General features: G+C 67.3%; 52 protein-coding genes, 1 pseudogene and 1 riboswitch (1 of these 54 cut by a window edge). Of the genes and pseudogenes, 24 read left to right on the forward strand and 29 right to left on the reverse strand.

Annotated features, from left to right (window positions below; all coding sequences use genetic code 11):
• Positions 1–58 precede the first annotated feature (58 nt).
• Both ACV22W_RS00005 and ACV22W_RS00010 read left to right on the forward strand, forming a co-directional pair.
• Complete coding sequence (locus tag ACV22W_RS00005; protein WP_448017164.1) at positions 59–589, forward strand: acyltransferase; 531 nt, start codon at positions 59–61, stop codon at positions 587–589.
• Positions 590–820: 231 nt separating this feature from the next.
• Positions 821–1,069 (forward strand): hypothetical protein, encoded by a 249-nt coding sequence (locus ACV22W_RS00010; RefSeq protein ID WP_448017165.1) that lies wholly within the window; start codon positions 821–823, stop codon positions 1,067–1,069.
• Between the two features lie 23 nt (positions 1,070–1,092).
• Here ACV22W_RS00010 and ACV22W_RS00015 read toward each other — a convergent pair whose 3' ends face one another.
• Positions 1,093–2,256: an MFS transporter gene (locus ACV22W_RS00015; RefSeq protein WP_448017166.1), complete on the reverse strand. Its 1,164-nt coding sequence runs from the start codon at positions 2,254–2,256 to the stop codon at positions 1,093–1,095.
• 343 nt (positions 2,257–2,599) lie between these two features.
• On the opposite strand from ACV22W_RS00015, the gene ACV22W_RS00020 reads away from it, so the two are divergent.
• The 3 genes from ACV22W_RS00020 to ACV22W_RS00030 are packed head-to-tail and all read left to right on the forward strand — an operon-like array spanning position 2,600 to position 4,419.
• Positions 2,600–3,244 carry a DUF1326 domain-containing protein gene (locus ACV22W_RS00020; RefSeq protein WP_059700548.1) on the forward strand — a complete coding sequence of 215 codons (645 nt, stop codon included), beginning with the start codon at positions 2,600–2,602 and terminating at the stop codon, positions 3,242–3,244.
• Positions 3,241–4,032, forward strand: coding sequence for a DUF2182 domain-containing protein (locus ACV22W_RS00025; protein ID WP_448017167.1), 792 nt, complete (start codon positions 3,241–3,243; stop codon positions 4,030–4,032). Before ACV22W_RS00020 ends, ACV22W_RS00025 begins: the two co-directional genes overlap by 4 nt.
• 39 nt (positions 4,033–4,071) lie before the next feature.
• Complete coding sequence (locus ACV22W_RS00030; protein WP_448017168.1) at positions 4,072–4,419, forward strand: copper-binding protein; 348 nt, start codon at positions 4,072–4,074, stop codon at positions 4,417–4,419.
• Positions 4,420–4,431: 12 nt separating this feature from the next.
• Here the strand turns inward: ACV22W_RS00030 and ACV22W_RS00035 are convergent, their stop codons facing one another.
• Entirely contained in the window at positions 4,432–4,842 is a 411-nt protein-coding gene (locus tag ACV22W_RS00035; RefSeq protein WP_448017169.1) for a VOC family protein, read from the reverse strand.
• A gap of 63 nt (positions 4,843–4,905) precedes the next feature.
• On the reverse strand, positions 4,906–5,367 hold the full coding sequence (locus ACV22W_RS00040; RefSeq protein WP_301844978.1) for an Lrp/AsnC family transcriptional regulator: 462 nt from the start codon (positions 5,365–5,367) through the stop codon (positions 4,906–4,908).
• A 114-nt stretch (positions 5,368–5,481) separates the two neighbouring features.
• Between ACV22W_RS00040 and ACV22W_RS00045 the strand changes: the two genes are divergently transcribed.
• Positions 5,482–6,120, forward strand: coding sequence for a LysE/ArgO family amino acid transporter (locus ACV22W_RS00045; RefSeq protein ID WP_448017170.1), 639 nt, complete (start codon positions 5,482–5,484; stop codon positions 6,118–6,120).
• Positions 6,121–6,154: 34 nt separating this feature from the next.
• On the opposite strand, the gene ACV22W_RS00050 is transcribed toward ACV22W_RS00045, so the two are convergent.
• Together ACV22W_RS00050 and ACV22W_RS00055 are read right to left on the reverse strand one after the other, a co-directional pair.
• The gene (locus ACV22W_RS00050) at positions 6,155–8,083 is read right to left on the reverse strand and encodes a TonB-dependent receptor domain-containing protein (RefSeq protein WP_448017171.1); all 1,929 of its coding nucleotides are present in this window, start codon (positions 8,081–8,083) and stop codon (positions 6,155–6,157) included.
• Between the two features lie 315 nt (positions 8,084–8,398).
• Positions 8,399–8,591, reverse strand: a riboswitch (cobalamin riboswitch).
• A 109-nt stretch (positions 8,592–8,700) separates the two neighbouring features.
• On the reverse strand, positions 8,701–9,717 hold the full coding sequence (locus ACV22W_RS00055; RefSeq protein ID WP_448017172.1) for a helix-turn-helix domain-containing protein: 1,017 nt from the start codon (positions 9,715–9,717) through the stop codon (positions 8,701–8,703).
• A 169-nt stretch (positions 9,718–9,886) separates the two neighbouring features.
• On the opposite strand from ACV22W_RS00055, the gene ACV22W_RS00060 reads away from it, so the two are divergent.
• Genes ACV22W_RS00060 through ACV22W_RS00080 form a run of 5 tightly spaced genes read left to right on the forward strand, consistent with a single transcriptional unit; the run spans position 9,887 to position 13,644 of the window.
• Positions 9,887–10,231 carry a hypothetical protein gene (locus ACV22W_RS00060; RefSeq protein WP_059450365.1) on the forward strand — a complete coding sequence of 115 codons (345 nt, stop codon included), beginning with the start codon at positions 9,887–9,889 and terminating at the stop codon, positions 10,229–10,231.
• Complete coding sequence (locus tag ACV22W_RS00065; RefSeq protein WP_448017173.1) at positions 10,221–10,853, forward strand: Dabb family protein; 633 nt, start codon at positions 10,221–10,223, stop codon at positions 10,851–10,853. Before ACV22W_RS00060 ends, ACV22W_RS00065 begins: the two co-directional genes overlap by 11 nt.
• Positions 10,854–10,907: 54 nt before the next feature.
• Positions 10,908–11,900: an NADP-dependent oxidoreductase gene (locus ACV22W_RS00070; protein ID WP_448017174.1), complete on the forward strand. Its 993-nt coding sequence runs from the start codon at positions 10,908–10,910 to the stop codon at positions 11,898–11,900.
• A gap of 42 nt (positions 11,901–11,942) precedes the next feature.
• Entirely contained in the window at positions 11,943–12,818 is an 876-nt protein-coding gene (locus tag ACV22W_RS00075) for an SDR family NAD(P)-dependent oxidoreductase (protein ID WP_448017175.1), read from the forward strand.
• A 1-nt stretch (position 12,819) separates the two neighbouring features.
• A complete protein-coding gene (locus tag ACV22W_RS00080; RefSeq protein ID WP_448017176.1) occupies positions 12,820–13,644 on the forward strand; it encodes an SDR family NAD(P)-dependent oxidoreductase in 825 nt (274 codons plus the stop codon).
• Between the two features lie 46 nt (positions 13,645–13,690).
• Here ACV22W_RS00080 and ACV22W_RS00085 read toward each other — a convergent pair whose 3' ends face one another.
• From ACV22W_RS00085 to ACV22W_RS00100, 4 genes are all read right to left on the reverse strand, one after another.
• Entirely contained in the window at positions 13,691–13,939 is a 249-nt protein-coding gene (locus tag ACV22W_RS00085) for a hypothetical protein (RefSeq protein ID WP_448017177.1), read from the reverse strand.
• Positions 13,940–14,069: 130 nt separating this feature from the next.
• On the reverse strand, positions 14,070–15,044 hold the full coding sequence (locus ACV22W_RS00090; protein ID WP_059690160.1) for a threo-3-hydroxy-L-aspartate ammonia-lyase: 975 nt from the start codon (positions 15,042–15,044) through the stop codon (positions 14,070–14,072).
• A 54-nt stretch (positions 15,045–15,098) separates the two neighbouring features.
• The gene (locus ACV22W_RS00095) at positions 15,099–15,737 is read right to left on the reverse strand and encodes a helix-turn-helix transcriptional regulator (RefSeq protein WP_448017178.1); all 639 of its coding nucleotides are present in this window, start codon (positions 15,735–15,737) and stop codon (positions 15,099–15,101) included.
• Entirely contained in the window at positions 15,734–16,255 is a 522-nt protein-coding gene (locus tag ACV22W_RS00100) for a YbaK/prolyl-tRNA synthetase associated domain-containing protein (RefSeq protein WP_448017179.1), read from the reverse strand. The genes ACV22W_RS00095 and ACV22W_RS00100 overlap by 4 nt, the downstream gene beginning before the upstream one ends.
• Positions 16,256–16,667: 412 nt before the next feature.
• On the opposite strand from ACV22W_RS00100, the gene ACV22W_RS00105 reads away from it, so the two are divergent.
• A complete protein-coding gene (locus tag ACV22W_RS00105) occupies positions 16,668–18,254 on the forward strand; it encodes an isocitrate lyase (RefSeq protein WP_059525594.1) in 1,587 nt (528 codons plus the stop codon).
• A gap of 53 nt (positions 18,255–18,307) precedes the next feature.
• Here the strand turns inward: ACV22W_RS00105 and ACV22W_RS00110 are convergent, their stop codons facing one another.
• Positions 18,308–19,024, reverse strand: coding sequence for an EthD domain-containing protein (locus ACV22W_RS00110; RefSeq protein ID WP_448017180.1), 717 nt, complete (start codon positions 19,022–19,024; stop codon positions 18,308–18,310).
• 50 nt (positions 19,025–19,074) lie between these two features.
• Entirely contained in the window at positions 19,075–19,596 is a 522-nt protein-coding gene (locus ACV22W_RS00115) for a nuclear transport factor 2 family protein (protein WP_448017181.1), read from the reverse strand.
• Between the two features lie 209 nt (positions 19,597–19,805).
• Here ACV22W_RS00115 and ACV22W_RS00120 point away from each other — a divergent pair, with 209 nt between their 5' ends.
• The 5 genes from ACV22W_RS00120 (at position 19,806) to ACV22W_RS00140 (ending at position 25,252) form a co-directional block, all read left to right on the forward strand.
• Positions 19,806–20,306, forward strand: a complete 501-nt coding sequence (locus tag ACV22W_RS00120; RefSeq protein ID WP_448017182.1) for a nuclear transport factor 2 family protein — start codon at positions 19,806–19,808, stop codon at positions 20,304–20,306.
• A 50-nt stretch (positions 20,307–20,356) separates the two neighbouring features.
• Complete coding sequence (locus ACV22W_RS00125) at positions 20,357–21,223, forward strand: SDR family NAD(P)-dependent oxidoreductase (protein WP_059525585.1); 867 nt, start codon at positions 20,357–20,359, stop codon at positions 21,221–21,223.
• A 9-nt stretch (positions 21,224–21,232) separates the two neighbouring features.
• On the forward strand, positions 21,233–21,988 hold the full coding sequence (locus ACV22W_RS00130; RefSeq protein ID WP_448017183.1) for an SDR family NAD(P)-dependent oxidoreductase: 756 nt from the start codon (positions 21,233–21,235) through the stop codon (positions 21,986–21,988).
• Between the two features lie 97 nt (positions 21,989–22,085).
• The gene (locus ACV22W_RS00135) at positions 22,086–22,862 is read left to right on the forward strand and encodes a glucose 1-dehydrogenase (protein ID WP_448017184.1); all 777 of its coding nucleotides are present in this window, start codon (positions 22,086–22,088) and stop codon (positions 22,860–22,862) included.
• Between the two features lie 524 nt (positions 22,863–23,386).
• Complete coding sequence (locus tag ACV22W_RS00140; protein ID WP_448017185.1) at positions 23,387–25,252, forward strand: phosphoenolpyruvate carboxykinase (GTP); 1,866 nt, start codon at positions 23,387–23,389, stop codon at positions 25,250–25,252.
• Between the two features lie 147 nt (positions 25,253–25,399).
• Here ACV22W_RS00140 and ACV22W_RS00145 read toward each other — a convergent pair whose 3' ends face one another.
• From ACV22W_RS00145 to ACV22W_RS00165, 5 genes are all read right to left on the reverse strand, one after another.
• Positions 25,400–26,305, reverse strand: coding sequence for an NAD-dependent epimerase/dehydratase family protein (locus ACV22W_RS00145; RefSeq protein ID WP_448017186.1), 906 nt, complete (start codon positions 26,303–26,305; stop codon positions 25,400–25,402).
• 78 nt (positions 26,306–26,383) lie between these two features.
• Positions 26,384–27,220 carry an SDR family NAD(P)-dependent oxidoreductase gene (locus ACV22W_RS00150; protein WP_448017187.1) on the reverse strand — a complete coding sequence of 279 codons (837 nt, stop codon included), beginning with the start codon at positions 27,218–27,220 and terminating at the stop codon, positions 26,384–26,386.
• Positions 27,221–27,257: 37 nt separating this feature from the next.
• Complete coding sequence (locus tag ACV22W_RS00155) at positions 27,258–28,016, reverse strand: SDR family oxidoreductase (protein ID WP_448017188.1); 759 nt, start codon at positions 28,014–28,016, stop codon at positions 27,258–27,260.
• A gap of 41 nt (positions 28,017–28,057) precedes the next feature.
• Positions 28,058–28,915, reverse strand: coding sequence for an SDR family NAD(P)-dependent oxidoreductase (locus ACV22W_RS00160; RefSeq protein WP_448017189.1), 858 nt, complete (start codon positions 28,913–28,915; stop codon positions 28,058–28,060).
• Positions 28,916–28,918: 3 nt separating this feature from the next.
• A complete protein-coding gene (locus ACV22W_RS00165) occupies positions 28,919–29,335 on the reverse strand; it encodes a nuclear transport factor 2 family protein (RefSeq protein WP_448017190.1) in 417 nt (138 codons plus the stop codon).
• Positions 29,336–29,787: 452 nt separating this feature from the next.
• Here ACV22W_RS00165 and ACV22W_RS00170 point away from each other — a divergent pair, with 452 nt between their 5' ends.
• The gene (locus ACV22W_RS00170; RefSeq protein ID WP_448017191.1) at positions 29,788–29,997 is read left to right on the forward strand and encodes a hypothetical protein; all 210 of its coding nucleotides are present in this window, start codon (positions 29,788–29,790) and stop codon (positions 29,995–29,997) included.
• 307 nt (positions 29,998–30,304) lie between these two features.
• The gene (locus ACV22W_RS00175; RefSeq protein WP_448017192.1) at positions 30,305–31,801 is read left to right on the forward strand and encodes an FAD-dependent oxidoreductase; all 1,497 of its coding nucleotides are present in this window, start codon (positions 30,305–30,307) and stop codon (positions 31,799–31,801) included.
• A gap of 95 nt (positions 31,802–31,896) precedes the next feature.
• Here ACV22W_RS00175 and ACV22W_RS00180 read toward each other — a convergent pair whose 3' ends face one another.
• Positions 31,897–33,561 carry an acid phosphatase gene (locus tag ACV22W_RS00180; protein ID WP_448017193.1) on the reverse strand — a complete coding sequence of 555 codons (1,665 nt, stop codon included), beginning with the start codon at positions 33,559–33,561 and terminating at the stop codon, positions 31,897–31,899.
• 413 nt (positions 33,562–33,974) lie between these two features.
• Between ACV22W_RS00180 and ftsH the strand changes: the two genes are divergently transcribed.
• Together ftsH and ACV22W_RS00190 are read left to right on the forward strand one after the other, a co-directional pair.
• Positions 33,975–35,942, forward strand: coding sequence for an ATP-dependent zinc metalloprotease FtsH (gene ftsH / locus ACV22W_RS00185; protein WP_448017194.1), 1,968 nt, complete (start codon positions 33,975–33,977; stop codon positions 35,940–35,942).
• A 124-nt stretch (positions 35,943–36,066) separates the two neighbouring features.
• Entirely contained in the window at positions 36,067–36,534 is a 468-nt protein-coding gene (locus tag ACV22W_RS00190) for an OsmC family protein (RefSeq protein WP_448017195.1), read from the forward strand.
• Between the two features lie 7 nt (positions 36,535–36,541).
• On the opposite strand, the gene otsA is transcribed toward ACV22W_RS00190, so the two are convergent.
• From otsA to ACV22W_RS00205, 3 genes are all read right to left on the reverse strand, one after another.
• Complete coding sequence (gene otsA / locus ACV22W_RS00195; protein ID WP_059525559.1) at positions 36,542–37,948, reverse strand: alpha,alpha-trehalose-phosphate synthase (UDP-forming); 1,407 nt, start codon at positions 37,946–37,948, stop codon at positions 36,542–36,544.
• A 490-nt stretch (positions 37,949–38,438) separates the two neighbouring features.
• On the reverse strand, positions 38,439–40,079 hold the full coding sequence (locus ACV22W_RS00200) for a methyl-accepting chemotaxis protein (protein WP_448017196.1): 1,641 nt from the start codon (positions 40,077–40,079) through the stop codon (positions 38,439–38,441).
• 413 nt (positions 40,080–40,492) lie between these two features.
• Positions 40,493–42,520, reverse strand: a complete 2,028-nt coding sequence (locus ACV22W_RS00205; protein ID WP_448017197.1) for a TonB-dependent receptor — start codon at positions 42,518–42,520, stop codon at positions 40,493–40,495.
• Between the two features lie 463 nt (positions 42,521–42,983).
• On the opposite strand from ACV22W_RS00205, the gene adhP reads away from it, so the two are divergent.
• Entirely contained in the window at positions 42,984–44,012 is a 1,029-nt protein-coding gene (gene adhP, locus ACV22W_RS00210) for an alcohol dehydrogenase AdhP (protein WP_448017198.1), read from the forward strand.
• Positions 44,013–44,081: 69 nt separating this feature from the next.
• Here the strand turns inward: adhP and ACV22W_RS00215 are convergent, their stop codons facing one another.
• The 3 genes from ACV22W_RS00215 to ACV22W_RS00225 form a co-directional block, all read right to left on the reverse strand.
• On the reverse strand, positions 44,082–45,542 hold the full coding sequence (locus ACV22W_RS00215; protein WP_448017199.1) for a sialidase family protein: 1,461 nt from the start codon (positions 45,540–45,542) through the stop codon (positions 44,082–44,084).
• Between the two features lie 467 nt (positions 45,543–46,009).
• A complete protein-coding gene (locus tag ACV22W_RS00220) occupies positions 46,010–46,441 on the reverse strand; it encodes a MarR family winged helix-turn-helix transcriptional regulator (protein WP_448017200.1) in 432 nt (143 codons plus the stop codon).
• A complete protein-coding gene (locus ACV22W_RS00225; protein WP_448017201.1) occupies positions 46,438–47,355 on the reverse strand; it encodes an alpha/beta hydrolase family protein in 918 nt (305 codons plus the stop codon). Before ACV22W_RS00225 ends, ACV22W_RS00220 begins: the two co-directional genes overlap by 4 nt.
• A 121-nt stretch (positions 47,356–47,476) precedes the next feature.
• On the opposite strand from ACV22W_RS00225, the pseudogene ACV22W_RS00230 reads away from it, so the two are divergent.
• Positions 47,477–47,599, forward strand: a pseudogene (locus tag ACV22W_RS00230) (ABC transporter substrate-binding protein); the annotation flags it as partial.
• Positions 47,600–47,641: 42 nt separating this feature from the next.
• On the opposite strand, the gene tssE reads toward ACV22W_RS00230, so the two are convergent.
• From tssE to tssK, 6 genes are all read right to left on the reverse strand, one after another.
• Positions 47,642–48,076 (reverse strand): type VI secretion system baseplate subunit TssE, encoded by a 435-nt coding sequence (tssE, locus tag ACV22W_RS00235; RefSeq protein ID WP_448017202.1) that lies wholly within the window; start codon positions 48,074–48,076, stop codon positions 47,642–47,644.
• 13 nt (positions 48,077–48,089) lie between these two features.
• Positions 48,090–50,795: a type VI secretion system ATPase TssH gene (gene tssH / locus ACV22W_RS00240; protein ID WP_448017203.1), complete on the reverse strand. Its 2,706-nt coding sequence runs from the start codon at positions 50,793–50,795 to the stop codon at positions 48,090–48,092.
• Between the two features lie 134 nt (positions 50,796–50,929).
• On the reverse strand, positions 50,930–51,415 hold the full coding sequence (locus ACV22W_RS00245; protein ID WP_059690140.1) for an Hcp family type VI secretion system effector: 486 nt from the start codon (positions 51,413–51,415) through the stop codon (positions 50,930–50,932).
• Positions 51,416–51,510: 95 nt separating this feature from the next.
• Positions 51,511–53,238, reverse strand: coding sequence for an OmpA family protein (locus ACV22W_RS00250; protein ID WP_448017204.1), 1,728 nt, complete (start codon positions 53,236–53,238; stop codon positions 51,511–51,513).
• The gene (locus ACV22W_RS00255) at positions 53,235–53,975 is read right to left on the reverse strand and encodes a DotU family type IV/VI secretion system protein (protein WP_448017205.1); all 741 of its coding nucleotides are present in this window, start codon (positions 53,973–53,975) and stop codon (positions 53,235–53,237) included. The genes ACV22W_RS00250 and ACV22W_RS00255 overlap by 4 nt, the downstream gene beginning before the upstream one ends.
• Positions 53,972–55,324, reverse strand: coding sequence for a type VI secretion system baseplate subunit TssK (gene tssK, locus ACV22W_RS00260; protein ID WP_448017206.1), 1,353 nt, complete (start codon positions 55,322–55,324; stop codon positions 53,972–53,974). Before tssK ends, ACV22W_RS00255 begins: the two co-directional genes overlap by 4 nt.
• Before the next feature lie 574 nt (positions 55,325–55,898).
• On the opposite strand from tssK, the gene tssB reads away from it, so the two are divergent.
• Positions 55,899–56,155, forward strand: the 5' portion of a protein-coding gene (gene tssB / locus ACV22W_RS00265) for a type VI secretion system contractile sheath small subunit (protein WP_059700463.1). It continues 256 nt past the right edge of the window; only the first 257 of its 513 coding nucleotides appear in the window; the start codon lies at positions 55,899–55,901; the stop codon falls past the right edge of the window.

Raw genomic sequence — 56,155 nt, forward strand, 5'->3', positions numbered from 1 at the left:
CGGCGTGGTCGGCGATCTGTTCACGCTCGTTCCCGAAGCGGCCGCGGCGCTCTGAGCGATGCCGCTATTCGAATTCAACGGCATGCGGCCTCGCGTCGATCCGTCCGCGTACGTTCATCCGAGCGCGGTCGTGATCGGCGACGTGACGATCGGCGCGGGCTGCTACATCGGCCCGCATGCCAGCCTGCGCGGCGACTTCGGCGCGATCGTCGTCGAGGACGGCAGCAACGTGCAGGACGGCTGCGTGCTGCACGTCGGCATCGGCGAGACGTGCCGGCTCGGCGTGAACAGCCACATCGGCCACGGCGCGATCGTGCACGGCGCGACGCTCGAGCCGGACACGATGATCGGGATGAACGCGGTCGTGATGGACGGCGCGACGATCGGCGCGACGACGATCGTCGCGGCCTGCGCGTTCGTGAAGGCCGGCTACGTCGTGCCGCGCGGCGTGCTGCTCGCCGGCGTGCCGGGGCGCGTGGTGCGGCGGTTGAGCACCGCGGAGATCGACGCGAAGGCGAACGGCACGCGGGTCTATCAGCAGCTCGCGGTGGATTCCCTGAGGACGCTCAGGCAGATCGACGGCGCATAAGCGATGCGCGTCATCGATCCGGCGGCGGATGCTCGTCGGCGAGAAAGCCGTCGTCGGGTGGCGTGAATACTGCGGCTCCGTGTACGGTGCGACGGCTTTTTCTCGGGGTTTGTGCGGATGGCGATTCGCCTTCGCGCATGCCGGTCGTGACGTTCGCGCGGGATCGATTGCCTGATCCGGCGTCGTTGTCTTAAGATCGGCGTCAGACCATCCCTCCGCCTCCGGCGCCGAATGAAAACGACCACACGCCTGCGCGTCGCCATCATCGCTTCGGCTTTCGCCGTCTATCACATATTCATGCACGTCCAGTGGGTCGCCAGCGGTTGCATCGCGTTCCTCGGCAGCCGGCATTGCAGCTTCGAGAACAGTGCGAATTTCGAAGGAATGATGGACCTCGACCTGCTGCTGACCTGCGCGTGGGTCGCGGGCGCGATGATGGGATGGTTCGCCGTCGCCCGCGCGCCGAGGAAACCCGGTTAGCCGAGCGAGCGCCACGCAGCCGCCTATTGCGTGCGCACCGGCGCCGGCCGATCGTGCAGGAACGCGAGCGACAGCGCCGCGAGACCGCAGCTCGCGATGAGCATCAGCAACGCGCCCTTGCCGGCGTGCACCATCACCCACCCGCCGACCGACGGAAAGCCGAACGTGCCGATGAAATACGACGCGACGAACCACGTCAGCACGCCGTGCCGTTGCGTATCCGCGCAATCGTTGAGCGCCTGCGCCTGGATGACCGGATACATCAGCCCGTAGCCGGCGCCGAGCAGCACGGCCGCGACGGCCTGTAGCGATGCATGCTGGGCGGCGCCGAACATGGCGAGCGCACCGAGCATCATCATTATGAGCAATCCCTTGGTCGCCGTTTCGGGGCGCGCCATCCTGACCCATTTCCCGAGCAGCCAGCGCGCACTCAGCACCGTCATCGTGTAAAGGCTGAAGAATGTGCCGGCGCGCGCCTGCGTGCCTTGCATGAACGACATCTGGAACGTCATCAGGCCGGAGAACACGCAGGTGCCGAGCGCGATCATCGCGATCGGCGCGGCCGCGCGCGTGCGCGAGATGGCCCGGAGTTCGCGCACCCATCGGCCACCGGATGCCGTGGCGGGCGGGTGCGGACACAGGCGACCGAACGCTTCGAACATCAGCGACGCGACCGCACACAGCGCGCCGACCGCATAAAGCGTGTCGTCGATCGACCAGTGGAGCATGCGCATCGCATACGAGGCGAACGCCGGGGACGCGCCGATCCCCGTCATCTGGAAAGTCGCCGAGCGGAAGAACCACACGTTCCGGGCGGCGCCGCTGGTCCGCTCGGCCAGCGACATCGGCGCGGCCAGGTGAAACGCGCCCCAGCCGAAGCCGACCAGGAAGCCGGACGGCAAATCGGCGGCCGGTGCGCGCCCGACGAGCGCGAAACCGGCGATACCGGCGCCGATGCACAGCGACGACAGCGCGGCGATCCGCGCGGCGCCGATCTGCCGCGAGAACCAGCCGACCACCGCCAGGCCGGCGAAGGTGCCGAGGGTCGCGGCGGCCAGTGCGGCTCCGGTATCGAGATCGCTGCCGCCGATCGCGCGAAAACGCATCGACAGCAGGAAGGTTGCGCCGTAGCCGCCCGCGGTGAGCAGGGTGCCGACGAGAAAGAGCAACGCAGTTTGAACGCGCATGACAGCCATCCGGGGCGGCAGAGACGGTCAGAAATCGTCGATTGCGAGACAGTATGGACCAGGACCGATGCGGGATGCCCGCATTTGCGATGACGTGATCGCGCCATCGGCTCTTGTCGGACGTGGCTCGAACATGGTCCACCGGACGCGCCGTCTCGGGCGGTGCGGCCTGCGCCCGGAGGCGCCGCACGACGACAACGCATTCGTCCGATCAGCGTCGTCGCACGACGCCGCCGGCGGCGCTTACCTCGCTCGTTCGCGTGTCTCGCGCGGCCTTTGCTTTCCCCTGTGCGCTGCACTAGATTCGAAACATTACGTGCCACCGAACGCGCGAGGTGAAGCCATGACGCCTTGGGAGATTCAGGGAACCGAACTAATGAACTGCAATTGCTCATACGGTTGCCCCTGCCAGTTCAATTCGTTGCCGACGCACGGCAACTGCGAAGCGATGGGTGCGATTTCGATCGAAAGCGGCCACTACGGCGACGTGGTGCTCGATGGCGTCCGGATCGCGGTCGTGTTCCAGTGGCCGGGGCCGATTCACGAAGGCCACGGCCGGTGCCAGCCGATCGTCGACGAGCGCGCGAGTCCGGCGCAGTGCGAGGCCGTACTGAAGATCATGACCGGTCAGGACACCGATCCGTTCGCGACGATGTTCTCCGTGTTCGCGTCGACGCTCGAGCACGCATACGATCCGATCTTCGCGAAGATCGATTTCGACGTCGATGTCGATGCGCGGCGCGGCCGGATCGGCGTCGAGGGCGTGTTCGACATCGTCGGCGAACCGATCCGCAATCCGGTGACGGGCGCCGAGCATCGCGTGCGGATCGACCTGCCGCACGGCTTCGAATACGAGCTGGCCGAGATCGGTTCGGGCACCGGCCGGTCGCGCGGGCACATCGAGCTGAATCTCGAGCGGAGCTACGCGCAGTTCGCGCGGCTGCACCTGAACAACCACGGGCTGATCCGGCATCGCGTCGCGGCATGATCCCCGTCGGCGATTTTCTCGGACGCGAGCGCGTCGTCACGCTGCTCGGCCTGACCGCGCTCGTCGGCGCGTGCTGGGTCTACCTGTGGACGGGCGCGGGCACCGGCATGTCGGCGCTGGACATGACGGCGGTGGCGTTGTTTCCGCATCGGCTGGCCGGCGACATGGGGGGCATGGATCCGTCGCTGGCGACCGTGGTCCTGATGTGGTGGGTGATGATGATCGCGATGATGACGCCCGGCGCGGCGCCGCTCGTGCTGTTGTACCGGCGCGTGCTGCGGCATCGCGGTGCGCAAGGCGCCGGGGCGGCCTTGACGTCGGCGTTCCTGCTGGCCGGCTACCTGACCGCGTGGTTGGCGTTCTCGGTCGCCGCCGCCGTGCTGCAGATGCTGCTGCAGCCTGCCGGCCTGATCTCCGGAATGATGCTGTGGTCGAAGAGCGCCGCGCTGTCCGCGATCGTCCTCGCGCTGGCCGGCGCCTATCAATTCTCGCCGCTGAAACAGGCGTGCCTGCGGCAATGCCGGTCGCCGGTCCGGCTTCTCACGACGTACTGGCGCCCGGGAGTCGCGGGCAGCTTCCTGCTCGGCGTGCGGCACGGTGCGTATTGCGTGGGCTGCTGCTGGCTGCTGATGGCGCTGCTGTTCGTCGGCGGCGTGATGAACGTCGTGTGGATCGTCGCGTTGTCGCTGTTCGTGCTCGTCGAAAAGGTGCTGCCGGGCGGCGAGCGGATGGGCCGCGCACTGGGCATCGTCCTGATCGCGTGGGCGGTCGCGACGTTGCTGGTGTAGCGGGCGCGTGCGTCTTTGGCTGAACAACGGAATGTCTCGATGCAAATCCGATGCCTCGCCATTACCGTCCTCGGTGCGATGGCCGTCGTCGCGACGCCGGTGCGTGCGGGCGGGAGCATGTCCGACATGAGCATGGGCGACATGAAGATGTCGGCGCCGGATTCGGCGTTGACCGATGCCGAAGTGGAGCGGATCGATGCCGCGCACGGCATGGTGACGCTGAAGCACGGTGCGCTCGAGAACGTCGGGATGGCGCCGATGACGATGGCGTTCAAGGCTGGCGACCCGGCGATGATCGAGTCGTTGCACGTGGGCGACAAGGTCAGGGTCCGGGTCGAGCGCGTGGCGGGCACGCTGACGATCGTGAAGCTCGTGCAACGGCAGTAGCGATCGCCGGTGCTAACCCGGTCCGTCGCCGGAGTCACCCTCGGCTTTAGAAAAATTCAACTCGACGCCATTGCCGGCCGGATCGGTGAAAAACAGCTGCAGCTGGCGCGTGAGCGGCACGTACGTGCGCGAGTACCGGACCTGCGCGTCGGCCAGGCGCCGCTCCATGTCGGCGGCGTTCTCGCATGAAAACGCCATATGGTCGAACGTGTTGACGACGTGCGCCGGCCGAACTTCGCCGGGCCGCGCTTCCGACAGGTGGAGGATCGCCTGCGCGCCCGCGTAGAGCCAGTAGCCGTTGCTCTGGAACGGCGGTCGATAGCCCGGCTGGAGGCCCACGACGGTCACGTAGAAATCGCGCAGCGTATCGAGCGTGGCGCGATCCGCGCGCAGGTTGTAATGATTGAGTCCGATGACTGGCATGGCAGGTTGTCCGGTTCGTGCAAGGTGCGCCACGCACAGCATCGCGCAACGCGGGGCGTCCTGTCACCCCCGAGTGCCTTTGACCGCCGCGGCCGGCCGCGCGAGCCCGCGCGCCGGCAGCGGCGTCGACATCACGATCGACGTGCGCGTTTCGCCGTACAGGTTGATGCGCTCGATCAGTTGCTCGAGGTGCGCCATGCTGACGGCGACGAACCGCATTACGTAGGAATCCGCGCCGGTCACGTGATGGCACTCGACCACTTCTGGAATCGTCTCCAGCAGCTTCAGGAATTTCGCCTTCGCCGGCTGCGGCACCGTGATGCCGATCAGCGCGCTCACCGGGTAGCCGGCCGCGGCCGGATTGACCCGCGCCGTGTAGCCGTCGATCACGCCGGCCGATTCGAGGCGCTTCACGCGTTCCGTCACCGCCGGCACCGACAGGTGAACCTGGCGCGCCAGCTCCGTGTAGCTGATGCGGCCGTTGGCCTGCAGCAGCGCGAGTATCTTCCAGTCGAGTTCGTCCATCGCGGCGGAGTTTTTAAGGTGAAGGCCTCATTTTTCCTTAAAAACCGTCTTCAGCGGCGACCGGACTTTCCCTACGATGCGGTTCATGTCATTGCATGTCGCGAGGAGCCGGCCATGCTGTTCATCAAGTCCGTCGTGATGGGGTTGTCGATCGCTGTGCCGGTCGGCCCGATCGGCATGCTCTGCATCCAGCGCAGCCTGAGCCGTGGCTTTCACGCCGGGTTCGCGACGGGCATCGGCGCCGCGTGCGCCGATGCGATCTACGGGCTGCTCGGCGCGCTGGGCGTCGCCGGCATCGTCACCGCGTTTCCGATGCTGACCGTCGCGCTGAAAATCGTCGGCGGCGCGTTCCTCGTGTGGCTGGCCTGGTCCATCGCGCGGCAGGCGCCGGCTGCGTCGGCGGCGGTGCAGGACGTGTCGCGCACGACCGTGCTGCGCGATTTCCTGACGACCTTCGGCCTCACGCTGTCGAACCCGATGACGATCCTGTCGTTCGTCGGGATCTTCGCGGCGCTCGGCCCGCTGGCGGGCACGCATGCAGGCACGATGGGGCCGACCGTGGCGTCGATGGTCGCGGGCGTGTTCCTCGGATCCGCGACGTGGTGGCTGTGCCTGAGCAGCGCGACCGCCGCGTTGCGAGCGAAGATGCCGCTGACGTTCATGCACGGGCTGTCGCGCGTGTCGGCCGTGGTGATCGCGGTGTTCGGCGCGACCCAGTTGATCGCGGGCATGCGCGGCGTCGTCTGGTCATGACGCGCGCTGCGGCACCGGCACACCGCGCGCGCGATCAGAACGTGTAGCTGACCTTGCCGAACGCGGTGCGGCCGAGCGTGTTGTAGCCGTACGCGGTCATGTACTGACGGTCGAACAGGTTCGACAGCGTCGCCGACACCGTCAGGTGCGAATTGATCCTGTACGACGCGCGCAGGTTCACGGTCAGGTACGACGGCAGATACGTCGTGTTGGCCGGGTCGTCGAACGTCGTGCCGCCGTAGTTCAGCGACGCACCCGTGCTCAGTGCGTGCAGGTTGAATTCGTCCCACGTATGGTCGACGTTGACGCTGACCGTCTGGCGCGGCCGGCGGTTGAGCCAGCTGTCGTTGGTTTCGTCATGGGGATTCAGGAAACCGACCGCGACGCTCACCGGCGTATAACGGCCGATCGTGCCCTTGTACGACAGGTCGATGCCGCGGATGTGCGAGCGACCGATGTTCATCGGCGAGCGCGTCGCGGGGTTGTAGGCGATCAGGTTGTTGATGCGCGTGTCGTAGATCGCGGCGCTGAACGTGCCGTACGCCGTGTTCGCATCGAGCGCGGCCTCGACCGAATCGCTGCGTTCCGGGTTCAGGTCCGGGTTGCCGTAGCCCGGGTAGTACAGGTCGTTGAACGAGGGCAGGCGGAACGCGTTGCCGTACGACACGCGCGCCGTATAGACCGGCGTGATGGCCCACGACAGCGCGGCGTTGCCGGTGTTCACGGCCTTCCCGGCGATGATCTCGTGCCGCCCCGCGACGAACATCGTCACGCTGCCGAGCGTCGCCGACTGATGCAGCGAGAACGCGGAGTCGTTGCGCGTGGGCACGCCGTCCGGCACGTCGACGGGCAGGAAGGCCTGTTCGCGCGTGAAGTCGTACGCGACCTTCGTCTCGCCCGACAGCGGCAGGCCGAACAGCCGGAAGCCGTGTTCCTGATGGGTCAGCGACGTCGACGAACTGATGCGCTGCGAGTTGATCTGGTCGGTCGGAATGGTCGGGTCGCTCGCGTACAGGAACTGGCGGTCGTTCGCATAACCGAACGACTGGTCGAACTGGGTGTCGGGCGTGATGTCGAGATGGAACGCGATGCCGGTCGTCAGCTGATGATCGAGCTCGCGATTCGCAAAGCCGGCGTTGTCATAGGACAGGTCGGAGCGGTGATACAGCGCGAACGTCGAGATCGACCAGTTGTCGCGCGCGTAGCCGAGTCGCGCATCGAGGTCCTGCGCGTGATACGGATTGCGGCCGTCCTCGTGCCCGTAGGCGAACGGTCGCGTCGCGTCGATGCCGGCCGTGTTGTAGCTGTGCAGGCCGAGCGTGTAGGTGAGGCCGCCGAGCGCGGCGAGCGACCCCGTCGACGGCACGGTGCCCGACGTGCGCACCTGCGTGTCGAAGGTCTTGTTCGAGCCGCCGCCGAACGACACGGTCGTCTGGTTCGGCTGGCCGGCGGCGCGGCGCGTGAACAGTTGCACGACGCCGCCCATCGCGTTCGCGCCGAACGATGCGGCGGCCGGCCCCGAGATCACCTCGACGCGTTCGAACGCGTCGGTCGGCAGGTCGGCCCACGGCGCGATGCCGGTCGTCGGCGAGCCGATCCGGATGCCGTCGATGAACACCGCGACCTGATTGGCGGACGAGCCGCGGATGCTCACGGACGCGGACGAGCCGGGGCCGCCGTTTTGCGAGACGGTCACGCCCGGCAGCGTCGCGAGCGCCTGCGTGATGCTCGGGTCGCTCGGCGACAGCCGATCGAGATCGGCGCGCGTGAGCACCTGCGTCGTCGCATAGCGCTGGTCGAACGATTCGGGCAGGTGCCGCGTGTCGGTCACGCTGATCGTCGGCAGGTCGGCGGCTGCGGCGGGTTGGGGCGGCTGCGGGAGGGCCGTGTCGCCGGCGGCATGGGCGATCGGGGCGAACAGCGCCGTGGCGGCGGACGTGGCGAGAAAGTGGCGAAGATTCATGAGGCAATGAGCGTGATCGTGTTGCAGGTACGGCGAGCGTAAGCGGGTGGCGGTGCGTACCGCCCGGGTTCGTATCGGTCTATCGCGAGACCGGACGGCTTGGGCGGTCGTCGCGCGGATCGAACGACACGGCACGGCACACGCGTGCGGACACGCCGCGCCCATGGCTGGCGCGACGGCACGACGCTTCCGGCGAGGAAGCGGAGGCGGAAAGACTGGACATCTGAAGGGTCCTGAGGTCGGGCCGTCCATGCAACGGGGCGACCGCCAAAGGCGGCGCCTGGCGCTCCGGGACACCCCGCCCGGCGCGGCTGCTTGGACCTCGGGTCGATGGCAGGTCTCCTGGCTCGCGGGTCGCTATTCGCACCGGCCTTCCCGGTTTCCCAGTGGCTTGGAGTAGTGCGGATTCGCCGCTCACAGTTGCGGGGGCAGCCGCAGATTCGAGGCGCTGCCTCTCCTGCGTTCCCTTTTGATCCCGTCTCCGGGAACCATCAGCGCGCAAGCGTAATGGCGAGCGCTCCGGCGCGTCAATCGGCGAAGCGCGCGGGGATGCGAAAAAACGTCAGTGATCGCCGGATTCTTTTCCAGATCCTCGCTTGCGAGACATGAGGACCCCTTTACATCTGATGAAAGGGCGCGTTGGCCGCGCGGCAATCGCGCCGGAAGCGGCTCGGCGCGACGCCCGTCCATCGCACGAACGCCCGCCGGAAAGCTTCTTCGCCCGCGAACCCGAGATGCGCGGCGATCCGCGCGACCGGCCAATCGGACTCGCGCAGGCAGCGCCGCGCGACGTCGGCGAGACACCGCTCGCGCAACGCGTGATAGCCGCTGCCTTCGGCGGCCAGCCGCCGCCGCAACGTCGCCTCGCTGACGCCGAGCCATGTCGCCAGCTCGGCAAGCGCGGGCAGCGCCTGCTCGCGCGCGAGCGCCGCGTCGAGAAAGCCGCGCACCTGCTGCGCCCATGACACGACGGCCGGCGCCGCATCGATCAGACGAAACGGGAAATCGACGAGGAACGCCGTCAGTTCACCCGGCTGGCGGATCACGCGGGCATCGAGCCGCGCAGCGTCGAATGCGAAGCCATAGGTTTTGCGGCCGACGTCAACCGGCGCGTTGAACAGCCCGAGCAGCGGCATCGCGTCGTCGCGGCGCGGATGGCCGAGCCAGACTTCGTCCGGTCGCAGCGGTTGCCCGATCAGCCAGCCGAACAACTGCAGATAGCAGAACAAGCCCGTCAGGTCGACGAGGCACGCGGCCGGGCTGCGCGTGCGGCGCAGCGAATCCATCCGGAACGTCGCGCGCCCGTCGCGCACCGCGAGCGACAGCGCGCCGGCGCGCGGCGTCAGCATCTCGCAGAATTCAGCCGCGCAGCGGATTGCGTCCGCGAGCGTCGCGCAACTGAGCAGGCAGCGGCACATCAGGTCGACTTCCTGCTTGCGCATCGGCGGATGGCCGTTGCCGCGCGCAACCTGCGCCTCGAGCCGCTCGATCGCGTCGCGGTACAGCGCGACGAAGCCGCCGGGCGTCGTCGGTCGTTCAGCCGGCGGTGCGCCGCTGCGCGTCAGCTCGTCCAGCAGGCGGGCGCCGAGGCCCGGCAACATGCGGCCGCGTGCCGGCATTGCGCGCTGTTTCATCTCTCTCCCGATCTGAGCGCTACGACAGGGGCCGGTGAGCGGGCCGGTAGGGGTTCGCCGGCCGTCGCCACGCAAGAATGGTATCGACGCCGGCCGCTTCCGGCCTCGCCGGAACGGCGTAGGCGACCGGCATCGCATTGCGCCACGAACTTCCCGAGACGACTCGCGAATGATCCAGATCGTAGACGAAATCACCCTCGCGCCCGAGCGCATTCCCGACGTGCTGGCGCTGCTGCGCGACCGTTATCTGCCGGGCCACGCGGCGCGCGGACTGACGGCGGCCGGCCGCTGGGTGTCGCCGCCCGTCGCGGTGCCGGGGCAGCCGAGCACGCTGTGGCTGACGTGGCAGGTTGCCGATGCTGCGGCGTACTACCGGATGCGCGCGCTGACCGACGGCGATGTGGTCGCGTTCTGGATGGCCGTCGACGCGCTGTGCGACGCGCGCCGCCGCCATGTGATGACGGACGCCGATGCGCCGCTGCCTGCACTGACGGAGGTCGACCATGCGGCATGACACGGCGCAGATATTCGCTTCGGCGACCGACGATGCCGGCGCGTTCGAACGTGCATTGCGCGGCGCCGCGCATGCGTTGCCCGGCGCGACCCGCGTGGCACTCGCGCGCAATCTGGACGGCTGCTGGAACGCGGGCGACTACACGCTCGACGTGCTGCGCGACGAACGGGCGGCCGACCACGCGCCGGACTTCACCGCGCTGGCCCGCATACCGGCCGTCGCGCGGATCGACGGCGCCGCATGCCTGGCGGTCGGCGGCGGCCTGCGCGAGCCGGCGCTGCGCGACGGCGTATGGCGCACGCTGATGCTGCGCGTGCGGCCGAAGGCCGACGAAGCACAGGTGCGCGACCTCGAGCGCGAACTGATGCGCATGCCCGCGTTCATGCCCGGCATCCGCAACTGGCGGCTGAGCCGGATCGTGACGCCGGGTGCGTGGACCCACGTCTGGCAACAGGAATTCGCGCACGTCGGCGATCTGCTCGGCGAATACCTGCTGCATCCGTATCACTGGGGCTGGGTCGACCGCCGCTTCGACGCCGAAAGCCCCGACTGGACGGTCGATGCGATCTCGCACGCGTTCTGCCCGCTCGCGTCGAGCCTGCTGGCCGACACGGCCGGGTGACGCGCGACGCACGCGAGCCGCCGCCATGCAAACGACAATCCTGGAGACACCACCATGCGAGCCTTGCTGATCGACCGCGTCGGTCATTCCGACGCACTGCGAATGGCCGACGTTCCCGCGCCGACACCGGGCCCCGGCGACGTGCTGATTCGCGTCGCGTACGCGGGCGTCAATCCCGCCGACTGGAAATGCCGCGAAGGCTATCTCGGCGCGTTCATGCAGATCACGTTTCCGTTCGTGATCGGCTTCGACGCGGCCGGTGTGGTCGAGGCGGTCGGCGAGGGCGTGGAAGGTTTCGCGCCCGGGATGCGCGTGTTCGCGCAGACCGACGCCGGCGCGGGGCGCTGGGGCGCGTATGCGGAATACGTCGCGGTGCGGCACGACTCGGTCGTGCGCCTGCCCGACGCGGTCGGCTTCGCGGAAGCGGCCGCCACGCCGACGCCCGCGCTGGCCGCGTGGGCCGGCCTGTTCGACGACGGCGCGCTGCGTGACGGGCAGAGCGTGCTCGTGCACGGCGGCGCGGGCGCGGTCGGCACGTTCGCGATCCAGCTTGCCGTGCAGGCGGGCGCGCGCGTCGCGGCGACGTGCTCGGCCCGCAATCGCGCGCGCGTCGAGGCGCTCGGCGCGGCGGCGAGCATCGACTATCGCGCGCAGGGCATCGCGGCGGCCGTTCGGGCGTGGTCGCCCGGCGGCGTCGATCTCGTGCTCGATGCGGTCGGCGGCGGCACGCTGCCCGATGCACTCGACCTGCTGGCACGAGGCGGCACGCTCGTGAACATCATGACGCTCGCGGCCGGCGAAGCGGAGCGGCTGGCCGCGACGGGCGCCGAAGCCGCGCGGCGCGGCCTGCGCACCGCGATGACGTACAGCCGGATGCCGAGCGGCGCCACGCTGGCGGCGATCGCGGAACGGCTCGACCGGGGCGTGCTGCGCGTGCCGCGCTTCGACAGTTTCCCGCTCGAACAGGCGGCGCGCGCGCTCGATCTCGTTCAAACGGGGGACGCGAAGACCAAGTTCGTGCTGCACGTTGCGGATATCGGGGGCTGACACGGAACGGTCCGCGCACGACACCCCTTTACCGGAGACATCATGACCGACACCCGAACCGCGACGCTCGCGGGCAAATGTGCGCTCGTGACCGGCGCGAGCCGTGGCATCGGCCGCGCGATCGCGCAGCGCCTCGCGTCGGAAGGCGCGACCGTCGTCGTGACGGCGCGCAGCCTCACGCAATCCGCGACGACCGCCGGCACGCTCGCCGAAACGGTCGAGTTGATCGAGCAGGCAGGCGGCCGCGCGATCGCGCTGGCGGCCGACCTGTCGAACCCGGCCGAGCGCGACGCGCTCGTCGAACGCGCGGCGCAGGCGGCCGGTGGCCTGGACATCCTCGTGAACAACGCGGGCGTGGCCGACTACGCGCGCGTCGACGCGATGCCGATGACGATGTTCGACACGACGATCGAGCACTATCTGCGCATCCCGTTCGCGCTAAGCCAGGCCGCGATTCCGCGCATGCGCGCGCGCGGCGCCGGCTGGATCGTAAACGTCGGCTCGGTCACGGCGCTCGCGCCGCCGCGGCCGTTCGACGATTTCTCGCGCGCGGGCGGCGCGACCGTCTATGCGGCGGTCAAGGCCGCGCTGTCGCGCTTCACGCAAGGGCTCGCGGCCGAGCTCGAAGCCGACGGCATCGCGGTGAACCTGGTCGCGCCGAGCACCGCGATCCGCACGCCGGGCGCGGCCCGCTACATCCCCGAAGGCTATCCGACCGAGGACGTCGCGTATCTCGCGGAAACCGCGCTCGCGCTGTGCAGCCTGCCGGCAAGCGAGCGCACGGGCCTCGTCGCGCACAGCCTGCATTTCCCGCTGTCGCAGGGGCTCGCGGTGCGCTCGCTCGACGGCCGCTCGCCGTTGCCGCCGCCCGTGATTCCTGCGTACGCGCATCCACGCATCGACCCGACAGGACTTTGACATGACGACTTCGATTCGCTTCGACGGCGGTACCGCCGTGATCACCGGCGCGGCCAGCGGGATCGGCAGCGGGCTCGCGCGCCATGCCGCCGGGCTCGGCATGCGCGTGGTGCTGGCCGATCTCGACCCGGCGAAGCTCGATGCGTTCGCCGCGACGCTCGACACCGACGTGCTGTGCGTGCCGACGGACGTCAGCCGACCGGAAGCCGTCGACGCGCTGGCCGACGCCGCATGGCGGCGCTTCGGCGGCGTCGACCTGCTGTTCAACAACGCGGGCGTGATGACGACCGGCTTCAGCTGGGAAATCACGCCGGAACGGTTCGAGCGCAGTTTCGCGATCAACGTGCACGGCGTGCTGAACGGGATTCGCAGCTTCGTGCCGCGCATGCTCGAGCGCAACGTGCCCGCGCGCATCGTCAATACCGCGTCGGTCGGCGGGTTCCTGCCGAGCCCGTTGATGTCGCCTTACTCGGCGACGAAATTCGCGGTGGTCGCGCTGACCGAATCGTTGTACGGCGAACTGAAGATGCTCGGCGCGCCGGTCGGCGCGTCGCTGCTCGCGCCGGGCCCGGTGCAGACGGGCATCTTCAACGACCCGTTCGGCGCCGCGCACGACCGGCCCGAAGTGCAGGGCTTCGTCGACACGATGCGCGCGATGCTGAACGCGCACGGGCTCACGCCCGACGCATTCGCGGTGCGGGCATTCGACGGCATTCGTGACGGGCGTTACTGGCTGATTCCGCAGCCGGAGACGATCGACGGCGCGCTGCAGCGGCGCACCGCGGACATCCTCGCCGCGCGCGATCCGTCGCTGCCGTCGTTGTGATGGGGAGACACGGGCCGGCCGACCGACGCGGCCGGCTCGCGCAAGGTTACATGTGCGTGCCGGCGCGCGTGCGGCCGCCTGGTTCGCCGCCGCGGTCGGGCGGCGTATTGTTCTGATCGATCTTCGCGAGCACGAAGCCGGCATGCGGCAGCGCGGCGGGCGAACGGTGGGCGGCCTGCGCGAACGTGTCGCGCGGCGATGTGGCGGAAAAAACGGATGACGTCGCGCCCGGTTGAGCGAACGCCGTGAGGGATGCTGCCGCGAGGGCGGCGGCGACGATCGCGTGCGTGTTCATGGCGACTCCTTCTTCACGACTGACTGCGGGACAACGCTTTCAGTCTAGGGCGCGAAACTTAACGCGGCGTGAAGGAGCGGCGGCGCGCGGATGACAGGATGTTCATGCGGTCAGCCGCGCGCCGTGACGGTCACGCGGATGCGGCGACCAGCGCGCAGAAGTTCTCGAGATCGACGTTGCCGCCGCTGATCACGATGCCGACGCGCTTGCCTTTCAGTTCGTCCTTCATCCGGCGCGCGGCCGCGAGCGACAGGCAGCCGGTCGGCTCGACGACAATCTTCATACGGGTCGCGAAGAAGCGCATGCAGTCGACCAGTTCCGCGTCGGTCGCGGTCAGGATGTCGTCGACGTCGCGTCGCAGGATCGGGAACGTCAGGTTGCCGAGGTGCTGCGTCTGCGCGCCGTCGGCGATCGTGCGCGGCGTGTCGATATGGACGATCGACCCGGACCGGAACGATTGCTGTCCGTCGTTGCCGGCTTCCGGTTCGACGCCGTACAGCTTCGCTTGCGGCGACAGCGCGCGCGTCGCGAGCGCCGTACCCGACAGCAGGCCGCCACCGCCGAGCGGCGTGAACACGGCGTCGAGCGGCCCGACTTCGTCGAACAGCTCCTTCGCCGCCGTGCCCTGGCCCGCGATCACGTCCGCGTGGTCGTACGGCGGCACCAGCGTGAGCCCGTGCTGCTCCGCGAGCGCGCGGCCGATCTGCTCGCGGTCCTCGGTATAGCGGTCGTAGGTCACGACGTTGCCGCCGTAGCCGCGCGTCGCGGCCATCTTCGCGGCCGGCGCGTCCTGCGGCATCACGATCGTCGCCGGGATGCCGAGGATGCGCGCCGACAGCGCGATCGCCTGCGCATGGTTGCCGGACGAGAACGCGACGACGCCGTTGCGGCGCTGCGTCGCGTCGAAGCGCGACAGTGCGTTGAACGCGCCGCGGAATTTGAACGCGCCCATGCGCTGCAGGTTCTCGCACTTGAAGAACACCTGCGCGCCGAGCGCTTCGTCGATCGTTCGCGACGTCATCACGGGCGTGCGGTGCGCGTGGCCGTCGAGCCGTGCCGCGGCAGCCGCGACGTCGTCGTAAGTGGGGAGGGTCGGAGTGTTCATGAGTCGCTCGTCGGAAGAGTCGGTCAACAGGGCGCGCGTCCGTTACGCGCAGGGTCATTTCGCATCGTTGTATACGGTGGCGCGCGACACGCCGAGGTGCTGCGACACGATTTCCATCGCGCGGCGCACCTCGAGGAAGCCATCGGCCTTCAGCGTCTGCATCAGTTCGCGGCGCTGGTCGGTCTTCAGCTCGCGCGGCGTGGTCGCGAGGCGCGTCGCGAACGCGTCGATGCGCTGCCGGATCGCGTCCGCGCCGGCCGGGTCGAGCGTTTCGGCGACGGGCACGCCTTCAGTGCTGCAGAACTGGTTCAGCATCCCCTGGAAACCGCGGAACAGCGTGACGTCCGCGTTCAGGCACAGCGCGGCCACATAGCGGCCGCTCGAATCCTTGATGCCGATCGACGTGCTTTTCGCGGTGCGGCCGTCGGCGAAGCGGTTCGCGTAGTTCGCGAGCACTTGCGGGAAGTCGTCGTCCTCGATGCGCGCGAGCCCGAGTTCGGTCGCCGGATCGCCGATCGCGCGGCCCGACAGATTGTTGTGGATCGCGAGGATCGCGTGCTCCGGCGTGCGCAGGTCGTGCACGACGACTTCGGTGAACGGCGCGAACATCGCGCCGAGCCCTTCGGCGATGCGCAGCACCTGCTCGATCAGCGACGCCTGTTCCGAATGCGGCCTGGGGCGGGGCGTGGTCATGTATTGGCCTCGCGCGCGGGCGCGTCGGTCGTTTGCGGGCGCGTGATGTCGGCCAGCAGCGGGCGGGAGATCCGCACGTAGTCGGACGCGTCGAGCACGACCGAGCGGTCGAGGCGACCCGCGTTGAATGCGATTTCGTCGTTGAGTTCGATCAGCGCGGGGTCGACGACGAGCGTCACGTTCGCGTCGAACACGAACGGCGGCACGGCGCCCATCACGCAGCGCGTGACCGTGGCGGCGAGTTCGGGCGGTGCGAGGGTCGCCTTGCGGCGGCCGACGGCGTCGGCGACTTTGCGGAAATCGATCTTCAGATGGCCGGGGATGACCGCGAGCGCGGTGACGTCGCCGCCGTCCTTGAACGTGCAGAGCATCGCCTTCGCGCCTTGTTCGGGACGCGTGCCGCGAATCGCGGCGATCACGTCGCATTTGCCTTCAGCCGGGTGGTCCAGCACGCGAAACCGCGCGCCGGAGGTGTTCAGCAGCTCGCACAGCGCGTCGAAAACGGGATAGTCGCTCATGTCGATCCAGGCAGGAGGTGGCGCATCGCGGTACGCGGGGACGGCGCGCTGCGGTTCGCCATCGATGAATTGTCCAAGTATAGACGTTTTGTCATGTGCGTGGCAAAGGCTCGACGCATGGGCCGCCGCGTTTGTCATCCCACCAACTGCCGAAAGGCCGTTTCACATCACGGAATGCAGGGGGAATTCCCGCCGCGCGGCCGTCCCGCCGCTTGAAAACCTGTTTTGCATCGCAAAACGCATTGCTTATCTCATTGAAAAACAAGCGAAATTTATATCTTATGTCTTATATAAGACTTCTCCGAAAGCGCATCGGGCGGCGTTACTATTGAGTCCATGCAGTTCGCTTCGTCACACGGAGCGGGCACGCTGAACCCTTTACTCAAATGCGCTTCGTTCCCAGGAGATTGACATGTCCCAATATCAAGACGACATCAAGGCAGTGGCTGGCTTGAAGGAAAACCACGGCAGCGCGTGGAATGCCATCAGCCCCGAGTATGCCGCCCGCATGCGTGCCCAGAACAAGTTCAAGACGGGCCTCGACATCGCCAAGTACACCGCGAAGATCATGCGCGCCGACATGGCCGCGTACGATGCCGATCCGGCCAAGTACACGCAGTCGCTGGGTTGCTGGCACGGCTTCATCGGCCAGCAGAAGATGATCTCCATCAAGAAGCACTTCAACAGCACCGAACGCCGTTACCTGTACCTGTCGGGCTGGATGGTCGCCGCGCTGCGCTCGGAGTTCGGCCCGCTGCCGGACCAGTCGATGCACGAAAAGACCTCGGTCAGCGCGCTGATCCGCGAGCTGTACACGTTCCTGCGCCAGGCCGACGCACGTGAACTCGGCGGCCTGTTCCGCGAGCTGGATGCAGCCAAGGATGCCGCTGCCAAGGCCGCCATCCAGGAAAAGATCGACAACCACGTGACGCACGTCGTGCCGATCATCGCCGACATCGACGCCGGTTTCGGCAACGCCGAAGCGACGTACCTGCTGGCCAAGCAGTTCATCGAAGCGGGCGCGTGCTGCATCCAGATCGAGAACCAGGTGTCCGACGAGAAGCAGTGCGGCCACCAGGACGGCAAGGTCACCGTGCCGCACGAGGACTTCCTCGCGAAGATCCGCGCGATCCGCTACGCGTTCCTGGAGCTGGGCGTGGACGACGGCATCATCGTCGCCCGTACCGACTCGCTCGGCGCCGGCCTGACCAAGCAGATCGCCGTGACCAACGCGCCGGGCGACCTGGGCGACCAGTACAACGCGTTCCTCGACTGCGAAGAGCTGTCGGCCGACCAACTGGGCAACGGTGACGTCGTCATCAAGCGCGACGGCAAGCTGCTGCGTCCGAAGCGCCTGCCGAGCAACCTGTTCCAGTTCCGCGCCGGCACGGGCGAAGCACGTTGCGTGCTCGATTGCATCACGTCGCTGCAGAACGGCGCCGACCTGCTGTGGATCGAAACCGAAAAGCCGCACATCGCGCAGATCGGCGGCATGGTCAGCGAAATCCGCAAGGTCATCCCGAACGCGAAGCTGGTGTACAACAACAGCCCGTCGTTCAACTGGACGCTGAACTTCCGTCAGCAGGCGTACGACGCGATGAAGGCAGCGGGCAAGGATGTGTCGGCATACGACCGTGCGCAGCTGATGAGCGTCGAGTACGACGAGACCGAACTGGCCAAGCTCGCCGACGAGAAGATCCGTACGTTCCAGGCCGATGCGTCGCGTGAAGCAGGCATCTTCCATCACCTGATCACGCTGCCGACGTACCACACCGCCGCGCTGTCGACCGACAATCTCGCGAAGGAATACTTCGGCGACCAAGGCATGCTCGGTTACGTGGCCGGCGTGCAGCGCAAGGAAATCCGTCAGGGCATCGCGTGCGTCAAGCACCAGAACATGTCCGGCTCGGATATCGGCGACGACCACAAGGAATACTTCAGCGGCGAAGCCGCGCTGAAGGCGGCGGGCAAGGACAACACGATGAACCAGTTCTCGTAATCGTCATACCCGCGGCACGACGCCAACCCGTTCATGACGGGTTGGCGTTTTTTTTATCCGCGCACGGCCTTCACGACGTACTGGCTCGTCGGCACCACGTCGATCTTGTCGAAATCGATGAAGCGTCCGCAGCTGTCCATCATCTCCGCGACGTTGCGCTGGAATTTCTCCTCGTCGCCGACCGCATCGAAGAACGCGTACGGATCGGTCATCGCGGCGGCCGGGAAGCATTCCTCGACGATCGCGTCGTAGCCGGGCGCCGCATGCGTGAGCGCGCGCACGACGACGTTCTGCACGTACAGGAAGTTGTCCTGCGTATCGATCGCGACGCGCGTGTGATGGCCGTGCCATACGTCGAGCCATGCTTCGTGCGTGAGGCGCGGCGGGCGCTTCAGGAACGCGAGCTGCGAGAAGCCGCTCGTGCGCTCGCCGGGCCGCGCTGGAAAGCGCGTGTTCGGAATCGGCTGCGACTCCGTGACGAGATACGCGGCCATGTGCGGGACGATCGCGCGCACCGCGTCGTCGAACGGCTGACGGAACATCGGGTTCGCGCTGTCGAGCCACACCGCGACGATGCCGTCGATGCCCGGGTGCGTGTTGGTCTGCTTCAGGCCGGCGGCCGGCGCGACATCGGCGTCGGCAACGTTGACCTGCACGCCGTGCGCGCCTAGCGACAGTAGCTTGTCGGCGAGCTGCGCGCGCACGCTGCGGCTCCATTGTTCGGGCGCGGCCTGCGCATCGCGCCACAACACGTAAATGACTTTCTCCATTGCTCCGGCTCCAAAGGGAAGAACGAGGTCGGCGGCGCTGCCGCCGGGTTTCAGGAAGCGTTGACGGCCGAGTCGGTCGAACCCGGTGCGTCGGATGCACCGGGTGCGAAGCGATTGGCGGTCAGCGTGCACGACGGCGGAATCGGCGACGTGACGGTTTCGAACAGGCGCTCGTGACGTGTCGCGTGAATGCGCCACACGCCGTCGCGCTTCACGTACTGGTCGTCATAGAACGCGGTGCCGTGCAGCAGGTAGTTATCCTCGAGATTGATCGCATGATCCTCGAGAAACCACACGCCGCACGCATGATCGGCGGATACCAGCGTGAGCTCGGGGTGGTGGCCGTGATGCATCGTCAGGAAGGTCGGCTTGCCGATCAGTTCGCGCAAGCTCGACACGAATGCGTCGCGGCCGTCGTACGCATAGCGGCCGCCGTACAGGCGCGCCTCGCAGTCCTCGGTCAGGCATTGCGCGAGCAGCGACCAGTCGTGCGTGTCGACCGCGCGGAAATACCGGTACTTCAGCTGGCGGATCTGCTCGTACTCGTGGAGCGTGCGGGTTGTCTCGTCCATCGCCGTGTCTCGTGGTGGTGTCGTCGGATGGTAGGAACGAAGCTGCCCGTGTCACATCGTCTGATCGGATGAACGCCGCGGACCGCATTCACTTCCGCGCGATACGCGGCATCGAGGTTCATCCAAACAGGTGATGGCCGGCTGCCCGTGCGCCTGTAACGTGGCGTCGACGCGGTTTCGATCCGCGCACACGACATCAAGGAGACGGCATGACCCCGATCGAACGAATGGAAGCGCGCGTGCGCAGGCTGGAGGACGCCGACGCGATCCGCCGCCTGAAGGCGCGCTACTTCACGTGCTGCGACCGGAAGGATCCGCAAGGAATGCGCGACTGCTTCGCGCCCGGCACCGTGCACATCGACTACGGCCGGATCGGCACGTTCGATCACCGCGACGCGCTCGTCGACGTGTTCGAGCGGCTCGGCTGCCACCCGCACATCGTCGAGATGCACCACGGCGTGAATCCCGACATCACCGTGCTCGACGACACGCATGCGCGCGGCACGTGGGGCCTGCATTACCAGATGCTCGACACCAACGCGCGCACGCTCACGCAGCTCGGCGCGACCTACGACGACGAATACCGGAAGGTCGACGGCGAATGGAAGATCGTGAGCACGCGCTGCGTCGTCACGTCGACGCTGTCCGCCCGCTACGACGGCGATGCGCCAGGCGTGCTGTTCGCCGGCGCGCAGCCGGCCGCCGCGTGACGACGCGCACTACCACGCAGGCTGAAAACAATCCCCAGGAGACATCGAACATGGCACAGAACAACGAGGCGCCGGTCGCCGTCGTGACGGGTGCGTCGCGCGGCGCGGGCAAGGGCATCGCGCGCGCGCTCGGCGCGGCCGGCATGACCGTCTACGTGACGGGCCGCTCGCAGAACGAAGGCGACGCGCCGCTGCCCGGCACGATCCACGAAACCGCGCGCGAAATCGACGCGCTCGGTGGCCGCGGAATCGCCGTCGCGTGCGACCACGCGGACGACGCACAGGTGAAGGCGCTGTTCGAGCGCGTCGAACGCGACAGCGGGCGGCTCGACATCCTCGTCAACAACGCGACCTACCTGCACGACCAGTTGATCCTGCCGGGCCCGTTCTGGGAGAAGTCGCTCGACCTCGTGAACATCCTCGACGTCGGGCTGCGCTCGGCGTACGTCGCGAGCTGGCACGCCGCGCCGCTGATGGCGAGGCGCCGCAGCGGGCTGATCGCGTTCACGTCGTCGTTCGGCGCGAGCTGCTACATGCACGGCGCCGCGTACGGCGCGCAGAAGTCCGGCGTCGACAAGTTCGCGAAGGACATGGCCGTCGACCTGAAACCGTTCGACGTCGCGGCCGTGTCGATCTGGATGGGGCCGCTGCGCACCGAACGCACGACGCGCGTGTGGGACGAGCATCCGGATCTCTACAAGGAATTCTCGCTCGTTGCCGAAAGCCCGGAATTCACCGGCCGCGTGATTCATGCGATCCACGCCGATCCGCAGCGCATGGCGCTGTCGGGGCAGGTGCTCGTCGGCGCGGAAGCCGCGCTGCAGTATGGCATCGCGGATGTCGACGGCAAGCAGCCGCCGTCGTATCGCGAACTGCTTGGCGGGCCGGTGCAGGCTCATCCGGCGATCGTCGCTTAAGGAGTGCAGATGGGCATCCTCGAAGGCAAGGTCGCGCTCGTGACGGGCGCGGGGCAGGGCGTCGGGCAAGGCGTCGCGCACGCGCTCGCGGCCGAAGGCGCGCTGGTGGCCGTGGTCGGCCGCACGCGCGACAAGCTGGTCGCGACCTGCGACGCGATCCGCGCACGCGGCGGAATCGCGGAGCCGTTCGTGTGCGACGTGATGGACGCCGTGCAGATCGCGCGCTGCGTCGATGCGGTCGTCGAGCGGTTTCGCGGCGTGCAGATCCTGATCAACAACGCGCAGGTCGTGCCGCTCGGCCGCCTGCTCGACGTGAGCGACATGGAATTTCTCGCGGGTCTCGAGTCGGGGCCGATCGCGACGCTGCGAATGATGCGCGCGTGCCATCCGCATCTGAAGGGTGATGGCGTGATCGTCAATTTCGCGTCGTCGGCCGCGGTGCGCTGGGACGCGTCCGGCTATGGCGCCTACGCGGCGACCAAGGAAGCGATTCGCGCGCTCACGCGTGCGGCGGCATGCGAATGGGGTGCCGACGGCATTCGCGTGAACGCGGTTGCGCCGCATGCGCTGTCGCCGGGGCTGAAGGGGTGGATCGACGCGAATCCGGACGAAGCCGCTGCGTTCTTCCGCACGATTCCGCTCGGCCGCGTCGGCGACTGTGAGCAGGACATCGGACGCGCGATCGTGTTTCTCGCGAGCCGCGACGCCGCGTACCTGACGGGTGCCACGCTTCCGCTCGACGGTGGGCAGGCGTACTGGGGTTGACGGCGAACGCAACGCACATCAAGCGCCGGCACCGATGCGCGTGGCAGCGCGTCGCGGCCGGCAAACCGGAATCGGAAAGCATCGAGGAGAGAACGACATGGGTCGACTGGAAGGGAAGGTGGCAATCGTCACGGGCGGCGCGCGCGGGATGGGCGCCGCGACATGCAGGCTGTTCGTCGAGCAGGGCGCGCGCGTCGTGATCGGCGACGTGCTCGACGCGGAAGGCGAGGCGCTTGCGCGCGAACTCGGCGACGCGGCACGCTTCATGCGGCTCGACGTGAGCGACGAGGCGAACTGGGCGCGCGTCGCCGATGCGACCGTCGAGCAGTTCGGCCGCATCGACGTGCTCGTGAACAACGCGGCCGTGCTGATGTTCGGCGCGATCACCGAATTGTCGAAACGTGATTTCGAGCGCGCGGTATCGATCAATCTCGTTGGCACGTTCGTCGGCATCCGCACGATCGCGCCGCGCATGATCGCGCGGAAGAGCGGGTCGATCGTCAACATCTCGTCGGTGGACGGGCTGCGCGGCGTGAACGCGCTGGCCGCCTACGTATCGAGCAAATGGGGCGTGCGCGGGTTGACGAAGGTGGCGGCGCTCGAACTCGGCCACCAGGGCGTGCGCGTGAATTCGATTCATCCCGGCGGCGTCAACACCGCGATGTCGAATCCGGCCGGCGCGCCGCTCGACGAGGTCAACAAGCACTACACGCACGTGCCGCTGCAGCGCGTCGGCTTGCCTGAAGAAATCGCGCGTGCGACGCTGTTTCTCGCGAGCGACGAAGCGTCGTACTGCAACGGCGCCGAACTGTCCGTCGACGGCGGGATGGCGGCGGGCGCGTATTACCCCGGATTGCCGGGCGCGCCGTTTTGAGCGGTAGCGCACACGACGCATACGCGCTGGATGTTTGTGTCCGCAACCTAATTCAGGGTTTGCCTGAGTAGCGAAAACACGAATCTGCACCGCGACCGTTCGCGCGCATCGCATGCGAACCTGTCGCGCGATTTTTCCGTTTTCGCGAAACCCTTGCAGGACGGACGTTCCAGGCGGTTCGTCCCCAAAGCTCACGCGTCGGAGCAGTAAAAAGGACGCGCCGGCAAGCGGCATGCCGGCGCGTCGTCACAATTGTTTCTTGTTGCAACGCAACGCCCGCCCGATAACGGCGATGGTATGCTGGCCGGCATGGAGTTGTACGGCAGGTTGCTTGCATGGCGAAACTCGCGTTCGCACACTCATACGAGACATCACATTCTCTCGCCCGCATCGCGGCATCGACACGCGCTCCGCTCGCGTGTCCCGCCTTGCGCGTCGCTGCTTCCTGCGCTCCGATCGCATTCCCCATCTCGCGGGCGCGTCCCGCATCCCCCATCCCTGCCCAATAGTCTGGAGACATTTCCATGTCGCAAAACAATCTGGCCGAAGCGACGCACGGCCCGCTGATCGCTCCCCCGGCATTCGTCAAGCATCGCAAACTGATCGACTGGGTGTCGCGTATCGCCTCGCTCACGGAACCCGACCGCGTCGTCTGGTGCGATGGCTCGCAGGAAGAAAACGACGCGCTGTGCCAGGCGATGGTCGACCAGGGCACGCTCACGCGCCTGAATCCGGCGAAGCGCCCGAACTCGTATCTCGCGCAGTCCGATCCGTCCGACGTCGCGCGCGTCGAGGACCGCACCTTCATCTGCACCGAATCGCCCGACGACGTCGGCCCGACCAACAACTGGATCGCGCCGGAAGAAATGCGCGAGACGCTGAACGGTCTGTTCCGCGGTTCGATGCGCGGCCGCACGCTGTACGTCGTGCCGTTCTCGATGGGCCCGCTCGGCTCGCCGATCGCGCACGTCGGCGTCGAGCTGTCCGACAGCCCGTACGTGGCCGCGAACATGCGGATCATGACGCGCATGGGCCGCGACGTCTACGACGTGCTCGGCGAGGACGGCGAGTTCGTGCCGTGCGTGCACAGCGTCGGCCATCCGCTCGAAGCGGGGCAGAAGGACGTGCCGTGGCCGTGCAACCCGGTCAAGTACATCGTGCATTTCCCCGACACGCGCGAGATCTGGAGCTTCGGCTCGGGCTACGGCGGCAATGCGCTGCTCGGCAAGAAGTGTTTCGCGCTGCGCATCGCGTCGACGATGGGCCGCGATCAGGGCTGGCTCGCCGAACACATGCTGATCCTCGGCGTGACGTCGCCGGCCGGCAAGAAGTATCACGTCGCGGCGGCGTTCCCGTCCGCGTGCGGCAAGACCAACTTCGCGATGCTGATCCCGCCGCACGGTTTCGACGGCTGGAAGGTCACGACGATCGGCGACGACATCGCCTGGCTGAAGCCGGGCCGCGACGGGCGCCTGTATGCGATCAACCCGGAAGCCGGCTTCTTCGGCGTCGCGCCGGGCACGGGCGTGAAGACCAACCCGAACGCGATCGCGACGCTGAAGGAAAACGTGATCTTCACGAACGTCGCGCTGACGGAAGACGGCGACGTGTGGTGGGAAGGCCTGACCGACACGCCGCCCGCGAAGCTGACCGACTGGCAGGGCAATCCGTGGACGCCGGAGATCGGCAAGGAAACCGGCCGCAAGGCCGCGCACCCGAATTCGCGCTTCACGGCGCCGGCATCGCAATGCCCGTCGATCGACGCGGACTGGGAGAACCCAGCCGGCGTGCCGATCGACGCATTCATTTTCGGTGGCCGTCGCTCGACGACCGTGCCCCTCGTGACCGAGGCGCGCGACTGGATCGAAGGCGTGTACATGGCCGCGACGATGGGCTCGGAGACGACCGCCGCGGCAGCGGGCCAGCAAGGCGTCGTGCGCCGCGACCCGTTCGCGATGCTGCCGTTCTGCGGCTACAACATGAGCGATTATTTCGCGCACTGGCTGAAGCTCGGCAAGCAGATCGAAGGCGCCGGCGCGACGCTGCCGAAGATCTACTGCGTGAACTGGTTCCGCAAGGATGCGAACGGCAAGTTCGTGTGGCCGGGCTTCGGCGAGAACATGCGCGTGCTGAAGTGGATGCTCGATCGCCTCGAGGGCAACGGCGGCGGCGGCGACCATGCGTTCGGCGTGTCGCCGGCCTATGACGACCTCCATTGGGACGGGCTCGACTTCACGCGCGAGCAGTTCGATGCGGTGACGTCGATGAACGCCGACGAATGGCGCGAGGAGCTGAAGCTGCATGCGGCGCTGTTCGACACGCTGAAGCTGCGTCTGCCGGCCGAACTGACCGACACGATGAAGAAGATCGCGCAGCGCATCGGCGGCTGACGATCCGGGTCGAAGCAACGAGGTAACGAAGCAACGAAGTTACGACGTGATGGGATGAACGTCCCGCTGCCGGCATGCATCGCCGGCGGCGGGACGTTTTCGTTTCTGCTTCGTTTCAGCGTTGCGCGTGTTGCGCCGGCGGTGCGCTTATGCGCCGCAATGCGCGACCACTTCGTTCACCGCGCGCTGCACGTCGCCGCGCCGGTAGCGCAGCAGCGCGATATCGGCCGGATCGGGTTCGTACGACACGACGTTGCCGCGCCCCGTGTAGATCGCCATATCGGGCAGCAGCGGATGCTCCTGATCGAGCGACGGCACCGGCTGCGGATTGCCGGCCGCGCGGAAGAAGGCCGCGAAGTAGTCGGCGAAGCTGAGGTTCTCGTCGCCGACGAGATACGCCTTGCCGGATGCGCCGCGTTGCAGCGCGCCCCAGATCGCTTCCGACAGCGATTGCGTCGAAATGAAGTTGCTGCCGCCTGCCGGCCCGTACACCGGCAGGCCGGCGAGCTTGCCCTGCGCATAGCCCGTGTACGCGGCGAACATCTCGTTGCGCAGCCCCGGCACCGACCCCACGACGAACGGTGCATTGACGCTGCACACCGCGAACGAAGGCGACGCGAGCGCGCGCACGCGTTCGTCGGCGAGATGGCGCGAGCGCACGTACGGCACCGTGTCGACGAGTGCCGGCGCGACCTGCGGATAGAAGCTGCCGACCAGCACCGCGCGCTTCACGCCCGCATCGCGCGCGAGCGCGAAGAAGCGCGGCACCGCGTCGACGTTCGCGCGTTCCCAGTGCGCGGCTTCGTCGGTGCCGGGCGGCAGGTGACGAATGTCGTTGCCTGCCGCGAACACGACCGCGTCGAACGGCGCGAGATCGTCGCGCGTGAAGGTGGCGGCCACGTAGTCGCGCAGCAGCACGTCGAATTGCGCGAGCGCGCTGCCCGGCGCGGGCGGCTTGCGGGCGGCGAGCGTCACGTCGTTGCCTTGCGCGTGCAGATGCAGCGCGGCGTGGCCGCCGATGAGGCCGGTGCCGCCGATGATCAGGATTTTCATGGTGTCTCCGAGGGCGGCGCAGGCGCGCCGCATGAATTGAACCGACGATTGAACGGCTGAAGCCGCGCGGATCGGCGCTCAGAAGTTGAAGCCGTTGCCCGTGACGACCGGCATGTTCGTCCAGAAGCCGTTCGGGTCGCGATACCAGCCGGCCGCCGCGAGCGCGCCGCCGTCCACGTGCAGCGTCGTGCCGGTGACCCACGCGGCGAGCGGGCTCGCGAGGAACAGCGCCGCGCCCGCGATATCGCCGGCCGCACCGAAGCGCCCGAGCGGAATCCAGCGCGGGATGTGCGCGCGATGCTCGGCCGCGACCATCGCGCCCACGGGCACCTGCGGCGTCTCGGTGGTCTCCGGCGCGATCTGGTTCACGCGGATGCCGGCCGGCCCGAGTTCGAGCGCGAGGCTTTTCGTGAAACCGGTCAGCGCGGCCTTGAACGACGCATAGACGCTGCAGTTCGGAATCGCGCGAAAGCCTTCGATCGACGACACGCCGACGATGCTGCCGCCCGCGCCGCGCCTGCGCAGCAACGGCAGCATCGCGCGCGTGACGACGAACACCTGGCGCAGGTTCACGTCGAACAGCCGCGCGATGTCGTCGTCGGTATGGTCGTCGAACGGCTTCGCGATCTGCAGGAAATCGCCGACGTTGTTGACGAGCACGTCGAGGCCGCCGAAGCGTGCGTCGATCGTTCGCGCGAATGCGTCGACCTCGTCGCGGCGCGTGACGTCCACGGCGCCGACGAGCGCGTCGACGCCCGCGGCTTCGAGCGCCTGGCGCACGTCCTGCGCGCGAGCGGGGTCGAGCTCGGCCACCGCGACGCGCGCGCCCGCCGCGCCGAATGCTTCCGCGCATGCGCGGCCGATGCCCGCGCCGCCGCCGGTGACCAGGACTGTCTTGCCGGTAAATGAAATCATCACAACACTCCTTCGATCTGGAAAGCCGCGAGCCGCATCACAGCGACGAAACGAGTTGCGCGTTGTCGATCCGCAGCTCCGCGCCGTTCACGAAGCGCGACTCGTCGGAGGCGAGGAACAGCACGAGATTCGCGACGTCCCGCGGGTCGCACATGCGTGCCATCGGATCGTTGCCGATGCCGAGTTCGGCCTGATCGAGGCCGGGCATCAGCGCCTGTGTCATCGGCGTCCAGATGCCGTCCGGGTGGATCGAGTTGCAGCGGATCCGGTAGCCGCTGCGCTTGCAGTGCACGGCGACGCTGCGCGCGAGCGCCGTCACCGCGCCTTTCGAGCCGGTGTATGCGCACATCATCGGCAGGCCGCCGAGCGCGGCGACCGACGACATCATCACGATCGAGCCCGGCGTGTCGTTGTCCTTCATTGCGCCGATTGCGTACTTGCAGCCGAGGAAATAGCCGTCCGCGTTGACGCGCAGCACGCGCCGCCAGGTGTCGAGGCTCGTCTCCTCGATCGAGCCGACCGGGCAGATCGCCGCGTTGTTGACGAGTACATCGAGCCGGCCGAAGCGATCGATCGTCGATGCGATCGCGTGCCGCCAGCCGTCCTCGTCGGCGATGTCCTGGCGCACGAACAGCGCCGTCTCGCCGATGTCGCGCGCGAGCGCGCGGCCCGCATCCTCGTCGATGTCGGTGAGCACGACGCGCGCGCCCTCGGCGGCCAGCAGCAGCGCATCGGCGCGGCCGACGCCGCTCGCCGCGCCGGTGATCAGCGCGACCTTGTTTGCGACTCGATTCATCTTTGGGTCGATTTCCTGTGACGTTGAAAGAAGGCGGGCGCTCATGCGGCGCCCGGCGCGCGGCCGGCCTTGACCGCGTCGAGCGCGGCCGCGCCGTAGATCTGCGCGATCGTGTCGTCGACGCGCGGGTTGGAGCGCAGTTCGTGGCCGCCGTCGACCGCGAAGCTCTGGCCAGTGACCCAGCCCGACTCGGGGCCCGCGAGGTAGCGCACCGCATGCGCGATCGCATCCGGTTCGCCGAGCGTGCCGAGCGGAATCTGTTCGAGGAAGCTGTCGACCAGCGCACGGTTGTCGAACATCGGGGCGGTGGCCTCAGAGCGCGTGAGGCCCGGCCGCACCGCATTCACGCGGATCTTCGCACCGGCCAGTTCCTCGGCCGCGCCGCGCACCAGCGCCTCGAGCGCGGCCTTCGCGGTGCAGTACGCGGACAGCCAGCGGAAATTGATCTGCGCGGCCGTCGACGAGATGCAAACGATGGAGCCGCCGCCGCTGTCGGCGAGCCGCGGCGCGGCATGACGGATCGCGGCGAACGCGCTGTGCAGGTTCAGGTCGATTTCCGCGCGGAAGCTGTCGGCGTCGTGCATCAGCAGCGGGCGGAACCCGGCACCGCCGACGGTCGGCACGACGATGTCGAGACGGCCGTCGAGCGCCCATGCGGTGTCCAGCGCGGCCTGCAGGTCGCCGTCGTCGCAGGCGTCGCCGGCATGGATCGCGACGCGGCTGCCGGGCACCGTGTCGGCAAGGTGCCGCCGCGTGCGTTCGAGCGCGTCGCGACGGCGGCCCGTCAGCACGACGGCCGCGCCATCGGCCGCGAGCGCGTGCGCGCAGGCCGCGCCGATGCCGCCGGCGCCGCCCGTGACGAGCGCGGTGCGGCCGGCGAGGGGAAGGGGCGAGCGCATGGTTCAGCCCTCCAGCGGCAGGTCTTGCGACCAGTCGACGTGCAGCGTGCGCGCGGCGAAGCGCCACGTGCCGCCGTCGAACACGCAGCGGTCTCGATAGCGCAGCCCCCAGTCGAGCTTGCGCTTCACGCCGTCGCGCACATACACGTGGCACGCGACGCAGTAGGTCTCGACATCGGCTTCGCCGCCGTCGAGCGTGACGAGCTGGTTGTGCACGTGATGCTGGGTCGTCTCGTAGTGCTCGATCGCGCTCATTCCGGCGACGATCGCGTCGCGGTCGTCGAAGCGGAAACCGGGGCCGTCGAGCTGCGCATCGGCGGTGAAGAGGGTGGCGAGGCGCTGCCAGTCGCGCCGGTCGACGGCTTGCGCGTAACGGCACGCAAGTTCGTACAGCGCGTGGCGGGGATTCGAATCGGTCATGCGGTACTCCCGTGAGTGAGCGGAAAGCGTCTGCCGCGCCGCAAGCGCGGACGCGGCGGCATTGCGAGGTCGACGCGCAGGTTCGCATCGGACCGATTGCTCCTCATCATCCATACGGAGCAGGGCGAGGATCGGGGAAAACACCGGGGCCGACGGCGACGCAGCGTCCGATGTTGCGATGCACCGTCGGACGCACGGCATGCGGCCGACGGTGATGCGTGCGATCGCAGCAAGCCAGGCCGGTCGGTTTGCGGGGCCATCAGTCGAACCGTTCGCGCGGCAATGCTGCAACGCGGTACGCCGCATGCGGCCCGCTTCGCGTTTGTCCCTAGTCGAAATGGACGATGGCCGGCGGGCCGGCGCTGGCTACCGTGCAGTCATCCGGTGCCGCTGCATGTGGCCGGTCGCCGGATACGAACCGCGATAGCGGCCAACCGGAGGGGACGACGATCATGAGACTGACGACTCGCAAGCTGTGCGTATTGGCGATGGGCACGCTCGCGGCCATGGCAATGGCGCGATATGGCGCCGAGCAGGTCCCGTCGCCGCCGTATGCGGCCGGCATCCTGCAATGCCGCTCGGTCGACCTGAACGGCCTGCCGACCGGTTGCGTTCCGATCGATCCGTCGCACTTCGGCTTCGCTGCGCTGCGCGGCATGTGACGCCGGCGCAGCCGTGCGCCGCGCCGATTCGATGTCGCCCGGAAGCCGTCGCGATGCGGCGGTGGTCGGGTGGACAGACCGGATGGCGCATCGCGACACATGTGCCGCGTGTCGTCCATCCGGTTTCCTGTCTTCGTTCGAATTTCCCGCCCATCCACGAGACCACGCGCGGCCCGCATGCGCACGCTCGAACGCTCGAACGCGCGCATCGGCAACGCGCCGAGGTCCGTGTCGGGGGTGCCTGCCCGCGGTGCTTCGCCACGACCACCGCCTTTCACCGATTCCCTTCACGCAGAACCATTACGCGATGTCATCCGACCATTCCCTGACCCGCCCCCTGAACATCCGCGACGTGCGTCGCTGGGATGCCGAACACGACGTCGTGATCGTCGGCTTCGGCGCGGCCGGCGCGTGCGCGGCGATCGAAGCCGCGAGCGCCGGCGCCGACACGCTGATCGTCGAGCGCGCATCGAGCTACGGCGGCACGAGCGCGCTGTCCGGCGGCGAGATCTACCTCGGCGGCAGCGGTGGCACGCCCGCGCAGCGGCAGGCCGGCTTCAGCGACGATACCGAGGACCTGTACCGCTACCTCATGCTTGCGGGCGGCCGCGACGCGGACGAGGCGAAGGTGCGTCTCTACGCGAACGAGAGCCTCGCGCATCACGACTGGCTCGTCGCGCAGGGCCTCACGTACAAGAACACGTTCATCGCCGAGCGGATCGTCGAACCGGAAACCGATGACTGCCTGATCTGGTCGGGCAGCGAGGAAGCCTGGCCGTTCAGCGAGGCCGCGAAGCCGTGCCCGCGCGGCCACACACCGCAATGGCCGGGCTGGGGCGGCGGGCAGATGCTGATGCGCGTGCTGGCCGAGCGCGTGCAGGCGCTCGGCGTGTCGACACGCTACGACACGCGCGCGCTGGCGCTGATCGTCGACGATGCCGGCGCGGTGCGCGGCGTCATGCTGCGTGCGTACGGCGAGACGGCATGCGTGCGGGCGCGCCGCGCGGTGATCCTGTGCGCGGGCGGCTTCGCGATGAACCGCGACATGGTGCGTCGGCACGCGCCGCAGTTGCTGCGCTCTGACGAACCAATCGGCAGCCCGGGCGACGACGGCTCGGGTATCCTGCTCGGCCAGAGCGCGGGCGGGGCCGCCATCCACATGGACCAGGGTTTCGTCAGCCTGCCGTTCTACGCGCCCGAATCGCTGATCCACGGGATCTTCGTGAACGCGCGCGGCCAGCGCTTCATCAACGAGGACGGCTATCACGGCCGCACCGGCCATCACGCGTTCCACCAGGCCGACGACCGGATCTACCTGCTGGTCGACCAGGCGACCTACCAGGAGCCGCCCGCGATCGCGCGGATCGGCATCGCGGCGGCGGGCGAGACATGGGCGGAAGTCGAACGCGACCTGCAGATGCCGGCCGGCACGCTGACGGCGACCGTCGACGTCTACAACCGCCACGCGGCCGAAGGCGTCGATCCGCTGTTCCACAAGGCGAAGAAGTGGCTGAAGCCGTTGATCGAGCCGCCGTTCGTCGCGCTCGATTGCCGGATCGACTACGCGTTCTATCCGCATTTCACGCTGGGCGGGCTCGATACGCTGCCGACCGGGCAGGTGCTCGACGCCGCGCGCGTGCCGGTGGCGGGCCTCTATGCGGCCGGCCGCACGAGTTGCGGGCTGCCGCGCTGGGGCGCCGGGTACAGCTCGGGGCTGTCGCTGGCCGACGCGACGTTCTTCGGCCGGCAGGCCGGCCGTCACGCCGCGCGTTCGGGGAGCGAGGCGCTGCGCAGCGTCGTGTAGCGTCGGCTGAACGCGAAAGCACGACGCCCCGGGCAACCGGGTTGCGCCGGGGCGTCGTCTTTTCAGGCGGACGTCGGTGAAGCGTCGACAGGCCGTCAGCCGAGATCGAGCGCGTTCGTCAGGTCGCCGGGCGGCGTCGCGCCGCGCGACGCGAACGCCTTGTCGCGCGCGGCGACGCCGTCGAGCGGCGCGAGCCCGTGCACGCGGCTGATGAAGCGCAGGATCGAGTTCGTGTCGTACATCGTGTGGTCGACGTAACCCTTCTTCGCGAACGGCGAGATCACGAGCGCGGGAATCCGCGAGCCGGGGCCCCAGCGATCGCCGACCGGCGGCGCGACGTGATCCCACCAGCCGCCGTTCTCGTCGTGCGTCATCACGATCACGGTGTTCGCCCACTGCGGGCCGCGCCGGATGCGTTCGATCACGTTCGCGATGTGGCGATCGCCGGATTCGACATCCGCATAGCCGGCGTGCATGTTCAGGTTGCCTTGCGGCTTGTAGAACGCGACGGCCGGCAGGCGGCCCGCGTCGATGTCGGCGATGAAATGGTTGGTCGACGGCTCGTCGCCGAGGCCCGCGTCGCGCAGGTGCTTGCGGCGCGCGTCGGTGCCGGGCGCGTAGTTCGCGAAGTAGTTGAACGGCTGATGGTGGTACTGGAAATCCGGCACCATGCCCGTATCGCGGTGCTCGAGCGCGTATTGCCACGCGCCGCTGTACCACGCCCAGTCGACGTTCTTCTCCGACAGGCGGTCGCCGATCGTCGCATGGCCCTGCGGCGGGATCACGCGATGGTCGGCCGGATCCGCGTATGCGGCATTGCCAGGATCGGCCGGCGGCACGTAGCTCGGCTGGTACGGCGGCGCCATCGTGTTGACGCCATAGCCGTCGGGCGTCAGCGGCCCGTCGACCGCGAACTTCGGCGGGCCCTCGAGCGCGGACGCCGGCGAATCGGCGGCGAGCGTCAGCCGCGTGCCGGCCGGATCGTCGCCGTCGATCTTCGACAGCAGCTTCGCCGCGTGCGGATGCTTGTGTGCATCCGGATAGATCGGCGGCTGCGCGGAAATCAGGAACATGTGGTTCAGCCACGAACCGCCGAAGGCCGCCATGAAGAAGTTGTCGCACAGCGTGTATTGCCGCGCGAGGTTCCACAGCCGCAGCGTGTCGGCGGAATTGCGGTAATGGCCCATCACGAGGCCGCCCGAATCGGCCCACGCGGCGAACTGGTTGTTGCGGCCCGCGGCGATCTGCATCTGGTTCTGATAGAAGCGATGCCACAGGTCGCGGGTGATCACGCCGTTCGGCAGCGGTTTACCCTGCGCGTCGGCGATCCGGAACGGCGCGTTCGGCAGCTTGTCGATGTCGCGCTCGGCGATCGCGTAGCGCTTGCCGTCCACTTCCTGCGCCTGCGGCACGAGTCCGCCCCAGATTTTCGGCAGCACGGGCAACGGCGTCTTGCCGTCGCGATCGAGCTGCTGCGCATGCTCGGGCCGCACCTCGCTCAGCGGGTAGCGCACACCGGGGAAGTCGCCGTACAGGTTCGCGAAGCTGCGGTTCTCCGCATAGATCACGACGATGTGGCGCACCTGCCGGCGCAGCGCTTCGTCGAGCCGCAGGTCGGCGGCGGAGCGCGGCGCGCTGCCCGGCGTGGTCTCGCAGCCGCCGAGCGCGACACCCGCGCCGAGCGCGGCGAGGCCGCCGAGCATGCGGCGGCGGTCGGGATCAACGGGAAGGTCGTCGGGGCGATCGGGGGTGTCGTTCACGTCGTGAGCTCCTCGGATGGGCGGTTGTCGTTCGATGCGCGGCAGCGTCGCGCGGCCTGCCGCGACGCGGGACGGGACGCAACGGCCGGCGTCGCGCCCGGGCGGGGCGATGCCGGCTGTCACAAAAATGTCATGAGCGCGACTATAACGCGCCGGGCCGCCGCGACGAAAGCTGTTTGTCGGACGATGCGGGACGCCCGCGCGCGAACTAGACTTGAATCACGGGCGGCGCATTGCCGTGCGTCGTCCGCGCGAACGGCGCGTGGCGCGCCTTCGCGGTGTCATTCATGCGACGAAACGAGGCGACGATGACGCGGATGCATTCCGTATGCGCGTGGCTGCCGATGCCGCGTGCCGGCCCGGCGCGCGGGCACGCATAAGCGCGCAGCGGCGCGACCGGCCGGCCCGATGCCATGGACAGGAAATTCGACTTCGCAGGATTGTTGATCGCGGCGGGCTTCTTCGTGCTGTTCGCCGCGCAGTTGCTGATGCTGCGTCCGGCGTCGACGCTGATCGCGTACAGCGATTTCCATCGGCTCGTCGCCGCACGGCTCGTCGACGATCTCGAGATCGGATCGACGACGATCACGGGCACGCTGACGATGCCGCAGGCCGGCGCGATGCTGCCGGCGTCCGATGTCGCGGCCGTGAAGTCGGGCGGCACGCCGCCGCGCTTCGCCACCAACCGCGTGACCGACCCACAACTGATCGACACGCTGAGCGCCGCTGGCATCCGCTTTCACGGCGCGTCCGACACCGGCTGGATCGCGTCGCTCGCGTCGTGGCTGGTGCCGCTCGTCGCGTTCGTGTTCATCTGGAACCTGATGCTGCGCAAGCGCGGCGGGCTGCAGGATTTCACCGGAATGGGCAAGAGCCGCGCACGCGTATACGTGCAGCAGGAAACCGGCATCACGTTCGACGACATCGCGGGCATCGACGAAGCGAAGGCCGAGCTGCAGCAGCTCGTCTCGTTCCTGCGCGATCCGGATCGCTACCAGCGGCTCGGCGGCAAGATTCCGAAGGGCGTGCTGGTCGTCGGCGCGCCCGGCACCGGCAAGACGCTGCTCGCGCGCGCGGTGGCGGGCGAGGCGGCGGTGCCGTTCTTCTCGATCAGCGGCTCGGCGTTCGTCGAGATGTTCGTCGGCGTCGGCGCGGCGCGCGTGCGCGACCTGTTCGAGCAGGCGCAGCAGAAGGCGCCGTGCATCGTGTTCGTCGACGAGCTCGATGCGCTCGGCAAGGTACGCGGTGTCGGCCCGATGTCCGGCAACGACGAGCGCGAGCAGACGCTCAACCAGCTGCTCGTCGAGATGGACGGCTTCCAGGCCGGCTCCGGCGTGATCATCATGGCCGCGACCAACCGGCCGGAGATTCTCGATCCCGCACTGCTGCGCCCGGGCCGCTTCGACCGTCACATCGCGATCGACCGGCCCGACGTGAACGGCCGCCGCCAGATCCTCGGCGTGCACGTGAAGCGCGTGAAGCTCGCGGCCGACGTCGACCTCGGCGAACTCGCGTCGCGCACGCCGGGCTTCGTCGGCGCCGATCTCGCGAACGTGGTCAACGAGGCCGCGCTGCATGCGGCGGAACTCGGCAAGCCGGCGATCGGGATGGATGACTTCGACGAGGCGATCGACCGAGCGCTGACCGGCCTCGAGCGCAAGAGCCGCGTGATGAACGCGCAGGAGAAACTCACGATCGCCTATCACGAGGCCGGGCATGCGCTCGTCGCGGAGAGCCGCGCGCATTGCGATCCGGTGAAGAAGGTGTCGATCATTCCGCGTGGCGTGGCCGCGCTCGGCTATACACAGCAGGTGCCGACCGAGGATCGCTACGTCCTGCGCCGCAGCGAGCTGCTCGACCGGATCGATGCGCTGCTCGGCGGGCGTGTCGCGGAAGAACTCGTGTTCGGCGACGTGTCGACGGGTGCGCAGAACGATCTCGAACGCGCGACCGCGATGGCGCGCCACATGGTCATGCAGTACGGGATGAGCGAGCAGATCGGGCTGGTGAGCTTCGACGACGGCGATGCGCGCACCGGCATGCCGGGCACGTGGCATGCGGGCGAGGGGCGCTGCAGCGAGCACACCGCACGGATGATCGACGACGAGGTGCATACGCTGCTGAGCGATGCACATGCGCGCGTCGCGTCGACGCTCGCAGAACGTCGCGATGCGCTCGAGCGCATCGCACGACGGCTGCTCGCGTGCGAGGTGCTCGAACGCGATGCGTTGCAGGCGCTGATCGACGGGCGCGAGGCGCCTGGCGCCGCGCCATCCACGACCGATCTCGGGCCGGGCGGGGGCGCGAATGCGCCGGAGCAGGCGTCGGCGATCGAGCGCGATTTCGTCGCATACGGGCCGCCGCGCGAACCCGAACGCTGAAGTGCGAGCCTGTCGCGCAGCCGGCGAGCGGCCTTGATCGCGCCACACCGTCGCTGCGATTCAACCTTGCCGGCGTGGCGTTGCGCCGGCGTTTCGTTTCTCCTTTTCCAGTCACGGAGTCGCCATGAGCGAGGCGCATGTATCGGTCGATGTCGCGCAGCATGCGCGTTTCAGTTTCGAAGTCACGTTTGCCGGCACCGAGCTTTCGCCGGTGCTCACCGACGAACCGCCGCCGCTCGGCGACGGCCGCGGCCCCAATCCCGTCCGGCTGCTGGCGGCGGCGGTCGCGAGCTGCCTCGCGGCGAGCCTGTTGTTCGCGCTCGAGAAACAGCGCGTCGATCCGCAGCCGGTCACCGCGCATATCGACGTCGACATGGTGCAGAACGAAGCGGGCAGGGTGCGCGTGGGCGCGATGGCCGTGACGCTGACGGTCGGCAAGGCGTGGTCCGATCTCGCGGCGGCCACGCGCATGCTCGACCGGTTCGATGCGTATTGCGTGGTGACCGAGAGCATGCGCGAAGGCATTCCGATCGCGGTGGCGGTACGGGACGTGAACGGCGCGATGCTCGACCGCGAGATGACCGGCGTGTGAGCGTACGTCAGGAGGCAGTCGCGGCGGCAACTTCCGCTGCTTCGGCGAGCGCGTCGAGAAAGCGCGTGCGCCACCAGTGAACGTCGGTCTTGCGCACGATCGCCATCAGCGCGTCGTGACGCTGGCGGCGCTCGTCGAGCGGCATCGTGAGCGCGCGCTGGATTGCCTGCGCGGTGCCTTGCGTGTCGTACGGATTGACGAGCAGCGCGGGCTTCAGTTGCTCGGCCGCGCCCGCGAAACGCGACAGCACGAGCACGCCTGGATCGGCCTCGTCCTGCGCGGCGAGAAACTCCTTCGCGACCAGGTTCATCCCGTCGCGCAGCGGCGTGACGAGCGCGACGCGGCTCGCGCGGTAGAGGCCCGGCAGGCGCTTGCGCGCGACCGTGCGGTGGATGTAGCGCATCGGCATCCACTCGAGTTCGCCGTAATCGCCGTTGATCGCGCCGCACAGGCTGTCCATCTCGCGCCGCAGGTCGTCGTACGCGCCGAGATCCTCGCGGCTCGGCGCGGCGATCTGGATCAGCGTCGCGCGGTCGCGGTTCTCCGGATATTGTTCGAGCAACTGACGGAATGCGTGCACGCGCTGCGGCAGCCCCTTCGTGTAGTCGAGCCGGTCGACGCCGACGAGCAGCTGGCGGCGCGAATACTCGTCGCGCATCCGCTCGAACATGTCGATGCCGTCGCGATTCTCCGCGAGCGCCGCGAATTCGTCGACGTTGATGCCGATCGGGAACGCACCGGCCGACAGCGTGCGGCCGAACGCGTGCAGGCGGCCGTCCGGCAGCCGCGCGGCGCCGGCCTCGGCCTCGACGTAATGCTCGAAGTGCAGCAGATCCGATTCGGTCTGGAAGCCGACGAGATCGTAGGCGAACAGCGAGCGCATCAGCCACTCGTGCTCTGGGATCGCGGCCATGATCGGCGGCGGCGGCATCGGAATGTGCAGGAAGAAGCCGATCGGATTCGTGCAGCCCGTCGCGCGCAGCTCGGCGGCGAGCGGAATCAGCTGGTAGTCGTGGACCCAGACGACGTCGTCGGGGCGCAGCAGCGTGCTCAGCTTGCGCGCGAACAACTGGTTCACGCGCCGGTAGCCGTCCGCGAAGCGGCGGTCGAACTGCGCGAGATCGAGGCGGTAGTGGAACACCGGCCACAGCACGTTGTTCGAGTAGCCGAGGTAGTAAGCGTCGTAATCCTGCGGATCGAGATCGATCGTCGCGAGCTGAATGCCGCCGACGTTCTGGATCTGCACGTCGTCGCCGTGCGCGGGGCGTTCGCCTTCGCCGCGCAGCCTGCCGCTCCACCCGAACCAGACACCGCCCGATTCCTGCAGGCTGTCTTTCACGGCCACGGCAAGCCCGCCTGCCGCGGCTTTACGGGGATCTGCAATACGATTGGATACGACGACGAGTCGGCTCACCAGCTCTCCTGCGAATGGTTGGGGAAGGTTCGTGCGGCCAGGGCGCGAGGCGGACGCCGCCATCGACGCGTGGCGCGATGGGGCCGCGATACGAGCGGACGGGAATCAGGGCATGCGATTCGCCGTTCGAACGTGGAGTGCTTTTTTAAGCATACTCGTCATTCGGCTGATTTAAAAGTGCATGACTGCGATCGGCGAATTCGCACGTCGATTCATTACTTGCCGTGTCGCGTATGGGGCGGGACCGGAAATTGCGCCGCAACGTGTGCAACGGGAAGCGGCGATCCCGGTGAAAATGGATCGTGTTCCACGTCGATCGGCATTGCTTCGATCGAGCGCGATGCGCGTGGTCGACGCGCGAGAGAATGCGTGCCGCGCGACACCTGGCGTTTCAGGTTCGAACGAGCACGATGACTGTCGCACGCAGGCGGGGGCGATGTGCAGCCGGCCCGCGTACCGCGCGGCCGCGCATCGTGTTTCGGGCGCCGCGTTACGCGTTACGCGGCGACAGCTTGCCAGTGCGATGCGCCGTCGGCCGCATGCGCGCGCGTGCCGGCGCTGCATGTTCGCCGCCCGGCATCCGGAATGCGGACACCGTCTCCGACAGATCGCGGCCCTGCGCCTCGAGCGATTTCGACGCGGCCGCGGCCTGTTCGACGAGTGCCGCGTTCTGCTGCGTCGTCTCGTCCATCTGCGTGATCGTCAGGTTCACCTGGTCGATGCCGCGGCTCTGTTCGGCCGATGCGGCCGCGATTTCACCCATGATGTCGGTGACGCGCGCGACGGCCCGCGTCACGTCCGACATCGTCTTTCCGGCTTCGCCCGCGAGCGCAGAGCCGTCGTGGATCGTCTGTACCGATGCCGAGATCAGTTCCTTGATTTCCTTCGCGGCGGTGGACGAACGTTGCGCGAGGCTGCGCACCTCGCTCGCGACCACCGCGAAGCCACGACCCTGTTCGCCCGCGCGTGCCGCCTCGACGGCCGCGTTCAGCGCGAGGATGTTGGTCTGGAATGCGATGCCTTCGATGATCCCGGTGATGTCCGCAATTTTCGACGAGCTGTTGCCGATCTCCGTCATCGTATCGACCACGCGGCCGACCACCGCGCTGCCGCGCAGTGCAACCTCCGACGCGTTCGCGGCGAGCGTGCTCGCCTGCTGCGCGTTCTCCGCGTTCAGGCGCACCGTCGACGTGAATTCCTCCATCGTCGCGGCGGTTTCCTGCAGCGAGGCGGCCTGTTCCTCGGTGCGCTGGCTCAGGTCGAGATTGCCCGATGCGATTTCACCCACCGCATGCGCAATGCTGTTCGACGAATCCCGCACGCGGCCGACGATGTCGATCAGCCGCGCATTCATCGTGCGCAGTGCGTCGAGCAGGTCGCGCGTCTCGTCGTTGCCGCTCACGCTGATGCGGCTGCCGAGATCGCCATTGGCCACCGTGCGCGCGACGTCGACCGCCGCGACGATCGGTGCGGTGATCCTGCGCGTCAGCCACAGCCCGCCGCCAACTGCCACCGCGATCGCGATTGCGCAAATGGCCAGCAGCAAGTTGCGCTCGATCGCGTAGCGATCCGCGAATGCCTGCGCGATCGCGACTTCGCGCTCGCGCGTATAGGTTGCGTACGCATCGGTTGCGCGAACCAGTTGCGCGAGCAACGGACGGCAGCGATTGTCGATATCGGCGGTCGCCTCGTCCTTCTTGCCGGCCTGCGCGAGCCCGACGATATTCAGCGCGACCGGCCCGTAGCTCGCTTCGACTCGCACGATCTCGGCGACTAGTTCGCGCGCGCGATCGGTCGTGTCGGTCGTATTCGCCATCATGTCCTTCAGCTTTGCGAGGCGGTCCTGCACGTCCTTGTGTGCCTGCTGCACTTCGGCCAGTTCGAGCTGGATGTCGGAAGGCGTGGTCACGAGCACCAGGTTGCGCGCGGCGATCGCGCGCCGGTCGACCGCCGTACGGATTTGAGCGGACAGGTTCGCGCGCGCGTTGACACCGTTCATGTACCGGGAAAACTCGTCGTTCGTATCGGACAGCGCTTTCAGTGCCATGCCCGACACGATCACGACGACCGCGGCGAGCAAACCGAAACCCCCAAGCAGTTTTGTCTTGATGGTTATTCTGGCGATTTTCACGATGTGCCTCTGTGCGTGTGGTTGGCGATGGGAATTTATTGTTCGACCGCGTGCAGGCCCGTGCCGTCATTAACGGGAATGCCGGATATTTCTTTAGCCATCGAAAACCCTGATATTTATTCTTTTTTGCTGGAATCCACGCCGGTTGGGCGTTCTCGCTCCGGAGAAAGGTTCGGGAATCACCGATGATCGTCGCGTTCATACGCGGATATAAAAATCGACTTTTTCCAGAAAGTTAATAAGTTCTTGTCAGTTTCTCAAATCGTCCGATTCCTATGTTCCTTGATTCACGGGTGAATCGCGCGTTTACGCTCGGACGTTCGGGAACGCCCGATCCGGCCTCGCAAATGGGGCGTACGAATGCGTGCCCGATTCGATTCGGCCCGCGGCCGGCGCCGCGGGCCGTCCGGCGATCAGAACGTCGTGCGCAGACCGGCCATCACGCTGCGGCCGCCTTGCGGCGCGAAGCCGCGCACGACCGAGGTCGCATAGCGGATCTCCTGGTTCGTCAGGTTGTCGCCGCGCAGGTACGCGAGCCAGTGCGTCGCGCCGACACGAAACTTGTACGTGAGCATCACGCCGAGCGACGTGTAACCATCGGTCGGAAAGTCGTTGTCGGGCACGCGGTGCTGCGACCACGCGTGCGTGACCTGCGCGCGCGCACCGAACGGGCCGTAGCCATAATCGGCCGCGAGCGTCGCGCGCAGCGGCGCGATGCGCGGCAGCGGCTGGCCGGTGTCGACGTTGCGTGCATGCGTGTAGTCGGCGGTCAGTTCGACGTCGACCGTGTGACCGCGCCGCGAGAACGCGCGCCACTTGCCGTCGAGTTCGACGCCGTAGAACTCGGCGCGCACGCCGCGATAGACTGCTTCGTCGAGCGTATCGCCGGCGCCGGGTGCGACCGGTTCGCCGTCGCCGTTCACGATGCGGCCCGTGTTGTACTCGGTCAGGTAGTTCGAGAAGCGGTTGTAGAACACGCCGACGCTGCCGCGGTTCGGGCCGCTTGCATAGCGCAGCGACAGGTCGGTCGACACGGCCTTTTCCTTCGACGCGTTCGGGTTGCCGATCAGGAACTGGCCGGTGGCGTCGTGCGGGCCGTTCGAGTACAACTCGTAGAAGGTCGGCGCGCGTTCCGTGTACGCGACGTTCGCCGCGACCGACCACACGGGCGTCAGCGAGAACAGCGCGCCGGCCGATACGCTGCCGGCATTGAAGTCGCGCGGCTGCGCGAGCGCGAATTTCTCGACGCCGGCCGGATCGGGATCGACCTTCACGTGCTCGAAGCGCCCGCCGAGGCTCAACTTCAGCGCGGGGACGAACTGCCATTCCTCGAGGCCGAACAGCGCGACGCTGTTCGTGCGCGTGGACGGCACGAGCAATTCGTCGCCGAGCGCCGAGAACGTGTTCTGGCCGAACTGCACGCCGATCGCGCCTTCGAACGGGCCGATCCGGCGATGCCGTGCCTCGATGCGCGCCTCGTAGCCGCGGTTGCGGAAGGTGGTGGCCGTCGCGCCGTTGTCGACTTCCTTGTGGCGATAGTCGGTGTACGCGAAGTCGAACTTCAGCTTCGTGAACGGACCGCTCAGGTTGCGCACCTCGGACGCGAGCGCGAGGCGTTCCTGGCGCATCCGCAAGCGCACGTCGTCCTCGGCGACGGAGCCGTAGTTCGACTCGTAGCCGCTGTACGACAGGCCCGCGAAGCCATCGGCCCACGTGTACGACGCGCCGAGCGCGCCGCCGTGCACGCGGCCGTCGCTGTTCGGCACGTTGCCGTACGGTTGCGGCGTGTCGGGGCCGTCGATCGCCCGTTGCTGGCTGCTGCGCGCGTAGCCGGGAATGCGCAGCTTGCTCGTTTCCCGGTCGAATGCGTCGACATGGAACGCGAAGCGGCCGTTGCCGCCTTCGACCTGCGCGGCGCCCGCGCGCATCGAATTGGCCCCGCCGTAGCGCGCGTCGAGCGCGCCCGTTACGCCTTCGATCGCCTCGCGCGGAATCCGGTTGTCGATCGTGTTGACGACACCGCCGACCGCGTTGCCGCCATACAGCAGCGCGGCCGGCCCGCGCACGATCTCGACGCGTTCGATCGACAGTGGATCCTGCGGCACCGCGTGGTCGTATGACAGCGACGACGCGTCGTAGGCGGCGACGCCGTTCTGCAGCAACCGGATCCGGTCGCCGTCCATCCCGCGAATGATCGGGCGGCCGACCATCGGCCCGTAGGTGGTGGTCGACACGCCGGGCAGTCCGTCGAGCGTTTCGCCGAGCGAATCGGCCTGGCGGCGCGTCAGCGCATCGCCGGACAGTTGCACGGTCGGCGAGATCAGCTCGGTGTCGCCGAGCGGGTTCGCGGTCACGAAGATCGGCGCGAGCGGCGTGGTGTGCGTCGGCGTCGACGAGGCGGGCGCATCGGCTTGCGCGTGCGCGACGGCGGCGAACACCATCAGCGAAACGGGCGGGAGTGGGCGAAGCGGTAGACGAGGGAGGTCGCGCATGGTCGGTGAATCGGTTGGAATTGGATCGGGAAACGAGATATGTGGGTCACGGATCGATACGATATATTGTTGCATCTGCGGCGCGCAGTGACCCGCTTGGATATGACTCGCCGTCACTCGACCACCCGGATGGAATGGGTTCAGGTCGACGAGTGCGAGAAATGATATGTTATATCATTTCGAATTCCAAGCGGACCGGCGGTGCGCCACGGGGTTTCCGACAACCTGCCGAAATGGCTGAGATAGCAGAGGCGGTACGTCAAACCGGCATCGGGGCCGGCGGTGCGAGCGCCCATGTCTCGCGATGAATCCGCCGCGGGCGCGCACGATTTCTGCCCCGTTGATGCGTATCAATGCGTTGCGGTTTCGAGCCCGGATACTGGCGCGGTCATCGACCAGACAGGAGCGACGCATGACTCAAACCATGAAAGCGGCCGTGGTGCACGCGTTCGGCGAACCGTTGCGCATCGAGGAAGTGCCGATCCCGACGCCGGGCGCAGGCCAGATCCTCGTCAACATCAAGGCGTCGGGCGTCTGCCATACGGACCTGCACGCAGCCGACGGCGACTGGCCCGTGAAGCCGACGCTACCGTTCATTCCCGGCCACGAAGGCGTGGGCGTCGTCGCGGCGGTCGGCGCGGGCGTCACGCACGTGCGCGAGGGCGACCGCGTCGGCGTGCCCTGGCTCTACACGGCATGCGGTCACTGCGAGTACTGCCACACCGGCTGGGAAACCCTTTGCCACGGGCAGCAGAACACCGGCTATTCGGTCAACGGCAGCTATGCGGAATACGTGCTGGCCGATCCGGACTACGTCGGCCATCTACCGGCGCAGGTCGCGTTCGACGAGATCGCGCCGATCCTGTGCGCGGGCGTGACGGTCTACAAGGGCATCCGCGTCACCGATACGCGTCCGGGCCAGTGGCTCGCGATTTCCGGTATCGGCGGGCTCGGCCACGTGGCCGTGCAATACGCGCGCGCGATGGGCTTGCACGTCGCGGCGATCGACGTGTCTCCGGCCAAGCTCGAACTTGCGCGCCAGCTCGGCGCGCAACTGACGATCGATGCGTCGACCGACGATCCGGCGAAGGTCATCCAGAAGGAGATCGGCGGGGCGCATGGCGTGCTGGTCACGGCCGTGTCGCGCAGCGCGTTCGCGCAGGCGCTCGGGATGGTGCGGCGCGGCGGCACGGTGGCGCTCAACGGCCTGCCGCCCGGCGATTTCCCGTTGCCGATCTTCTCGACCGTGCTGAACGGCATCACGGTGCGCGGCTCGATCGTCGGCACGCGTCGCGATCTGCAGGAATCGCTCGACTTCGCGGCGGACGGACTGGTGCGCGCGCACATCCATCGCGACCGGCTCGGCAACATCAACGACATATTCGCGCGGCTGCGCGACGGGAAGGTCGACGGCCGCATCGTGCTGACCGACATGCATTGACGCGCATGCGGGCACGCTGCCGCGACGCGAGGGACGTCGCGACAGCGCTGCGTTGCGCTCATGCGCGCATCACGGCGCGAAGAACACGTCGGTGCGGTTCGTCAGGTTGCCCGCGTTGGTCTGGACGAAGAACGGGTGGAACGACGACGACGGCAGCACGTCGAGCCCCTGGTAATCGCCGATGAAGAAACCTTCCGCGTTCGGCGCGAGCTTCATGTCGAACGGGCCGCCGACGCGCCGCTCGTCGGCGAACGTGGTGCCGCCGTCATGCGAGATCTTGCGCCAGAACCCGGTCGGCAGCGTCGTCGTATTGCCGGCCTGCAGGTCGCGGAAGTCGTAGTGGGTGACCATCACCGAGCCGGCATTGTCGACACGCACCGACGGATTGAACGCGGCACGACCGGTCGGCGTGTTCACTTGCAGCGGCGCGCTCCAGCTCGCGCCGCCGTCCTTCGACGTCGACAGCGCGATCTCGTCGTAGTTGCCGCCGTTGAAGCGGCTGTCCTGCCAGACGACGTACAACTGCCCCGATGCCGGATCGATCGCGGGCTCCGGAATGATGTCGCCGGTGCGTACCGGTTCGCCGGTGTTCGGATCGGTCACGCCGACCGTCTGCAGCCCGGCGATCACCTGCGGCTTCGTCCAGGTCGCGCCGTCGTCGGTCGACTTGATGAACGCGACCTTGCCGGCCGCCTTGCTGAACGGCGGCTGGATCAGGTCGAAGAAGTCGTAGAGCGTACCGGTCTTCGGGTCGACGACGATCTGGTTGCCGATCGTCTGCTGACGCGACGGCACGTTGACGATGACCTTCGCTCTGCTCCAGGTCTTGCCGCCGTCGACCGTCTTCGAGAAGAATGTCGGTCCGCGGTATGCCGCCGTGTGCAGGTTCGCGTACGGGTTGCCGTTCGGCAGCTCGAGGCGGTCCCACACCGCGTAGGCCGTGCCGGCCTTCACCGGGTTCGCCGTCACCGATTCCTTGTCGTTGAAGAACTGCGTCGTCGGTTCGTCGTTCGCGATCAGCACGGCCGGGCTGCTCCACGTCTGTCCGCCGTCGGTCGACACCGAGGCCGCGACCGCATTGCCGTTGTTCGACTGGTTGAACGAGATCGATACCGAATACGCGGTGCCGTCGGGCCCGAACGACACCCAAGGATCCGACGCGCGCTCGTACTTGAGCCCGCCCGGCGCGCAGGCGCTGAACGGTTGCGGCGTGCGCGCCCAGGTCGCGCCCCCGTCGAATGTATAGCCGGCGACGAGCCCGTGGGCGCCGCCGTTCGACCAACGATCCTGCTGCCATACGCCGATCATGTTGGTCGGGTTCGCCGGATTGACCGAGAGCCATGGTTCGACCTCGGCGTTCACATAGTTCGTGCCGGGGCCGCCGATGGTGCAGGCGGCGAACGGGCTCGGGCCGGACACGACCACGGGGTCGGCATGCGCGGCCGCGGCGGCGGCCATCGCCATTGCCGTCGCGGCGGACAGGCGGGTGAGGCGGGTGACAAGCGAGTGGGACACCATCGTGCGTCGCATGGACTGCTCCTCGTTCACGTGCGGCGGCGATGGCGCGGCAAAGCGGCACGGCAGCACGTCGTGCACCGGTACGCAGCGGCAATGGATGCCGTGCCACGTGTCGGATCGTGTCGTTCAGGAGGCCGCTTCAGTCATCGCAATCCGCGTGTGCTGGATGCCGCCAGCACGTCGGTCAAGACACCTCTTCGTTCTCGTTGCTTGTCGAGTGGGGCCCGGCATGCGGACGCCACGGGAAGGTCGGTCCTGCGTACGACGAATGTGTCGAAGTGGATTGCAATGTAGGCGATCGGTATGCGGCGCGGGAGGCAATTTTTTGTAACAGGACGTAGCCGGAAAGCGTTGCCGAAGCGGTGCATGCGGAGCGCAAAATTTTCCGCCGGAAAGTTCGGAAACCGAATCGAAGGGGCGAATCGGAATCGCTTTCGATTACGCGACATCGTGCCAATGCGGTACGCCGGCGGCGCCGTTCAGCGTTCGGCCGGGAAGCGGTCCTGCAACGCGTGCAGCCAGCGCGCGACGACGTCGAGTTCCTCGTCGGAAAACCCGTCGCACAGCTTGTCGTTCAGTTCGCGCAGCACCACGCGCGCGCGCTTGAGCGCCGCGTGTCCTTCGTCGGTCAGGAACAGGCGCGTTGCCCGCCCGTCGTCCGAATCGGCGTGCCGCGCGAGCAGGCCGGCCTTCGCCATCCGGTCGGCGAGCCCCGTCATCGCGGACGGCGCCAGTTGCAGCGCCGCGCCGACTTCGCCGATCAGCGCGCCGTCCTGCCTCGCGAGGCAGAACAGCACGCCGGCCTGCGCGGCGCTGGCGCGCGCATCGGTCTCGGCCTTGCGGTCGACCCAGCGCTGCACGCGCCGCTGGCCGATGTTCAACAGGAAAAACAGTCGTCGGTCTTCGCTCAAGCTCGGTTCCCGGCTGCAATGGAAAGGGACGGGCGACCCGCAGCGCGCGGCGCGTCGAGCGCCTGCGCGAGCCAGTCGGCGACTGCGGGCCACAGCACGGTGCCTGGCCGGCTGCGGAAGAAGCCCATGTGTCCGACCGGCCCGCTACCTGCGGCGTCCGGATCGATCTGGCGGCGTTCGACGGCCGCCCGGGTCAGGTAGCTTACCAGCAGGTCGATCGCGGGCGGATTCGCCCACGGATCGTCGTCGAAGCCGAGCGCGAGAATCGGCAACTGCTGCTTCGAGAAGCGCTCGGCTGCGCCGAGCGTCGGATCGTCGAAGAAGTAGCGCGGCAACGTGGTCCAGCGGCTCCACTCGCGGAACACGCCTGCGGGGAGGTCCTCACCGAGCCCGAGCCGCTTGCCGGGCACGTAGCCGAGCAACGCGGACGCGAGCGGGCCGAGCACGCGCAGGATCAGCCGCACCTTAAGCCGTTCGGCCGCGCAGGAAATCAGCCGCGTGCTGCCCGCGTGCGCGGCGACGAGCACGGCCGCGCGCAGATGCGCGGTGCCGGCCGACAGCCCGATCGCATGGCCGCCGACGCTGTGCCCGACCGCCAGCAGCGGCAACCCCGCGTACGCATCGCGCGCCCATGCGATCGCGGCGCCGACGTCGAGCTCGACCCAGTCGCGCATGCTGGCCTGCAGCGCGCTCAACCGCGCGGGCCGCGACGCGCCGATGCCGCGATAGTTGTAGGTCAGCACCGCGAAGCCGCGTTCGGTCAGGAAGCGCGCGAAGCCCGCGTACAGCCGCTCCGGCACGGCGGTGGCCGGATGGATCAACACCAGCGCGCGCGGCGGCGCGTCCGGCGACCACAGCGTGCCGCGCAGCGTATAGCCGTCGGCGGCGCAAAACTCGACAGGTTCCGACGTCATGGCCGTCCTCGTTCGGGTAGGTATTTCGTATGCGAAATATAGCCCGGGATTTATTTCGTGAACGAAATATCTATCGAGGAATCATTCGAACGACTTGCCGTGAAGCCCGGTGGACGGTGTTTCCGGCGTGCTGAAGGATTTGCCGTACACGATTGAGTGGAAGCACTTCCAGGCCGCCACGCCCGTCGCCGAAAGCCTGAACGGCAACGCGATTGACGTCGGCGTCCTCGGCCGCTCCTTACTGGAAGCAGGCCACACTTTGGTGATGTCGCGATTTGTGGAACGGTCAAAAACTGCCGGATTTCGCCTGTTGCATTCGCTCCAACCGCATCCGCCCGGGCGGCTCGAAGTACGTGCCGAACCGAACGAGTCCGGCCTTCTTCAGATGGCACGTCATTTCGAAACTCACGAGCACGCCGGGGTCGTCGTTCTCGAGGATCTCGACGTCGATCGAACGGATGCGTGGCTCGAATTTCAGCAGCGTCGCTTCCATTTGCTCCTTGAGCATGTGCGCGGACGCAGGCAGCGCCTTGTAGATGTTCGTCAGGTCCGGCAGACCGTAGTCAGGCAGATGCTTGAGCGCGCCGGCGCGCGTGTTCAGGATGCGCCGCACGTTTTGCTGCACGCTCAAGCATTCCAACGTTCGGTCGTCGTACGCATCGAGCGGTTCGCCACCGATCTGCCCGAGCAGCATGTCATAAAGGGATGGGCCTGCCGGCACGGTGTCGCTCCTGTTATGCGATCATCGCCGCGGGCGCCGGATGGCCGACGACAGCGTCGTCGCGATCGACGAAGTCGATCGTCACGTTGCCATCGGCCGAACTCGCGAGCAAGATCCGGGCCGGCGTGTTGCCGGCAGCCATGCGCGCCAGCAACTCACGGGACACGGCGGGCAGAATGCGCTGATTGAGGAATGCATCGACATTGCGCGCGCCGGATTCGCGAGCAAGGCACAGCTCGGCCATTGCGCCGATCAGCGAGTCGTCGCACGTGAGCTCGACCTCATGCTGCCTGCGCAAGCGGTCGGCGACCTTGGCGAGCTTCAGACGCACGATCGAAGCGAGTGCGGTCACGTCGAGCGGCCGGTAAACCAGTGTCTGGAAGCGCGCGAGCAGAGCCGGCTGGAAGTGCGACACGAGTTGCGGACGAATGGCCTGGATCAGGTCGGCTTGCGATGTTTCGGCATCGTCGGCAGTCGCCTCGTCGATCTGGACGCTACCGAGGTTGGACGTCATCAGGATCACGCAATTGCGGAAATCGATCTCGCGCCCTTCGCCGTCGCGCATCATGCCGCGGTCGAACACCTGATAGAACAGGTCGAGCACGTCGCGATGCGCCTTTTCGACTTCGTCGAGCAGCACGACGCTGTACGGGCGTTGCCGCACGGCCTCGGTCAGGATCCCGCCGCGACCATATCCGACATAGCCGGGCGGAGAGCCCTTCAACTGCGATACCGTGTGCGATTCCTGGTACTCCGACATGTTGATCGTCGTAAGCGCACCTTGCCCACCGAACAGCAGGTCGGCCAGAGCCAACGCCGTTTCGGTCTTGCCGACGCCCGATGGCCCCGTGAGCAGGAAGACGCCGAGCGGCGCATGCTCGTTCTTGAGTCCCGCTTTCGCGGTACGCAGGCTTTCGGCCAGTGCAGCCAACGCGTCGTCCTGTGCGACCACGCGCGTGGCGAGCTGAGCTTCGAGCGCGAGCAGGCTCCGCAGTTCATCCTCGACCAGATTGCCGACCGGCACGCCGGTCCACTCGGCGACCACGCGCGCGATCGCCTGGGCGTCGACGTCGGCGAAGATCAACGGCGCCTTGCCCTGCACGCTGGCGAGCGCGTGGCGTGCGTGCGCCAGCGACGCGTCGTCGCGCTTGGATGGATCGAGGTCGCGTTGTTCGTGCAGCGCCTGAACGAGCTTGCACTCCTTCTCATAGCGCGCGTGCAAATCAGCCAGCGTTGCCTTCGCGTTTGCAAGCGCTGCGTCAAGCGCGGCACGGCGTGCGTCCGCACCGTCGATACCGGCTTGCTGGTCGGCTTCGAGCATGTCGACTTCCAGTTCCAGCGCGGAGACCGCGGCCCGGGCGCGCTGCAGCTCCGCCGGCGGGGATTCCAGACCCATGCGTACGCGGGCGGCGGCCGTATCGATCAGGTCAACCGCCTTGTCCGGCAACTGCCGCGCGGGAATGTAGCGGCGCGAGAGCTTGACCGCGGCGACGAGCGCCTCATCCCTGATGTGCACGTTATGGTATGTCGCGTATCGGCTCTTGAGCCCTCGTAGCATCAGGCACGCGGTGTCGTCGTCGGGCTCATCGACCTTGATCATCTGGAAACGGCGCTCGAGCGCGGCGTCGCGCTCGAAGTATTCGTTGTACTCGGACCACGTAGTGGCCGCGATCGTGCGCAGCTCGCCGCGCGCGAGCGCGGGCTTGAGCAGGTTCGCGGCGTCGGCGCCGCCGGCGGCATTGCCCGCGCCGATCAGCGTGTGCGCTTCGTCGATGAACAGCAGGATCGGCACGGTCGACGCCTGCACTTCGTCGATCACGTTCTTCAGGCGCTGCTCGAATTCGCCCTTCACGCCGGCGCCGGCCTGCAGCAAACCCAGGTCCAGCGTGAAGATGCGTACATTTCGAATCACGTTCGGCACGCTCCCCTCTGCGACGCGCAGCGCGAGGCCTTCGACGAGCGCGGTCTTGCCGACGCCGGGCTCGCCGACGAGGATCGGATTGTTCTTGCGCCGCCGCGCGAGCACGTCGACCATCTGCTGGATCTCGCGATCGCGGCCGAACACCGGATCGATCTGGCCGTTGTGGGCCCTGTCGGTCAGGTCGATCGCGAAGCGGGCGAGTGCGTCGCCCTCGGTCGTCCGTCGGGGCGCATGGGTTTCGGTAGCCGTGGGCACGCCCGCACGCGCATCGCTCGACATCGCCGTGACCGGCTCGCCGGCATCGGCTTCGTGTTCATCGAGCCTGCTTTCGCAGGAGCGGTGCGCGAGACGCGGCAGGAGCCGCTCAATCTGTGCGCTGCTGATCGACAGAAGCGGCCATGCATTCTGCGCGCGCAACACGTGCGGCGCGTCGACGATCGCTTGCAACAGGTTACCTGACCGGATCGACGCATCGTCACCCTCGGGCGATGCGCGAAGCCACGCATCCTGCAGCATCGTTGCCAGTTGTGGCGAAAGCGCCGGCTTGCCGCGCAGGTTGCGGGGCAGGTGCTCGATCGCGGCGATCAGCGCATTCCAGACGGCATCGATGTCGATCCCGTAGTGTCGCAGGACCGCCGAAATGTCGCCGTCGCCTGCCTCGATCAGCTTCAGCAGCCAGTGTTCGACGGTGATTTCGTCCGAAAGCCGACCCTGGCATAGGCTCGCGGCCGCCTCGAGTGTTTTCGCGCAGTGCGGATTGAGCTGGCGGAGCAAGTGAGTGGTGTCTCGCAGAGTCATGACAGGGCGGTCGGGATTGGGGCGGCGGCAGCCGTTGGGCGCGCCACCCGCGGATATAAAAAGGCCAGCCTGAATCGGTCAGGCCGGCAAAGGAACCGCCAGGGAGCCAGTCGGTTCCGACCAATCGGTCAGGATCAGGAACGCTCGCTCCACGTATCCTTGTGGATGATGTTGCCGTCCTTGTACGACCAGGTGATCGTCTCGTAGCGCAACTCGACGTTCTCGAGGTGGTTGTGCTTTTCGTAGTCCGGGTTCTTGATGTCGTGCATCACCGGATTCACGGCGACGACCTTCACGTTGTCGAGCTTGGTGTTGAAGTACTCCTTTTCCTTGCCTGCGTCGTCGATCTTGTACCACTTGATCTCAACCGACTTCAGCGTCTGGCCGCTCGTTACCGCCTTGTACAGGTAGGGCGTCGACGCGTCGGTTTCCTTGGTCAGCGTGATCGGTTTGTGAACGCGTGTCCCAGTCAGCTTGCCCGTGTTGCCATCGGTCGGGATGTGCACGCCGTGACCGAATTCGACGAGCTCGACGCTGCCTTCGCGGCCCTGAACCGTCACCGAGCCCTTGATGTCGGCGCCACCGTCGTCCTTGAGCCACATATATGCCGGAATTGCCATCTTTCACTCCATTTTTTCGTACTGCTACCAATACTCGGAGTCAGCCCCCGAGCCTCAGAATCCCGAAGTGGTTTGCTCCGGGGGTAAAACTGTTTCTATTTGCCGACGTCCGGGATCAGCGTGATCTCGACGCGTCGGTTTCGCGCGCGCCCGTCGGGCGTGTCGTTGTCCGCTATCGGTCGCGTCACGCCGTAGCCCTGGATGGCGAACTGCGTGGCCGGAATACCAGACGCGTCAATCAGCCAGTCGCGCACGGCTTGCGCGCGCGCCGTCGAAAGTTTGAGGTTGCTATCCGGATTGCCGACGTTGTCGGTGTAGCCCGCGACGAGAATCCGTTTGTCGGGATGCGCCTTGATCATGTCGAGCGCGCCGACCATCGCGCGCGTGGTGCCCGACTTCAGTCGGGACTTGCCGCTGTCGAACAGCGACATGCTGTCCAGCGTGACGACGGCGGGCGGCGGCGGGGCGGGGGGCGGTTCGTAGGAGGCGATCGCGTCGTTCAGCGCCCGCATCACGTGCATGCCCCGGTACATGCCGAACGACAGGCGCAGCGGAACACCCGTGCGCGCATACAAGTCGAGCCGGTCGCGATCGGTGATGAGGACCTTCAATGCGTCGCGCTTCGCGGCATCGTGCGCGGCCGGGGTCATCGAATACCGATCGAGATCGGTGCTGATACGCGTCAGCAACGCCTCATTATTTTTTGCGGCGCCCCAGAAGGCGACAGCGGCCGCACACGCCAGCAACGCGAGCGCATGAGCGATGGCCGCCATGCGTGGCGATATCCAATGCCGATGAGGCATCGCCTCGATCAACGGTTGCGGCAGCGGCCACGGCAGTGGCGAGGCGCTGGCATCGGCCCGCATCACCCGAATCTGCATCTCGACGTCACGTTCCCAAGGGTTCCCCGTTCCGCTCTCGGGGCCGCAGTCGATCCAGCCGGCGCCGAACAGTGTCGAGGGCGTCGCCGGATGATGACGATCCGTCAGTGCGCCGATCACGACCCGCTGCGTCCATCCGATGATCGATGCGAGGGCCGCGGTGCGAACCGCCGTGGTCTGTTCTCCGGCCGCGTGTTGCATCTCGTTCTCGGCGGCACGGATCACCGGTTCGAAACGGCCCGCGTCCACCAGGTGGGTAGCGGAAGACACCCCGTACCACTGCGGTATCGCGGGACTGGCGGGGCCGGTCGTAAGCCGCTGGTAGATCGCAACATACCCGGGCAATCTCACGCCGAGCATGCGCGCCGCATCGGCGAACGCCTGCCGTACGGCACGCAGCTGTTGTGTCAGCATGTCCGTTCCCGTATGCAGGGCGGGCGCGACCGTCAGCACGACGCCGTCCGGCGCGCGTCCATCGCGCCACTGCCTGACCGCCACGGCCAGCCGTGGCAGATCCTGCACGCGATCGACGCGCAGCCAGATCCCGCCGTCGCCGACGTGCGCATGTCGTGCCTCTCCAGCTCGGTTGAACAGCGCCGACAAGCCGTCGCCCGTCACGAGCACCAACGGCATGCGCGTGCGAAGTTTGACGGGGATCTCCGCGGTCGCCTCACCGAGCGCCGCCAGTATGTGTGCGCTTTGCTCACGCACGCGGAACAACTGGTGGCTGCGCCACCCGATGAGCGCGACGGCAACGAGCCCGATGATCGCCGTGAGCGTCCAGACCATGCCGCGCTCGAGCGGCAGCACAAGCCAGATCAACGCAAGCGCCGACGCGGTCGCGAACACGGTCATCACTCGGAACGGGTAGCCGAGCCCCTCGTGAGGATGGTCGGGTGCCGGCGCCGATGTCGCGGACAGGACAGGCAGGTCGGATTTCACGGCCGGGCGACCTTTGCGGATACGAGTTGCGCAACCTGCATGTCGAGCCCCGTGGCCCATGCGCCCCAGACGATCGCCGCGGCTACGCAAGCGAAACCCGCGATCGCCCACGGGGACAGCCGGTAGAACCAGTCGGACAGGCGCAGGCCGGCGCGATCGGTGATGAACGGCCGGTCCGACGATGGGTGGAGCTTGTTCAACCGGGCATCCAATGAATCGATCAGCGCCGCGCGCTTTGCTTCCCCCTCGAGCGCGTCACGGGCGTAGCGGCCGACGAAACCGCACCCGAGGATGGCCGAATAACACTCGAGCAGATCGGTCTGCGGCGGTGTTTCTCGCATGCGCTCCTCGAGCCGGTCGAACACGCGCTCGCCGGCATCGTGCAGGTCGAAGCGCTCGACCTGCAACGGCTTCCCGGCCCATTCGGACCTTACATCGAGCGGCAGATGCCGCAGCGCCACCTCGTCGAGCAAGCCGCATTGCGCGATCAGCGCCTCATTGCGTACGTCGTCCGGATAACCGCGCTGCTGCAGCGCGGTCGAGAATTGGTTGATGAGCTGTCCGCAGTGTTCGCGCAATTCGTCCGCATCGCGCGTCCGGCCGCCCGGCGCCAATGTCGTGACGAGCAGCGCCGTATTGCTCAGCAGGTCCCGGATACCGCTGCCCGGCACGCGGCCGGCGCCAGGCGCTTCCTGCGGGAGGGCCGCTTCACTACGGCCAGAAGTCAGGGCGTTCATGAGCGAAGCGCCGCGTAGAGTTCGAGCGAGGCGTCGGGCACGGACGCCGGCAGGTAGATCTGACAGGCGCGCGCGGCGAGCATGCGCGCATGCGCCGGATCATTCGAATCGAGCGCGAAATACTGGTTGTCGAGCCGCACCGGAATCGCGGCCGGTACACGCTGTACGGCCTTGAGCGGAATGCCGAGGAGCGCGGAATTGACGATGTGTTCGACTTCGTCCGGCGCGCCGATCTTGCAGAGCCGCGGGAACTGCTCGACGAGCGTGAAGGCGGGTGTCGGCGCATTGACCGACAGGTACCAGTCGGCAGCGTCTTCGACGATCCGCGCGTCGAGGAACTGCCCGGTCCACGTCGTCGGGCTCTGGCGGGTGAGGCCGATCGACACGACGCGCGACGGAATGATCGCGTCGAGCAGGTCGCGAATCATCGCTTCGAGCTTCGTGAACACTTTGTCGGCACGCGCGTGGTCGTACGCCGGAATGTCCGTGAGATCAGACGAAGTCGAGAAGGTCATCAGCGCGCTGGCCAGTTGCGCGAGCGTGGCGTACAGGTGCTCCGGCGATCGGCCGGGGTGGGTGGCGAACAACCTCAGTTGCGGCCACGCGGCATGGATGCAGTGAAGCAGCCAGAAGAGCTGCACATCGGCGACACCGTATTCGGCGACCTGATCGATGCGCTCGCTGCGGCGCACGCCGAGCGCGAGGCTCTTGGCATGCAGGATGTCCGCCAGGCGATTGATGCGCTCAAGGTGCAGTGGATGACTGCCGAGCGTCAGGCACGGCGGCACGAACCGCTGATCGATCTGGAACTGGCCATTTGTTCCTCGCGTAAGCCGTGCGATCGCGCAAACCGTGTCGTCCGCATGTGACTCGAAGTCGAACAGCAGGCGCACAGCGTGGCGCTCGGCCGCGATCTCCGTTTCGCCCGTCCCGTTCAGGTCCGTGACCTTGACGAACTCCCGGTACGAGCGGCGTGGGCGCGCGAGTGTGGCCTCGTCGAAGCGGCAGTTGTTGCCGTTCGCATTCGGCAGTGCGAGCGCGGCGAGCACGACAACGCTCTGCTGATCGGCGGGGACGCCTTGAGTCAGATCGCGCGCGGAAGGCAGCGGATCGGCGAGGGTCGTATCGATCGGCGTGCCGTCCGTAAACCGAAGCTTGAGTCGCGTGAGCTTGATGCGGCCAGTGGCCAGCGCTTCCTCGTCGACCTCGACGCCTAGTGTGCCCCACGGTTGCGCGAGCGCAGCCGTCGCGAATTGATGGAGCGCAAATTCGGCCCAGCGCGCCTGCTGCTGGAAGTGCTGCTGCGTCAGGATGAGCCCCTCGTGGAACAGCGGTTTATCGATCCGCATGAGTATGGTCTGTTTGTTCGTTATCGGTTCAAGGGCGTAAGCCTATACATGATCCTGATCGAGCAGTGCAATAGCCAAGTAGTTTGGTTTACTAATTGGAATCGTGGCGGATCGTGAGATCGTAAAAACAACGAAGGCACATTTTTTTGGATTTTTATTATTGAGATTACGGAATTGTGGTTATTTTGAGATTCTGGTGTGGGCGTTGTATGGCGGGCCTATTGTGCGATATGAAATACCGAGATAATTGATCGCAGATGTGATTGCATCAGGAACTGTCTGAATTGATGTTGATAAACGTTAAATCTAGAAAAATAGACATGAAATTTGACATTTGATTGAGCTTTTATTTCGAGGCTAATACGCAACAAGCTTTGACGTGTGCCGTGTTTACCATGTATAAGTCCCGTTCGATTTCGCCGTACGAACGGAGACCACACGATGAATAATCGATCGGGACACACCGTGCATCAGGTGCTTGGCACACGTGCGCAAGGTAGCGACCACGTCGACATCGTGCCGGATGCGGTGTGCGTCTGCGCCGTGCTCGACCATTAACAACTAAGGATTGCAAATGGATAGCTTCCAGAGAGAAATTCCGAAAAGTCGCGTTTCAATTACCTTGGATCTGCATACGGGCGGCGCCCAGAAGAAGATCGAGCTGCCGCTGAAGCTGCTCGTGGCGGGCGACTTCAGCGCGGGCCGCGAGCAGGCGCCGCTGGCCGAGCGCAAGAAGGTCAACATCGACAAGAACAACTTCGATGCGGTCCTGGCGGACTATGCGCCCGATCTCAAGATCGCCGCGGAGAACACCCTGGCCGGCGATGGCTC

The organism is Burkholderia sp. AW49-1 (assembly GCF_053427845.1).

Excerpts from the sequence above, each read along its gene's own strand:
- ACV22W_RS00005 (WP_448017164.1), top strand. The coding sequence starts at position 59 with ATGCCGCTATTCGAATTCAACGGCATGCGGCCTCGCGTCGATCCGTCC.
- ACV22W_RS00010 (WP_448017165.1), top strand. The coding sequence starts at position 821 with ATGAAAACGACCACACGCCTGCGCGTCGCCATCATCGCTTCGGCTTTC.
- ACV22W_RS00015 (WP_448017166.1), bottom strand. The coding sequence starts at position 2,256 with ATGCGCGTTCAAACTGCGTTGCTCTTTCTCGTCGGCACCCTGCTCACC.
- ACV22W_RS00020 (WP_059700548.1), top strand. The coding sequence starts at position 2,600 with ATGACGCCTTGGGAGATTCAGGGAACCGAACTAATGAACTGCAATTGC.
- ACV22W_RS00025 (WP_448017167.1), top strand. The coding sequence starts at position 3,241 with ATGATCCCCGTCGGCGATTTTCTCGGACGCGAGCGCGTCGTCACGCTG.
- ACV22W_RS00030 (WP_448017168.1), top strand. The coding sequence starts at position 4,072 with ATGCAAATCCGATGCCTCGCCATTACCGTCCTCGGTGCGATGGCCGTC.
- ACV22W_RS00035 (WP_448017169.1), bottom strand. The coding sequence starts at position 4,842 with ATGCCAGTCATCGGACTCAATCATTACAACCTGCGCGCGGATCGCGCC.
- ACV22W_RS00040 (WP_301844978.1), bottom strand. The coding sequence starts at position 5,367 with ATGGACGAACTCGACTGGAAGATACTCGCGCTGCTGCAGGCCAACGGC.
- ACV22W_RS00045 (WP_448017170.1), top strand. The coding sequence starts at position 5,482 with ATGCTGTTCATCAAGTCCGTCGTGATGGGGTTGTCGATCGCTGTGCCG.
- ACV22W_RS00050 (WP_448017171.1), bottom strand. The coding sequence starts at position 8,083 with ATGAATCTTCGCCACTTTCTCGCCACGTCCGCCGCCACGGCGCTGTTC.
- ACV22W_RS00055 (WP_448017172.1), bottom strand. The coding sequence starts at position 9,717 with ATGAAACAGCGCGCAATGCCGGCACGCGGCCGCATGTTGCCGGGCCTC.
- ACV22W_RS00060 (WP_059450365.1), top strand. The coding sequence starts at position 9,887 with ATGATCCAGATCGTAGACGAAATCACCCTCGCGCCCGAGCGCATTCCC.
- ACV22W_RS00065 (WP_448017173.1), top strand. The coding sequence starts at position 10,221 with ATGCGGCATGACACGGCGCAGATATTCGCTTCGGCGACCGACGATGCC.
- ACV22W_RS00070 (WP_448017174.1), top strand. The coding sequence starts at position 10,908 with ATGCGAGCCTTGCTGATCGACCGCGTCGGTCATTCCGACGCACTGCGA.
- ACV22W_RS00075 (WP_448017175.1), top strand. The coding sequence starts at position 11,943 with ATGACCGACACCCGAACCGCGACGCTCGCGGGCAAATGTGCGCTCGTG.
- ACV22W_RS00080 (WP_448017176.1), top strand. The coding sequence starts at position 12,820 with ATGACGACTTCGATTCGCTTCGACGGCGGTACCGCCGTGATCACCGGC.
- ACV22W_RS00085 (WP_448017177.1), bottom strand. The coding sequence starts at position 13,939 with ATGAACACGCACGCGATCGTCGCCGCCGCCCTCGCGGCAGCATCCCTC.
- ACV22W_RS00090 (WP_059690160.1), bottom strand. The coding sequence starts at position 15,044 with ATGAACACTCCGACCCTCCCCACTTACGACGACGTCGCGGCTGCCGCG.
- ACV22W_RS00095 (WP_448017178.1), bottom strand. The coding sequence starts at position 15,737 with ATGACCACGCCCCGCCCCAGGCCGCATTCGGAACAGGCGTCGCTGATC.
- ACV22W_RS00100 (WP_448017179.1), bottom strand. The coding sequence starts at position 16,255 with ATGAGCGACTATCCCGTTTTCGACGCGCTGTGCGAGCTGCTGAACACC.
- ACV22W_RS00105 (WP_059525594.1), top strand. The coding sequence starts at position 16,668 with ATGTCCCAATATCAAGACGACATCAAGGCAGTGGCTGGCTTGAAGGAA.
- ACV22W_RS00110 (WP_448017180.1), bottom strand. The coding sequence starts at position 19,024 with ATGGAGAAAGTCATTTACGTGTTGTGGCGCGATGCGCAGGCCGCGCCC.
- ACV22W_RS00115 (WP_448017181.1), bottom strand. The coding sequence starts at position 19,596 with ATGGACGAGACAACCCGCACGCTCCACGAGTACGAGCAGATCCGCCAG.
- ACV22W_RS00120 (WP_448017182.1), top strand. The coding sequence starts at position 19,806 with ATGACCCCGATCGAACGAATGGAAGCGCGCGTGCGCAGGCTGGAGGAC.
- ACV22W_RS00125 (WP_059525585.1), top strand. The coding sequence starts at position 20,357 with ATGGCACAGAACAACGAGGCGCCGGTCGCCGTCGTGACGGGTGCGTCG.
- ACV22W_RS00130 (WP_448017183.1), top strand. The coding sequence starts at position 21,233 with ATGGGCATCCTCGAAGGCAAGGTCGCGCTCGTGACGGGCGCGGGGCAG.
- ACV22W_RS00135 (WP_448017184.1), top strand. The coding sequence starts at position 22,086 with ATGGGTCGACTGGAAGGGAAGGTGGCAATCGTCACGGGCGGCGCGCGC.
- ACV22W_RS00140 (WP_448017185.1), top strand. The coding sequence starts at position 23,387 with ATGTCGCAAAACAATCTGGCCGAAGCGACGCACGGCCCGCTGATCGCT.
- ACV22W_RS00145 (WP_448017186.1), bottom strand. The coding sequence starts at position 26,305 with ATGAAAATCCTGATCATCGGCGGCACCGGCCTCATCGGCGGCCACGCC.
- ACV22W_RS00150 (WP_448017187.1), bottom strand. The coding sequence starts at position 27,220 with ATGATTTCATTTACCGGCAAGACAGTCCTGGTCACCGGCGGCGGCGCG.
- ACV22W_RS00155 (WP_448017188.1), bottom strand. The coding sequence starts at position 28,016 with ATGAATCGAGTCGCAAACAAGGTCGCGCTGATCACCGGCGCGGCGAGC.
- ACV22W_RS00160 (WP_448017189.1), bottom strand. The coding sequence starts at position 28,915 with ATGCGCTCGCCCCTTCCCCTCGCCGGCCGCACCGCGCTCGTCACGGGC.
- ACV22W_RS00165 (WP_448017190.1), bottom strand. The coding sequence starts at position 29,335 with ATGACCGATTCGAATCCCCGCCACGCGCTGTACGAACTTGCGTGCCGT.
- ACV22W_RS00170 (WP_448017191.1), top strand. The coding sequence starts at position 29,788 with ATGAGACTGACGACTCGCAAGCTGTGCGTATTGGCGATGGGCACGCTC.
- ACV22W_RS00175 (WP_448017192.1), top strand. The coding sequence starts at position 30,305 with ATGTCATCCGACCATTCCCTGACCCGCCCCCTGAACATCCGCGACGTG.
- ftsH (WP_448017194.1), top strand. The coding sequence starts at position 33,975 with ATGGACAGGAAATTCGACTTCGCAGGATTGTTGATCGCGGCGGGCTTC.
- ACV22W_RS00190 (WP_448017195.1), top strand. The coding sequence starts at position 36,067 with ATGAGCGAGGCGCATGTATCGGTCGATGTCGCGCAGCATGCGCGTTTC.
- ACV22W_RS00205 (WP_448017197.1), bottom strand. The coding sequence starts at position 42,520 with ATGGTGTTCGCCGCCGTCGCGCACGCGCAAGCCGATGCGCCCGCCTCG.
- adhP (WP_448017198.1), top strand. The coding sequence starts at position 42,984 with ATGACTCAAACCATGAAAGCGGCCGTGGTGCACGCGTTCGGCGAACCG.
- ACV22W_RS00215 (WP_448017199.1), bottom strand. The coding sequence starts at position 45,542 with ATGCGACGCACGATGGTGTCCCACTCGCTTGTCACCCGCCTCACCCGC.
- ACV22W_RS00225 (WP_448017201.1), bottom strand. The coding sequence starts at position 47,355 with ATGACGTCGGAACCTGTCGAGTTTTGCGCCGCCGACGGCTATACGCTG.
- tssH (WP_448017203.1), bottom strand. The coding sequence starts at position 50,795 with ATGACTCTGCGAGACACCACTCACTTGCTCCGCCAGCTCAATCCGCAC.
- ACV22W_RS00245 (WP_059690140.1), bottom strand. The coding sequence starts at position 51,415 with ATGGCAATTCCGGCATATATGTGGCTCAAGGACGACGGTGGCGCCGAC.
- ACV22W_RS00255 (WP_448017205.1), bottom strand. The coding sequence starts at position 53,975 with ATGAACGCCCTGACTTCTGGCCGTAGTGAAGCGGCCCTCCCGCAGGAA.
- tssK (WP_448017206.1), bottom strand. The coding sequence starts at position 55,324 with ATGCGGATCGATAAACCGCTGTTCCACGAGGGGCTCATCCTGACGCAG.